General features: G+C 60.8%; 48 protein-coding genes and 1 tRNA gene (1 of these 49 running past the window's edge). 21 read left to right on the forward strand and 28 right to left on the reverse strand.

Annotation, left to right across the window (positions count from 1 at the left end):
• Positions 1 to 287: 287 nt before the first annotated feature.
• Both GYH35_RS33160 and GYH35_RS33165 read right to left on the reverse strand, forming a co-directional pair.
• Positions 288 to 1454, reverse strand: coding sequence for a trans-sulfuration enzyme family protein (locus tag GYH35_RS33160; protein WP_161830610.1), 1167 nt, complete (start codon positions 1452 to 1454; stop codon positions 288 to 290).
• Positions 1451 to 2248 (reverse strand): amidohydrolase, encoded by a 798-nt coding sequence (locus GYH35_RS33165; protein ID WP_161830611.1) that lies wholly within the window; start codon positions 2246 to 2248, stop codon positions 1451 to 1453. The genes GYH35_RS33160 and GYH35_RS33165 overlap by 4 nt, the downstream gene beginning before the upstream one ends.
• A 322-nt stretch (positions 2249 to 2570) precedes the next feature.
• Here GYH35_RS33165 and GYH35_RS33170 point away from each other — a divergent pair, with 322 nt between their 5' ends.
• On the forward strand, positions 2571 to 3692 hold the full coding sequence (locus GYH35_RS33170; RefSeq protein WP_161816578.1) for an AAA family ATPase: 1122 nt from the start codon (positions 2571 to 2573) through the stop codon (positions 3690 to 3692).
• On the opposite strand, the gene GYH35_RS33175 is transcribed toward GYH35_RS33170, so the two are convergent.
• The 8 genes from GYH35_RS33175 to GYH35_RS33210 all read right to left on the reverse strand — a co-directional run bounded on the left by GYH35_RS33175 (position 3689) and on the right by GYH35_RS33210 (position 12730).
• On the reverse strand, positions 3689 to 4834 hold the full coding sequence (locus tag GYH35_RS33175; RefSeq protein WP_161816577.1) for a methionine aminotransferase: 1146 nt from the start codon (positions 4832 to 4834) through the stop codon (positions 3689 to 3691). The two genes, GYH35_RS33170 and GYH35_RS33175, sit on opposite strands and share 4 nt — an antisense overlap.
• 67 nt (positions 4835 to 4901) lie before the next feature.
• Positions 4902 to 5750, reverse strand: a complete 849-nt coding sequence (locus GYH35_RS33180; RefSeq protein WP_161816576.1) for an ABC transporter permease subunit — start codon at positions 5748 to 5750, stop codon at positions 4902 to 4904.
• Complete coding sequence (locus tag GYH35_RS33185) at positions 5747 to 6754, reverse strand: ABC transporter permease subunit (RefSeq protein WP_161816575.1); 1008 nt, start codon at positions 6752 to 6754, stop codon at positions 5747 to 5749. The genes GYH35_RS33180 and GYH35_RS33185 overlap by 4 nt, the downstream gene beginning before the upstream one ends.
• Complete coding sequence (locus tag GYH35_RS33190) at positions 6751 to 7893, reverse strand: ABC transporter ATP-binding protein (RefSeq protein ID WP_161816574.1); 1143 nt, start codon at positions 7891 to 7893, stop codon at positions 6751 to 6753. The genes GYH35_RS33185 and GYH35_RS33190 overlap by 4 nt, the downstream gene beginning before the upstream one ends.
• Before the next feature lie 19 nt (positions 7894 to 7912).
• Entirely contained in the window at positions 7913 to 9064 is a 1152-nt protein-coding gene (locus tag GYH35_RS33195; protein WP_161816573.1) for a polyamine ABC transporter substrate-binding protein, read from the reverse strand.
• Positions 9065 to 9180: 116 nt separating this feature from the next.
• Positions 9181 to 10569, reverse strand: a complete 1389-nt coding sequence (locus GYH35_RS33200) for an aspartate aminotransferase family protein (protein ID WP_161830612.1) — start codon at positions 10567 to 10569, stop codon at positions 9181 to 9183.
• 56 nt (positions 10570 to 10625) lie between these two features.
• Positions 10626 to 11960: a glutamine synthetase family protein gene (locus tag GYH35_RS33205; protein WP_161816571.1), complete on the reverse strand. Its 1335-nt coding sequence runs from the start codon at positions 11958 to 11960 to the stop codon at positions 10626 to 10628.
• Positions 11961 to 11965: 5 nt separating this feature from the next.
• A complete protein-coding gene (locus GYH35_RS33210) occupies positions 11966 to 12730 on the reverse strand; it encodes a gamma-glutamyl-gamma-aminobutyrate hydrolase family protein (protein WP_202624965.1) in 765 nt (254 codons plus the stop codon).
• A gap of 362 nt (positions 12731 to 13092) precedes the next feature.
• On the opposite strand from GYH35_RS33210, the gene GYH35_RS33215 reads away from it, so the two are divergent.
• Positions 13093 to 14352 carry a glutamine synthetase family protein gene (locus GYH35_RS33215; protein WP_202624967.1) on the forward strand — a complete coding sequence of 420 codons (1260 nt, stop codon included), beginning with the start codon at positions 13093 to 13095 and terminating at the stop codon, positions 14350 to 14352.
• Here GYH35_RS33215 and GYH35_RS33220 read toward each other — a convergent pair.
• Positions 14349 to 17516, reverse strand: a complete 3168-nt coding sequence (locus tag GYH35_RS33220) for an amidohydrolase family protein (RefSeq protein ID WP_202624969.1) — start codon at positions 17514 to 17516, stop codon at positions 14349 to 14351. The genes GYH35_RS33215 and GYH35_RS33220 overlap by 4 nt on opposite strands.
• 89 nt (positions 17517 to 17605) lie before the next feature.
• Here GYH35_RS33220 and GYH35_RS33225 point away from each other — a divergent pair, with 89 nt between their 5' ends.
• Both GYH35_RS33225 and GYH35_RS33230 read left to right on the forward strand, forming a co-directional pair.
• A complete protein-coding gene (locus GYH35_RS33225) occupies positions 17606 to 18889 on the forward strand; it encodes an NAD(P)/FAD-dependent oxidoreductase (protein WP_161830616.1) in 1284 nt (427 codons plus the stop codon).
• A 144-nt stretch (positions 18890 to 19033) separates the two neighbouring features.
• Positions 19034 to 21445, forward strand: coding sequence for a hybrid sensor histidine kinase/response regulator (locus GYH35_RS33230; protein ID WP_161830617.1), 2412 nt, complete (start codon positions 19034 to 19036; stop codon positions 21443 to 21445).
• Between the two features lies 1 nt (position 21446).
• On the opposite strand, the gene queD is transcribed toward GYH35_RS33230, so the two are convergent.
• From queD to GYH35_RS33255, 5 genes are all read right to left on the reverse strand, one after another.
• The gene (gene queD / locus GYH35_RS33235; protein ID WP_161816565.1) at positions 21447 to 21803 is read right to left on the reverse strand and encodes a 6-carboxytetrahydropterin synthase QueD; all 357 of its coding nucleotides are present in this window, start codon (positions 21801 to 21803) and stop codon (positions 21447 to 21449) included.
• Positions 21804 to 21857: 54 nt separating this feature from the next.
• Positions 21858 to 22232, reverse strand: a complete 375-nt coding sequence (locus tag GYH35_RS33240; protein WP_161816564.1) for a hypothetical protein — start codon at positions 22230 to 22232, stop codon at positions 21858 to 21860.
• Between the two features lie 193 nt (positions 22233 to 22425).
• Positions 22426 to 24648 (reverse strand): bifunctional 23S rRNA (guanine(2069)-N(7))-methyltransferase RlmK/23S rRNA (guanine(2445)-N(2))-methyltransferase RlmL, encoded by a 2223-nt coding sequence (rlmKL, locus tag GYH35_RS33245; RefSeq protein WP_161830618.1) that lies wholly within the window; start codon positions 24646 to 24648, stop codon positions 22426 to 22428.
• Between the two features lie 92 nt (positions 24649 to 24740).
• Entirely contained in the window at positions 24741 to 25616 is an 876-nt protein-coding gene (aguB, locus tag GYH35_RS33250) for an N-carbamoylputrescine amidase (protein WP_161816563.1), read from the reverse strand.
• Positions 25617 to 25648: 32 nt separating this feature from the next.
• Positions 25649 to 26197, reverse strand: coding sequence for a cupin domain-containing protein (locus tag GYH35_RS33255; RefSeq protein ID WP_161816562.1), 549 nt, complete (start codon positions 26195 to 26197; stop codon positions 25649 to 25651).
• A 145-nt stretch (positions 26198 to 26342) separates the two neighbouring features.
• Here GYH35_RS33255 and GYH35_RS33260 point away from each other — a divergent pair, with 145 nt between their 5' ends.
• Complete coding sequence (locus GYH35_RS33260; RefSeq protein WP_161830619.1) at positions 26343 to 27662, forward strand: aspartate aminotransferase family protein; 1320 nt, start codon at positions 26343 to 26345, stop codon at positions 27660 to 27662.
• A 68-nt stretch (positions 27663 to 27730) separates the two neighbouring features.
• Here the strand turns inward: GYH35_RS33260 and GYH35_RS33265 are convergent, their stop codons facing one another.
• From GYH35_RS33265 to GYH35_RS33275, 3 genes are all read right to left on the reverse strand, one after another.
• Complete coding sequence (locus GYH35_RS33265) at positions 27731 to 28459, reverse strand: TorF family putative porin (RefSeq protein WP_161830620.1); 729 nt, start codon at positions 28457 to 28459, stop codon at positions 27731 to 27733.
• A 283-nt stretch (positions 28460 to 28742) separates the two neighbouring features.
• A complete protein-coding gene (locus GYH35_RS33270; RefSeq protein WP_161816559.1) occupies positions 28743 to 29111 on the reverse strand; it encodes a cupin domain-containing protein in 369 nt (122 codons plus the stop codon).
• Positions 29112 to 29232: 121 nt separating this feature from the next.
• Complete coding sequence (locus GYH35_RS33275) at positions 29233 to 29937, reverse strand: OmpA family protein (RefSeq protein ID WP_161830621.1); 705 nt, start codon at positions 29935 to 29937, stop codon at positions 29233 to 29235.
• A 383-nt stretch (positions 29938 to 30320) separates the two neighbouring features.
• Here GYH35_RS33275 and GYH35_RS33280 point away from each other — a divergent pair, with 383 nt between their 5' ends.
• Positions 30321 to 32222 carry a hypothetical protein gene (locus tag GYH35_RS33280; RefSeq protein ID WP_161830622.1) on the forward strand — a complete coding sequence of 634 codons (1902 nt, stop codon included), beginning with the start codon at positions 30321 to 30323 and terminating at the stop codon, positions 32220 to 32222.
• Between the two features lie 55 nt (positions 32223 to 32277).
• Here GYH35_RS33280 and GYH35_RS33285 read toward each other — a convergent pair whose 3' ends face one another.
• Positions 32278 to 33051: an SDR family NAD(P)-dependent oxidoreductase gene (locus tag GYH35_RS33285; RefSeq protein WP_161816557.1), complete on the reverse strand. Its 774-nt coding sequence runs from the start codon at positions 33049 to 33051 to the stop codon at positions 32278 to 32280.
• A gap of 260 nt (positions 33052 to 33311) precedes the next feature.
• Between GYH35_RS33285 and GYH35_RS33290 the strand changes: the two genes are divergently transcribed.
• Positions 33312 to 33388: transfer RNA gene (locus GYH35_RS33290), tRNA-Met, on the forward strand.
• Positions 33389 to 33445: 57 nt separating this feature from the next.
• On the opposite strand, the gene GYH35_RS33295 is transcribed toward GYH35_RS33290, so the two are convergent.
• From GYH35_RS33295 to GYH35_RS33310, 4 genes are read right to left on the reverse strand one after another with little or no spacing between them, the layout of a single operon-like run.
• Entirely contained in the window at positions 33446 to 33721 is a 276-nt protein-coding gene (locus GYH35_RS33295) for a site-specific integrase (RefSeq protein ID WP_161830623.1), read from the reverse strand.
• Positions 33722 to 33736: 15 nt separating this feature from the next.
• On the reverse strand, positions 33737 to 33931 hold the full coding sequence (locus GYH35_RS33300) for a site-specific integrase (RefSeq protein WP_161830624.1): 195 nt from the start codon (positions 33929 to 33931) through the stop codon (positions 33737 to 33739).
• 34 nt (positions 33932 to 33965) lie between these two features.
• The gene (locus tag GYH35_RS33305; protein ID WP_161830625.1) at positions 33966 to 34514 is read right to left on the reverse strand and encodes a hypothetical protein; all 549 of its coding nucleotides are present in this window, start codon (positions 34512 to 34514) and stop codon (positions 33966 to 33968) included.
• Positions 34515 to 34559: 45 nt separating this feature from the next.
• The gene (locus GYH35_RS33310; protein ID WP_161830626.1) at positions 34560 to 34715 is read right to left on the reverse strand and encodes an Arm DNA-binding domain-containing protein; all 156 of its coding nucleotides are present in this window, start codon (positions 34713 to 34715) and stop codon (positions 34560 to 34562) included.
• A gap of 989 nt (positions 34716 to 35704) precedes the next feature.
• Between GYH35_RS33310 and GYH35_RS33315 the strand changes: the two genes are divergently transcribed.
• From GYH35_RS33315 to GYH35_RS33340, 6 genes are all read left to right on the forward strand, one after another.
• Complete coding sequence (locus GYH35_RS33315) at positions 35705 to 38860, forward strand: hypothetical protein (RefSeq protein WP_161830627.1); 3156 nt, start codon at positions 35705 to 35707, stop codon at positions 38858 to 38860.
• Between the two features lie 17 nt (positions 38861 to 38877).
• The gene (locus GYH35_RS33320; protein ID WP_161830628.1) at positions 38878 to 39345 is read left to right on the forward strand and encodes a hypothetical protein; all 468 of its coding nucleotides are present in this window, start codon (positions 38878 to 38880) and stop codon (positions 39343 to 39345) included.
• Positions 39342 to 40577 (forward strand): phosphorylase family protein, encoded by a 1236-nt coding sequence (locus GYH35_RS33325; RefSeq protein ID WP_161830629.1) that lies wholly within the window; start codon positions 39342 to 39344, stop codon positions 40575 to 40577. Before GYH35_RS33320 ends, GYH35_RS33325 begins: the two co-directional genes overlap by 4 nt.
• Before the next feature lie 15 nt (positions 40578 to 40592).
• Entirely contained in the window at positions 40593 to 41105 is a 513-nt protein-coding gene (locus tag GYH35_RS33330; RefSeq protein WP_161830630.1) for a hypothetical protein, read from the forward strand.
• A gap of 66 nt (positions 41106 to 41171) precedes the next feature.
• Positions 41172 to 41432 (forward strand): helix-turn-helix domain-containing protein, encoded by a 261-nt coding sequence (locus GYH35_RS35565; RefSeq protein ID WP_161830631.1) that lies wholly within the window; start codon positions 41172 to 41174, stop codon positions 41430 to 41432.
• A gap of 337 nt (positions 41433 to 41769) precedes the next feature.
• On the forward strand, positions 41770 to 42813 hold the full coding sequence (locus GYH35_RS33340; RefSeq protein WP_161830632.1) for an outer membrane beta-barrel protein: 1044 nt from the start codon (positions 41770 to 41772) through the stop codon (positions 42811 to 42813).
• Between the two features lie 390 nt (positions 42814 to 43203).
• Here GYH35_RS33340 and GYH35_RS33345 read toward each other — a convergent pair whose 3' ends face one another.
• Positions 43204 to 43599: a TfoX/Sxy family protein gene (locus GYH35_RS33345; RefSeq protein WP_161830633.1), complete on the reverse strand. Its 396-nt coding sequence runs from the start codon at positions 43597 to 43599 to the stop codon at positions 43204 to 43206.
• 372 nt (positions 43600 to 43971) lie between these two features.
• Between GYH35_RS33345 and GYH35_RS33350 the strand changes: the two genes are divergently transcribed.
• From GYH35_RS33350 to GYH35_RS33370, 5 genes are all read left to right on the forward strand, one after another.
• Positions 43972 to 44286 carry a hypothetical protein gene (locus GYH35_RS33350; RefSeq protein ID WP_161816532.1) on the forward strand — a complete coding sequence of 105 codons (315 nt, stop codon included), beginning with the start codon at positions 43972 to 43974 and terminating at the stop codon, positions 44284 to 44286.
• A gap of 134 nt (positions 44287 to 44420) precedes the next feature.
• Positions 44421 to 46352, forward strand: a complete 1932-nt coding sequence (locus tag GYH35_RS33355; protein ID WP_202624971.1) for a TonB-dependent receptor domain-containing protein — start codon at positions 44421 to 44423, stop codon at positions 46350 to 46352.
• On the forward strand, positions 46352 to 50296 hold the full coding sequence (locus GYH35_RS33360) for a cobaltochelatase subunit CobN (protein ID WP_161830634.1): 3945 nt from the start codon (positions 46352 to 46354) through the stop codon (positions 50294 to 50296). The genes GYH35_RS33355 and GYH35_RS33360 overlap by 1 nt, the downstream gene beginning before the upstream one ends.
• 17 nt (positions 50297 to 50313) lie before the next feature.
• On the forward strand, positions 50314 to 50790 hold the full coding sequence (locus tag GYH35_RS33365) for a MotA/TolQ/ExbB proton channel family protein (protein ID WP_161816530.1): 477 nt from the start codon (positions 50314 to 50316) through the stop codon (positions 50788 to 50790).
• A complete protein-coding gene (locus GYH35_RS33370) occupies positions 50787 to 51101 on the forward strand; it encodes a DUF2149 domain-containing protein (protein ID WP_161816529.1) in 315 nt (104 codons plus the stop codon). Before GYH35_RS33365 ends, GYH35_RS33370 begins: the two co-directional genes overlap by 4 nt.
• On the opposite strand, the gene GYH35_RS33375 is transcribed toward GYH35_RS33370, so the two are convergent.
• From GYH35_RS33375 to GYH35_RS33385, 3 genes are read right to left on the reverse strand one after another with little or no spacing between them, the layout of a single operon-like run.
• Positions 51096 to 51833 carry a LytR/AlgR family response regulator transcription factor gene (locus GYH35_RS33375; RefSeq protein ID WP_161816528.1) on the reverse strand — a complete coding sequence of 246 codons (738 nt, stop codon included), beginning with the start codon at positions 51831 to 51833 and terminating at the stop codon, positions 51096 to 51098. The two genes, GYH35_RS33370 and GYH35_RS33375, sit on opposite strands and share 6 nt — an antisense overlap.
• Positions 51834 to 52934 (reverse strand): sensor histidine kinase, encoded by a 1101-nt coding sequence (locus tag GYH35_RS33380; protein WP_161816527.1) that lies wholly within the window; start codon positions 52932 to 52934, stop codon positions 51834 to 51836.
• A 27-nt stretch (positions 52935 to 52961) separates the two neighbouring features.
• Complete coding sequence (locus tag GYH35_RS33385; protein WP_161830635.1) at positions 52962 to 54269, reverse strand: hypothetical protein; 1308 nt, start codon at positions 54267 to 54269, stop codon at positions 52962 to 52964.
• Between the two features lie 189 nt (positions 54270 to 54458).
• Here GYH35_RS33385 and GYH35_RS33390 point away from each other — a divergent pair, with 189 nt between their 5' ends.
• From GYH35_RS33390 to GYH35_RS33400, 3 genes are all read left to right on the forward strand, one after another.
• Positions 54459 to 56555 carry a marine proteobacterial sortase target protein gene (locus GYH35_RS33390; protein ID WP_161830636.1) on the forward strand — a complete coding sequence of 699 codons (2097 nt, stop codon included), beginning with the start codon at positions 54459 to 54461 and terminating at the stop codon, positions 56553 to 56555.
• Entirely contained in the window at positions 56552 to 57121 is a 570-nt protein-coding gene (locus tag GYH35_RS33395) for a class GN sortase (protein ID WP_161830637.1), read from the forward strand. The genes GYH35_RS33390 and GYH35_RS33395 overlap by 4 nt, the downstream gene beginning before the upstream one ends.
• 124 nt (positions 57122 to 57245) lie before the next feature.
• Positions 57246 to 57671, forward strand: the 5' portion of a protein-coding gene (locus tag GYH35_RS33400; protein WP_161830638.1) for a hypothetical protein. Its footprint extends 30 nt past the window's final position; the window shows 426 of its 456 coding nt (coding positions 1–426); it begins with the start codon at positions 57246 to 57248; the stop codon falls past the right edge of the window.

Here is a 57671-nt window from a genome sequence, read left to right on the forward strand (position 1 = left end):
TCTTCCCGGCAGCTTCGAACAAGAGGGACCTTGTCGGAGCAGTGCGCCCAGGGACGGGACCCAAGGAATCCGCGCGAAGCGCGAGTGACGGGGAGCACGGTGCCGGGAAGACCTAGGACGTTCCCGACGCCGCGGGCCACCAACGCCTCTGACGACAGCGCAGAGCTAGGCCCGCTGCCCCCAACGCAGCTACCGAGGCTTTGGACAGCAGCGCAGAGCTAGGCCCGCCGCCGCCGACGCGGCCATCGGGGCCTCTGACAGCGACGCAGAGCAGCCAACCGACGCCCTCAAGACGAAGCCAACGCCTGCTGCAGATCCGCCATCAAATCCTCAACGTCTTCGATCCCAACCGACAACCGCATCGTCCGATCAGAAACCGCCGCCCATCCCTGCTCAGCTTCATTGAGATCTCGCGGCATCATCAACTGCCCCGGCTGCACCAGCGACTCCGTCGAGCCAACGCTGGCGGAAATAGCAAACAACTTCAGCGCATTCGCAAAGGCCGCCGGCGCCACGCCCTGCGCTTTCAGGTCGACCGAAACGATCGACCCACAATCCTGCATCTGCCGCTGTCCCAACTGATACTGCGGATGCGAACTCAAGCCCGGATACGTAACACTCGCCACATTCGGATGCCCCTCGAGAAAGCGCGCCACCTCCAACGCATTCGCGCACTGCCGCTCATATCTAAGTGCGTACGTCTTCAACCCACGCTGGATCAAGAACGCCGTATGCGGATCCAGCGTCGCGCCGATCACGATGAAATCCGTCCGCATCTTATCGATGAGCTCTTTCCGGGCGATCACCGCCCCGCCCATCACATCGCCATGCCCCGACGCATACTTCGTCAAGCTATGCACGAACACATCGATGTCGAACTGCCCGTGATTGTGAAAGCCCGCAAACGTGTTATCCAACACCGTCAACGCACCATGCCTCTTCGCCGCAGCAGTAATCGCCTCGATATCCGCGATCTTCAGCACCGGATTCGTCGGCGTCTCGAAAATCACCACTCTCGTCGGCTTGCTCGCCAACGTCTGCTCGATACCCACGGTATCTTCAATCGACAGCATCGTATGCGTCACGCCATACCGGGCCAGCAAACGTCGGATCATGTATCGCGTCGGCTGATACATCTCCGCGAACAGCACCACATGATCACCCTGCTTACACATCGCCAGTAGCGCCAGATTGACCGCCGCCACCCCCGACGCAGTCAGCAAACATTCCTCTCGCCCCTGCAACTGCGCCAACGTGAGACTCAACTGCTCCAACGTCGGATTCGACACGCGCGAATACTGGAACCCTTGGCGCTGCCCCCGCGACTGGCGTTCCGCCTCGGCCACGTCATCGAAGGTGAACTTCACGGATTGATAGATCGGCGCGACCAGCGGTCGATTGTCGGCGGGCACGCTGACGCTCGGCGGGTGATTCAAGCGAGTGGAGATTTTCATGGCTCGAGCCCGGTCAGATGAAAGTCGTCCGCATCCAGATGCGCGGGGAATTTGGCTCGGAATCCGTCGAGCGCCGTCTTGTCCAGCGACACGGTGGTGACGAATTCCTGCTCCGACGGCGGCGTCATCGGCTGGCCGAGATAATCGATCGCTGCGCTGTCGCCGGTGTAGTTGATGCCCGTGCCGTCCTTACCAACGCGATTGACGCCGATGCAGTAACTCAGGTTCTCAATGGCTCGGGCTTTGAGCAACGTCTGCCAGGGATAGCGCCGCCGCTCCGGCCAATTCGCGACGTACAGCAGCACGTCATAACCGTCATCGCCGCCAATCTTGTTCCGGCTCCATACGGGGAAACGCAGGTCGTAACAAACCAGCGGCAGGATCTTCCAACCCTTCAGCTCGACCACAAGTCGGCGAGACCCCGCCGCGTAATGATCCTGCTCATGCGCCATCCGAAACAAATGGCGCTTGTCATACGCCTCGTGTGTGCCATCGGGCCGCATCCACACGAGTCGGTTGTAATAACGATCCCCGTCCCGAGTCGCGATGCTGCCAGTGACGACCGCCCCAATCGCAGCCGCTTGCTCACTCATCCAGGCGACGGTCGGCCCGTTGGCGGGTTCGGCGACCGACTCCGCCTCCATGGTGAAGCCCGTCGTGAACATTTCCGGCAGCACGATCAGATCGGTCTGCCCCGCCAGCCCGCCGAAGTGCTTCTGCAGGCGCGTGCGATTGGCCGCCGGGTCGTGCCAGGCCAGATCGGTCTGGATCAATGTGACATTAAGCGCGCTCATGACTGAGAAGATACGGCGCAAATCCCCTCATCGCCAGTGTTCGTGGAAAAATCGTTGACACGGGCGCCGCCGCGAGTAGGATGCGCGCCCCGAGTTCACAACGGCCTCAAGGAGCCGATCAATGTTCGCACCGCCCAGTCTCAACCTCGATATCAACAAACACGAGCGTTAGTTTCGCGAGATGCCTTGCGGAGCGCGCTTGCTCCCGCCAAGTCAGTCGAAAATGCTGGTGCGAGCCTTTGGCTCCCACAACCCCTGGCCGGGAAACCTGCCAGGGGTTTTGTTTTTTCTGGCGTTTGAACTTTGAATTCGCAACCACTTTATGAGCATTCACAAGCTGAATCCCGAGCGCGGCGCGGCTGAGCACAGCGCGCTGGCGGTCGGATTGAATTTTCATCACGAGATCCACCGGTTCCCCGAGACCATTCTCAAGGCGCGCGCCATCCGTGCGCTCGAGAACATCGCGGCGAAGTATCCGGTGTATCGCCACGTACGTTACGCGTCGCAACGCAAGCTCGAAGAGCTGTTCGACGATCTCGCCCTGCATTCGGGGCTGAGCGCCTGTCGTTTGGGCGCCGGCAGCCTGTTGCTGGAAGGGCCTGGGATCTTCATCAGCGCCGAAGGCTGGCGCACCGGCATGTTCGTGTCCTGCGGTTTCAACATCTGGACCGAGAGCGTGGCTCGCATCGAGGAGACACGCGAGAAGCTGCTGAAGATCATCGGCGAGGCGTTCGCGCGTCAGCGCATGTTCACGCTTTCCTGGAACTTCATGGACAGTCGCTCCGGGCTGAACTTCACGACGTTCGACGAGCTGGCCAACGACGACCTGCACGACGAGGCCTATCCGGCCTTCGACCGGCCGGTGCGCAGCTTCATCCGCGACTATCTGGATGCGGACGAGACCGTGCTGTTGTTGCTGGGCCCGCCGGGCACGGGCAAGACCAAGCTGGTGCGAACCATCCTTGGTGCGATGTCCGAGCGCAAGGGCGACAGCGCGGAAGTGATGTACACGGGCGACAAGAAGGCGTTGGAGAGCGACGAGATCTTCGTCGACTTCATCACTGGCCAGCATGACGCGTTCGTCATCGAGGATGCCGATCATCTGTTGTTGGCGCGAAGCAGCGGCAACCACGATCTGCATCGCTTCCTGGCGATCGCCGACGGCGTGGTTCGTGCGCAGGGTCGTAAGATCATCTTCACGACCAACTTGCCGAACGTCTCCGACGTCGACGAGGCGTTGCTGCGGCCGGGTCGTTGCTTTGCCGCCGTGCGCACTCGTTTGCTGACTCGCACCGAGGCGTTGGCGCTGATGCAGCGACTGGTCGAGGATCGGGCCCGATGCGATGAGCTGACCGGCAGCTTGTTCCCGCCGGGCGTTCGCAGCGTCTCGGTGGCGGACGTGTATCGAGCGTCCGGGAAGACCGGCCGCAGTGGTCTCTGCTAAAGCTTGCAGAGCCGCTCGGCCGCTTCTTCCAAGGTCGAGTCGTTCTTGGCAAAGCAGAAGCGCAGCACGCTGAGCTTCGGCGGCGACACGTAGAACGGCGAGATAGGAATCGAGGCCACGCCGGCCTCGCGCAACACGCGGTCGGCGAAATCGACGTCGGATTGTCGGGTGATGGCGCTGAAATCCAGCAGCTGGAAATAACTTCCGGCTGCTGGAGTCCAGCTGAAACTGGAGTTGCGCAGCAGCTCGAGGAAACGATCGCGCTTGGCCTGGTAGAACGCGCCGAGCCCGGCATTGTGCTCGGGCACTTCTTTGAGAAAGTCGGCAATCGCGAGTTGCAGCGGATGCGCGATGCTGAACGTATTGAACTGATGAACGCGCCGGATCTCACGAGTGATATCCGGCGGCGCCACGGCGTAACCGACCCGCCATCCCGTCGCATGCATCGTCTTGCCGAAGGAGAAGACGCCGACGCCGCGCTCATACAACTCAGGATGCTCGACGATGCTCGCGTGACGAGCGCCGTCGTAAATCATGTGCTCGTACACTTCATCCGAAATCACGAGCGCGTCCGTGGGCCGCAGGATCTCCGCCAGGATATCCAGCTCCTTGCGCGGGATCACCGTCGTCACTGGATTGTGCGGCGTATTGATCATCACCAGCCGCGTACGCGGCGTAATCGCGGCGCGCACGCGATCCCAGTCGATCTGGAACTTCGGCGGATCGAGCGGAATGTGAATCGGGCGTCCACCCGCGGAGATCACTGCCGGCGCGTACGAATCGTAGGAAGGATCGAACAGGATCACTTCCTCGCCGGGATGCACGAGCGAGACCACCGCGGAGAAGATGGCCTCGGTCGCGCCGAGCGTCACGGTAATTTCGCTGTCGAGATTGGGCACGCGACCGTAGCTCGCCCCCAGCTTGAGCGCGATCTGTTCGCGCAGCTCGGCAACGCCGATCATCGGTGCGTACTGGTTCTGACCCGCCGCGACGTGCAGAGCGAGCAGATCCTTCAGTCGCGTCGGCGCGTCGTAGTCGGGAAAACCCTGCGCCAGATTGATCGCGCCCAGCTCGCGGGCGCGATTGGTCATCACGGTAAAGATCGTCGTGCCGATATGCGGCAGTTTCGAACGGATGTTCATTCCGCCCCCATGAAAAATCAGGCGAGCATTGTTGCCGGCGCCCGGAGCGTCGGCGATAGCAGGCCGGTTATTTAGCCGCGGCGGCCATCTGCATGTCACGCTGTCGGCGTTTCTCCTGGCGGGCCATGAAGATGCCCGCCGCGATGACGCCGATGGTGACCAGCAACACGATGATCGTCGCCAGCGCGTTGATGTCCGGGCTCACGCCCAGACGGACCTTGGAGAAGATCACCATGGGCAGCGTGCTCGCCCCCGGCCCGGACACGAAGCTGGTGATCACCAGGTCGTCCAGCGAAATCGTGAACGCCAGCAGCCAGCCGGAAACCAGCGCCGGCGCGATGATGGGCAAGGTGATCACGAAGAAGATCTTCGCCGGCCGCGCGCCCAGATCCATCGCCGCCTCTTCCAAAGAGTCATCGAGCGAAGACAAACGCGACTGCACGATGACGGTGACATACGCCAAGGTCAAAGTGATGTGAGCGATGGTAATGGTCGTGAAGCCGCGCTCGAGATTCCAGCCGAACGCCTGTTTCAACGCGCTGTCCAGCACCACGAACAGCATCAACAACGACAGGCCGGTGATGACTTCCGGCATCACCAGCGGCGCGGTGGTCATGCCCGACAGCAACGTGCGACCGCGAAACCTGCCGAAACGAGCCAATGCGAGGCCCGCTAACGTGCCGAGAATGACCGCACCGGTCGCGTTGGTCGCGGCGATCTTCACCGACAGCCACGCGGCGTCCAGGATCTGACGGTTATCGAGCAGCCGGCCGTACCACTGGGTCGAGAAGCCGCCCCACACCGTGACCAGTCGCGACTTGTTGAACGAGTAAACGATCAGCGACAGGATGGGGATATAAAGAAACGCGAAGCCGAACACCAGCACGGACAGGCGGAACGTCGATGACTGTTTCATCGGTGCGCTCCGCGGGCTTCAGCGGCCTGGGCCCGCTGCAACAAGACGATCGGAATGACCAGCAGCAACAGCAACGCAATCGCCACCGCGCTGGCGGCGGGCCAGTCGCGCTTGGTGAAGAACACTTGCCAGAGCACCTTGCCGATCATCAGCGAATCGGACGGTCCCAGCAGCTCCGGAATCACGAACTCGCCGACCGCCGGGATGAACACCAGCATCGAGCCCGCGATGATGCCCGGCAGGGATAGCGGCAGCGTGATCGTCATGAACGTCTTGAACGGCCGCGCGCCGAGATCGGCCGCCGCTTCCAGCAAGGTCAGGTCCATCTTCTCCAGGTTGGAGTACAGCGGCAGGATCATGAACGGCAGATACGAATAAACGATGCCGACGTAGATCGCGAAATCCGTCTGCAACATCACGATGGGCTCGTCGATCAGCCCGGTCCACATCAGGAAATTGTTGATGAGGCCGTTGTTCTTGAGGATGCCGATCCACGCGTACACCCGCAGCAGGAACGACGTCCAGAACGGCAGGATCACCAGCATCAACAGGATGTGACGCCACTTGGACTCCGCGCGGGCGATCGCATATGCCATGGGGTAGCCGATCAGCAGGCAGAACAGGGTAGAAACCGCCGCGACCTTGATCGAGTTGAGATACGCCTTCGCGTACAGGCTGTCCTGGAACATGTTCGCGAAGTTCTTCAGCTGCAAGTTGACCTGCGCGACGCTGCCGTCGATCCAGGTCAACAGCGGCGCATACGGCGGCATGCCGATGCGCGCTTCGGAAAACGCGATCTTCAGAACGATGATGAACGGCACCAGGAAGAACAGCAGCAGCCAGAGATAGGGAATCGCCGTGACCGCCGTGCGGCCGGTGATTCCCCAGCGCACCAGCCGCGACTGCGTCCAGCGATACGGCGGCAGCCTGTTCAGGAAATCGAGGATGAGCTGAACCCCCGCGCTGTGCCGATGCCGGCGCGGCGCTTCAGCACGCGCGCTCATTCGCTCAACACCACGGGGCTGGAGGCATGCCAGCTCAAGTACACCGTCTGATCCCAGGTGATGGAATCTTCGGCATGACGGTAAGTATTGGGCTGCGTGATCCGCACCATCTTGTTGGATGCGAGCTGCACCAGGTACACGGACATGTCGCCCATGTAGGCGATCTCCTTGACCGTGCCTTGCACGACGTTGTCGGTCTGATTTGGCCGCTCGACGGAGATATTGAATTTCTCGGGCCGAATCGCGGCGAACACTGTTGCATCGGGCGCGGAGCTCACGCCGTGATCGACATAGATGGTGCCGCCCAGCTCGGGCGAATCGATGCGCACGTGATCCGGCTCGTCCTCGATCAGCCGGCCTTCGAACATGTTCACGTTGCCGATGAACTCGGCGACGAACTTGCTGTTCGGATATTCGTAGATGTCCTTGGGCGTGCCGACCTGGATGATCTCGCCCTGATTCATCACGCCGATGCGCGACGACAGCGTCATCGCTTCTTCCTGGTCGTGAGTCACGACCACGAACGTGACGCCGAGCTGCTCCTGCAGATTCACCAGCTCGAACTGCGTGTGCTCGCGCAGTTTCTTGTCGAGCGCGCCGAGCGGCTCATCGAGCAGCAGCAGCTTGGGACGCTTCACCAGCGAACGCGCCAGAGCGACGCGCTGACGCTGGCCGCCCGAGAGCTGATGCGGTTTGCGTTTGGCAAACTGCTGAAGCCGCACGAGCTTGAGCATATCGTCGACGCGCGTGGCGATTTCGTCCTTGGGCAGGCCGTCCTGCTTCAAGCCGAACGCGACGTTCTGCTCCACCGTCATATGCGGAAACAGCGCATACGACTGGAACATCATGTTCACCGGACGCTCGTACGGCGGGATGCCGGTCATGTCGACGCCGTCGATGAACAGCTTGCCGCTGGTGGGCTCCTCGAAGCCCGCCAGCATGCGCAGCAGCGTGGTCTTGCCGCAGCCCGAGCCGCCGAGCAGGCAGAACAGCTCTTTCTTGTAGATCTTCAGCGAGACATTGTTGACCGCGACGAAGTCACCGAATCGTTTGGTGACGCGATCGATCTGCACGTAAGGAACAGCTTGCGGATCGTTCCAGACCGCAAGCTGTTGCTGGGGCCGCGGATTCGTGGCCATGAAGTATCGGCGCGGTCCGTTATTGGCCGGTGGTGAACTTCTGCCACAGGCGCGCCATCGTGGCGGTGGCCTGCTCGCCGTAAGCCAGCGACGGGAACAACTTGGCCTTCACTTCCGGCGTCGGATACACGCCCGGATCGTTCTTCACCGTGTCGTTCACCATCGCGAACGACGCGGCGTTGGCGTTGGCGTAGTTCACGAAGTTGGAGTTGTTGGCGGCGACCTGCGGCTCCATCAGATAGTTGATGAAGGCATGCGCGTTCTTCGGATGCTTGGCGTCGGCGGGGATGGCCAGCATGTCGAACCACACGATGGTGCCTTCCTTCGGAATCGAGTACGCGACCTTCACGCCCTGACCCGCCTCGGCGGCACGGTCGCGGGCCTGCAGGATGTCGCCGCTCCAGCCGATGGCGATGCACAGATCGCCGTTGGCGAGATCGTCGATGTACTGCGACGAGTGGATCTTGCGGATGTAAGGACGGATCAGCTGCAGCTTCTCGGCGGCGGCGGTCAGGTCCTCGTCCTTCTGGCTGTTCGGATCGCGGCCCATCCACTGCAGCACGACCTTGAGGATTTCATCCGGCGCGTCCAGCACCGAGATGCCGCAGTCTTTGAATTTGGCGACTTCCTTGGGATCGAAAATCTGGTTCCAGGAATCGAGCGGCGTATCGCCCAGGATCTTCTTGACCTTGTCGACGTTGTAGCCGATGCCGGTGGTGCCCCACAGGTAGGTCACCGAATGTTCGTTGCCCGGGTCGTGGAGCGCGACGCGCTGCTGAATGTCCGGATCCATGTTGGCCAGGTTCGGCAGCTGCGACTTGTCCAGTTTCTGGAACACGCCGGCTTTGATCTGGCGCTCCAGGAACGAGGCCGACGGCACCACCACGTCGAAGCCGGAGTTGCCGGCCAGCAGGCGGGTCTCGAGCATGTCGTTGGAGTCGAAGACATCGTAGGTGACCTTGATGCCGGTCTTCTCCTCGAAGTTCTTGATGGTGTCTTCGGCGATGTAGTCCGACCAGTTGTAAACGTGCAGGACCTTTTCTTCGGCGGCAGCGGCGCCTGGAGCCTCGGCCTGTTGTGCTTCTTCCTTCTTGCCGCAAGCAGCGACCGCCAGAGCGATCGCGGTCACGGCCAGCCCGGCGCGCAGTGTACTGTTGAACGCCCTACTCATCAGGATTTCTCCCCGCAACGGTGGTTTGTGCGCGGGAGGGTAACGCAGAAAAGGGGCGTGGGGCTACAACCTACTCTTGTTGAATCTGCAGGGCACAGCAGCTCGCGGCGCTGGGATCAAAATCGGCCCTGGCGCTGTAATTCCTGTTGGGTTTGATCCAAAGCGAGCCGCGCCTTTTCCACCAACTCGTCGATTTGCGCGTGCGTGATGACCAAAGGCGGTGCAATGATCATGGTGTCACGCACCGCTCTCATCACCAGGCCGTTGGCTATGCACAGGTCGCGGCAGATCACGCCCACGTCGCCAGGATCCGGGAAGAACTGGCGCCTGGCTTTGTCCTTCACCAGCTCGAGCGCGCCGATCAAACCGACGATGCGCGCCTCGCCGACCAGCGGATGGCTCGCCAGTTCCTGCCAGCGCCGTTGCAAATACGGACCCACATCGTCGTGGACCCTCTCGACGATGCGCTCGTCACGCAGGATTTTGATGGCGGCGCAGGCGACGGCGCAGGCCGCGGGGTGCCCCGAATACGTGAAACCGTGGTTGAACTCGCCGGCCTGGGTGGTCATCACCTCGGCCACCCGATCGCCGACCATGACGCCGCCGATCGGCAGATAGCCCGACGACAGGCCCTTGGCGATGGGCATCAGATCGGGGCGGATCCCGAAATATTCCGAGCCGAACCAGCGACCGGTGCGGCCGAAGCCGCAGATCACCTCGTCGGCGACCAGCAGAATGCCGTACTTGTCGACGATGCGCTGGATCTCGGGCCAATAGGTCGACGGCGGGATGATCACGCCGCCCGCACCCTGGATGGGCTCGCCGATGAACGCGGCGACTTTCTCGGGACCGATCTGCAGGATCTTTTCTTCGAGCGCACGCGCCGCGACCAGGCCGAACTCTTCGGGCGACAGATCGCCGCCTTCGCCGAACCAGTACGGTTGCCGGATGTGCACGATGCCAGGAATGGGCAAGCCGCCCTGCTCGTGCATGGGCTTCATGCCGCCGAGGCTGGCGCCGGCCATGGTGCTGCCGTGATAAGCGTTGTGACGACTGATGATCACGCTGCGCTCGGGCTGGCCGAGCACGTTCCAGTAGTGACGCACGGTGCGCACGACGGTGTCGTTCGCCTCCGAACCTGAACCGGTGAAGAACACGTGCTTGAACTGCGGCGGCGTCACTTCCGACAGCAATCGCGCCAGCTCGATCGCCGGCGGATGAGCGACCTGGAAGAAGCTGTTGTAGTACGGCAGCTCCTGCATCTGCTTGTAAGCGGCCTCGGCCAGCTCGCGCCGGCCATAGCCCAGGTTCACGCACCACAAGCCGGACATGCCGTCGAGAATGCGACGGCCGCCCGACTCATATAAGTACACGCCCTCGGCGCGGGTAATGACCCGCGTGCCCTTCTCGCTCAGCGCCGCATGGTCCGTGAACGGATGGATGTAATGGGCTGCATCGAGCGCCTGCCACTCGGTGGTGCTGCGCTCGGGGATGGAGGACGCCATGATGGTGCGCTGGTTATCGGCTGGTTATCTGAAACGACGGAAGTAAGTCATAGGTGTTACACGTTCAATAACAGGTGCTCGCGTTCCCACGAGCTGATGACCTGTAAAAAGGTTTCGTATTCGTTCTCTTTCACGGCCGCGTAGGCGATGACGAAGCGCTCGCCGAGGATCTCGATCAACGGCCGGCAGTCACGCAGCAGCCGCAGCGAATCTTCGATGTTGCGGGGAAGAGAGAACGGCAAGTCATACGCGCTGCCGGTGATGGGCTCGCTCGGCTTGAGTCCTTCGACCATGCCGAGATAGCCGCACGCCAGCGAAGCTGCGATGGCCAGGTAGGGATTCGCGTCGGCGCCGGCGATCCGGTTTTCGACACGACGGTTTTTGGGATTCGCCACCGGCACGCGTAGTCCCGCGGTCCGGTTGTCATAACCCCATTGTGTATTGATCGGTGCGGAATAGTGCCGCGTGATGCGCCGATAGGAATTCACGTTCGGCGCGAACAGCGACATGGCGGCCGGCAGATACTTCTGCAGGCCGGCGATGTGCGAGAAGAACAGCGGCGAAGGACGTCCTTCGGCGTCGCTGAACACATTATTACCGGTGCGACGGTCGACGATGCTCTGGTGGATGTGCATGGCGCTGCCGGGCTCACGAGCCATCGGCTTCGCCATGAACGTCGCATACATCTTGTGACGGAGCGCCGCTTCACGCGCCGTGCGCTTGAACAGGAACACCTGGTCGGCGAGCGACAGCGCATTCCCGTGCAGCAGATTGATTTCCATCTGCGCCGCGCCGTCTTCGTGAATCAGCGTGTCGATCTCGATGTCCTGCGCCTCGCAGAAGGCATACATGTCGTCGAACAACGGATCGAACTCGTTGACCGCCGCGATCGAATACGACTGACGGCCGATTTCGGGGCGGCCCGAGCGGCCGATCGGCGGCTTCAAGGGATAGTCGGAGTCGGTGTTCGGCTCGATCAGATAGAACTCGAGCTCGGGGGCGACGACCGGGTCCCAGCCGTGCTGCGCATAGAGCTCGAGCACGTGCTGTAACACGTAGCGCGGCGCCATCGTCACCGGGCGGCCGTCGTTATAGAAACTGTCGTGAATCACCTGTGCGGTGGGCTCGGCGGCCCATGGCACGACACGAACGGAGCTCGGATCGGCTTTCATCACCACATCGATTTCCGATGGACTGATAGCACGGTCGTCGGCGGGGTAATCGCCCGTGACCGTCTGCAGGAAGATGCTCTCCGGCAGGCGCATGCCTTCTTCCTCGGCGAACTTCGCCGCCGGCATCACCTTCCCGCGCGGCACGCCGGCCATGTCCGGGATGATGGCTTCGCACTCTGAAATGCCGTGTTCTTTGAAAAATTGTTGAATGGCGCTCATACGAATCACCTTGCCGCTCGTCGGCGGGCACGCTCGCGCGCGGCTTCGCCAAAGGCGGCGAACAGCGCACGCGAAAAAGAGTTGTCCTTGAACTTCCACTCCGGATGCCACTGCAGCCCGAGTGCGAGCGACGGTGCGTCCGCCGCGCGAAAAGCTTCGATCACTCCATCCGGGGCACGCGCCTCGACGACGAGGCCTTTGCCCAGGGTCTGCACTCCCTGGGAGTGCAATGAATTCACTTTCAAGCGCTGCTCGCCCGACAGGCGCGCGAGCAGCCCGTTCGGTGTCAGCTCGATGTCGTGCGCCGGGCCGTACTGCTCATCGAGCGGCGCGTCGGTGTCCTCGCGATGATTCCGGTAGCCCTGCACTTCATGCAGCTTCTGCCAGAGCGTGCCGCCGAACGCGACATTCATCTCCTGGAAACCACGACAGATCGCCAGCAGCGGCAAGCCCGCCTCGATCACTCGCGGGATCATCGGCAACGTCGTCGCATCCCGATACGCGTCGTGCAATGTGCCCGGAGCGCTCGCCGGACCGTTGTACCGATGCGGCTCCACGTTCGATGGGCTGCCCGTGAGCAGGATTCCGTCGAAGTCCGCGAGCAGCTCACGCGCTTCCAAGCCATCGCCAAGCGAAGGAATCAAGACGGGGACGGCCTGAGCGCCTTCCGCCACCGCAGCGATATATTTCTCGCCGACGCAGTGGAAGTAATGGTGGCCCAACAGACGCCTGTCTGCCGGAATACCGATAAGGGGCCTACGAGTTGACACGTTTAAGATCTTTAACAACCCGCCACATCAGCGGCGTGGTCGCGAGGCATCATTTAACCACAACCCAGGGCCAGCCGCCCGTCCGGCATTGGATGATGGGGACGAAACCCAGTCCCTTCAATGGCTTATACGAGGCCCGTTACAGGCTGGCCCCTTGCCGAGGCTCGTTGCCACTGGCTATCCTCGCTGCCGTGCGGGCGGGCCGACAGCGCGCCCGTCGCCTCCAAATCTTAAACAGGTAAACCCTTATGGCGGTCAGTGACCCCTCTGTGCAGCTGACCGCCTTTCGTCAGCGATACCCTCATACGCGCTTTGTCGACGTACTGCTCGCTGACTTGTGTGGAATCCCGCGCGGGAAGCGCGTGACTATCGATGAGCTGCCCGGGATGTATCACGGCAGCTTCCTGCTGCCCGGCTCGATGTTCGCGCTCGACGTGCTCGGCGGCACGATTCAGGAAACGGGGCTCGGCTTCGACGAAGGCGATGCCGACCGCCGCTGCCTGCCCATCGACGGCACCTTGGTCCCGGTGCCGTGGCGCGATGGCGAAGGCATCGCCCAGGTGCAGGTGTCGATGGTCGATCACGACGGCTCCCCTTTTTATGGCGATCCGCGCCATGTGCTTGCCGATGTGCTGAGGCGTTTCAGTGCACTGGGGCTGACGCCGGTCGTGGCGATCGAGCTGGAGTTCTATTTGCTCGACACCGAGCGAACCGTGGACGGCCGAGCGCAGCCGCCGCGCCTGCCGCAGACAGGTCGGCGCGAGTATCTGACGCAGATCAACTCGATGGCGGACTTGAATGAATACTCGGCGGTGCTCGCCGAGATCTCGGCCGCCTGCGAAGCTCAGCAGATTCCCTCGGGCACCGCGCTGGCTGAATATGGCCCGGGCCAGTTCGAGGTGAATCTGAACCACTCTTCGGACGCGCTACTCGCCTGCGATCAAGCGATCCGCTTCAAGCGGCTGGTGCGAGGCGTGGCTGCCCGGCACGGCATGGAAGCGACGTTCATGCCGAAGCCGTACATGGATCACGCCGGCAGCGGTGCTCACATTCACGTGAGCATGCTCGATCGAGACGGTCGAAACATTTTCGCTTCGGACGATCCAACCGGCAGTGCTCAATTGAAACATGCGATCGGTGGATTGGCCGCGACGATGGCGGACGCGATGCTGATCTTCGCGCCGACCGCGAATTCATATCGGCGCTATCGGTCGGAGTCTTATGTGCCACTGAACCCAAGCTGGGCCGTGAATAATCGCGGCGTCGCCCTGCGCATCCCGGCCAGTACGCCAGAGAATCGTCGCATCGAGCATCGCGTTGCTGGCGCGGATGCGAATCCTTATTTGCTGACGGCCGCGGTGCTTGCTGGCATTCATCACGGGTTACAGCGCGAGCTTGATCCGGGTGCGCCCGTGGCCGGGAACGCCTATCGTGACGCTGTCACTACGCTGCCCATCACTTGGCCGGAGGCAGCGCTGAAGTTTGAATCGAGCAATGTGATGCGGGATTACCTCGGCGAGAAGTTCCACCGCTTGTTCGTGACGACTCGGCGCGGGGAGTTGCAAGCGTTCGAGTCGCACGTGAGTCCGTTGGAGTATGCGTGGTATGCGCGGACTTGCTAGGGGGTGTCCTTCCAAAACCACTGCTCCTCAAGCTTCTTCTGCCGCGGCCAGACTTCATCGAGCGTGTCCGCGTCATACAGCCGCCCATTCTTCATCACGAACCTCAGTGAGTTCGTGTTCGTAATATCCGCCAGCGGGTCCCGATCGAGAATCAGCAGGTCCGCAAACTTCCCCGCCTCGATACTGCCCAACTCCGTCGCGCGTCCAATCACCTCACTCGATCCAATCGTCGCCGCGCGCAGCACTTCATGGGGCGTCGCGCCGCCGGAGGCGTATGCTTCCAGTTCCCAGTGATAGCCGATGCCCTGCATCTCGCCATGGCTGCCCATGCCAACCAAGCCACCGGCTCGTTGAATCGCTAGCGCATCCGCTGCGAATGTCGAATACGTTTGATCCTCATGCCGCGTCCACTTCTGTACGCGCGTCTTACCGTCGAGCAGCCCGCCCGGAATGAATCGCTGCACCTTTGCATCCGCCTGTGGCACATGGCTGATCGTCATTTCGTAGAGCGCCGGCTTGCCCCCATACAGCACATTGATCGTCGGCGTGTACGCGATGCGGCTGTTGGCGAACAACTCGATCACATCCTTATGGAGCGGCGAGATCGGCAGCGCGTGCTCATTGCCGGCGAAACCATCCAACGCATGCGTGAGATTCAAGCGCAAATCCGACGCGCCTTCAGTCGTCGGCATCATGCCTAGCACGCTCGCGCCTTGAACCATGAACTGCCGTTCCTTGCGACCGCCCACCATGTACGACTTGATATTCCGGGTTCGGTAGTAATCTCGATATCGCGTCAGCACGTTACGTGCATCGGCTTCCGAATGGATTTCGCTGTTGACGAACACGCCCGGCCCCGTCGAGTACGCACGGGGCCCCAACATCAAGCCGGCATCGATCATGTCCTGATAACCGAAGACATCGACGGTGAACGGCTGCACGTCGAGCCCCGTCGTCACGCCGTAGGCGAGATTCGCGAGGAACGGCCACTGATTCGGCTCGAGGATGTCACGCCGGATCTCGGCCCAGTGCGCATGCGTATCGACGAACCCCGGCACGATGAACTTGCCGGAAACATCGCGAACGACAGCGCCCGCCGGCACCTGCACGCCACCTTGCGCCCCCACCCCCACAATCCTGTTGTTCACGACCACAACGTCGGCATTGGTGACCACTTCATCGCCGCGCATCGTAATCACCGTCGCACCTCGCAACACGACGGCGCCATCCGGAACATCGCGCTTGAGCTCGACGACGGCATCGAATCGCTCCGCTGATTTCTCCGCGTCCGTGACATTGCTCAACGGAACGCGCCGGAACGACGAGCCCACCGACCAGGTGATCGTGCGCCCTTCATCGGCCCAGCCGAAGTAATCCGCGCCGACCGCCGTCAGCTTGACGACTTTCGTGTTCGGGCTCTGCAAATCCACGACGGGCGGCTCGCTGCCGAGCGTCGGCGGCACCGCGACGAGATAAAGTTGCGAAGCAGCCTTCGCCAGCGCCCACGTGCCATCGGGATTGAGTCGCACCTCTTCGACGGGCGCGGGACCCTCGACGTATTGCGAGGGATGACGCGCCAGGATGACGATGACCCGTCGCGGCTCCGACGACAGCTCGTCGATACGCATCGTCTTCACTCCTTCAGGCGTGAAGAAACGAATCAGATTGGGCTCGCTGCCGAAATCCAGAAAGCGCGCGCCATGCGCATGAGCGATGAGCTGCGCGTCGCCGCCGCCGGCTGGCAAGCGAATGATGTCAGTCGCCCGACTCGGATCGATCTCGGATCGCGCGCGCAAGCGATCATAGTGACTCGCACGCAGCGCCAGCACGCTCTTGCCGTCCGGCGAGAACATGGGCTCGGTGTAATACGCCGGCTCCTTCGTCAATTGCTTCGGAGCGCCACGGCCCCGAGCTGGCAGGGTCCACACCTGCCCGCCTTCGAGCGGACTCCAAGTGACGAAGGTGATGGCGCGACCGTCGGCGGACCAGGAAGGTTGATAACCCGCGCCCAACGCACGCGGCTTCGCATTTGCCTGCAGCTCGAGCAGATACAACTGTCCCAATGCGGAGAACACAACGGAGCGACCATCCGGCGACTGACGAGGCCGCTGAATCACTCGCACACGGACCGGGCCCGTCTCTTCGTGCTGCTCGACCCGCGTCTGCGGTCCGATATCGAGCTCGACCTGCGCCGTAAATGGAATATCGGTGAGTTTGCGATCTGCAAGCTCGAGCCGCTTGATCTTGCCGCCGACGCTGAGAATGAGTGCGCGATCGTCGGCCGTGAACGCATAACACGGCAACAGGTTGGCGTAGTACCCGCCGTCATGTCCGTCGCGATCGACGGGATACAACAGCCATTGATCGTCCCCCGAATTCAAATCGCGAATGCGCAATCCCGTGTCGTTCAGATGGCGGCTGGCGTACACGAGCTTGCGACCATCGTGAGACACCGCCGGCTGCAAAGCCTCACCGAGGGATTGGATGATCTCCTCGTCCTTACCATTGCGCAGATCTCGACGAGTGATGGACCACAGCGGCGGCTCCTTCTCGGTCCAGGTCGTGCCGGCCTTCGACGAAAAATACATGTAGCGCCCATCGGGCGAGATCGTCACGCCCAGCACATTGCGCCGATTCTCCCAATCTTCCGTTCCCGACGGCTTCGCCTTGGTCACCTGCGTGCCGACGCCGCCGTCCTTGTTGAACAGGAAGACTTCGAACGCGAGCGTCGCATGCACCATGCGCGAGGCGTAAACGTACTGGCCATCGGGCGACCAGCTCGGCCCGGTCCACATCGCCGCTCCATCGTCTTGTGAGATCTGCCGCGGATTGCTGCCGTCCGCATTGGCGATCCAAAGATTGTTGGCGCCGGATCGATCGCTGATGAAAGCAAGCTGCTTGCCGTCGGGCGAGAACACGGGATTGGCGTCGAACGCGGCGCCGGTCATGAGCGGTCGCGCCTGGCCGCCCGCGCTGCCGATCGAATAGAGGTCGCCCAGCAGATCGAACACGATGCTCTTGCCGTCGGGAGACACATCCGGCGCCATCCAGGTGCCCTCGGCGGTCTCGAACGAGAGGTGTCGCGCCGAGACCAGCGGCAGCGACGCGCCGGCGGTCGCAGTGCCGAGCGACAGCAGCGAAGCCACAAGAGCCCTTTTGATCATGCTTTCGATCCCCATTGGATGAGCCTGCCCTATGAAAGACGCACTGCTGCGGAAAACCGTAAGATAAGCGCCCGGCACCGGAGCACGATTTGACCACGGACCCGAACACAGCGATCTCCTACTACGCGGCTTCCGCGAACCCCGCACCCGAACATCCACAGCTTCAGGGCGACGTGACCGCGGACGTTTGCGTCGTTGGCGGCGGCATCGCCGGCTGCTCGACGGCGCTCGATCTTGCGGAGCGCGGCTACAAGGTCGTGCTGCTCGAAGGCCAACGCATCGGCTGGGGCGCGTCCGGGCGCAGCGGCGGGCAAGCGATCAGCGGATTTGCCAGCGGCCAGAGCAAGCTGGTCCAGCAGGTCGGCGCCGAGAACGCGAAGCGGATGTGGGATATCTCGGTGGAAGGCCTGCAACTGATCCGCGACCGGGTCGCCAGGTACAACATCGACTGCGACCTGCATTGGGGCCAGATGCACGTCGCCATCAAGCCGCGTCAACGCGACGTGCTCCTGCACGAGCAACGCGAGGCCGAGGAAACCTACGGCTATCGACAACTCGAATTCCTGGAGCGTGGGCAAGTCGAATCGCTGCTGGAAACCAAGCGCTACATCGCCGGCCTGTATGACCGTGGCGGCGGGCATCTGCATCCGTTGAATTACACGCTGGGTCTCGCCGCGGCCGCCAGTGCCGCGGGTGTTTCCATCCACGAGCGCTCGCTCGTTACAAACATCAGCTACGACCAGCCTGCAATGGTGAGCACCGCTACCGGCAGAGTCCGTGCGAAGTACGTCGTGCTGTGCTGTAACGCCTACTTGAATACGCTGGTGCCGTCGCTGCGCTCGCGCATCATGCCGGTGGGCACATATATCGTCGCGACCGAATCGCTCGGCGCAGCCCGCATGCAACGGCTCATGCGTGAAAACATTGCTGTCACGGACATCAACTTCGTGCTCGATTACTTCCGCCGCTCAGCCGACTTTCGTCTGCTGTTTGGCGGCCGTGTCAGCTATTCGGGCCTGGACCCTTTCAACACCGCGAACGCGACTCGCAAGCGCATGATCAAGGTGTTTCCACAGTTGTCCGACGTGCGCGTCGAGTACGCCTGGGGAGGCTATGTCGACATCACCATGAGCCGTGCCCCGGATTTCGGTCGCCTGGCCCCCCATATCTACTATTTGCAGGGGTTCTCGGGGCATGGGATCGCGCTCACCGGCATCGCCGGCCGCCTGGCCGCCGAGGCCATTGCCGGCCAGGCTGAACGATTCGACCTGTTCACCCACCTGAAACATCGAAACTTCCCCGGCGGCGAGCTGTTGCGCATGCCGGCGCTGGTCCTGGCCATGCTTTGGTACCGGGCTCGCGATTTGCTGTAGTCAGCGGCGTGCCGCTGGAACTTCCGCCGCGTTAGAGCATTTACAATTCGCGCTCGGCAGGTCTGGCCGCCGAGTCTCCTGCGGACGCCACAAACATAGTTTGGTCGCCGGGCCTCGAGGCGGCCGGGTCACTTCAGTGTGCGAATGAATCAGGCGACGGATACCGGCTCGACGCCCGACGCTTCGGCGGGCGTCACCCCTGCCCCCTCGGCCGAAGCCAAGCCGCGTACCAGCATTCTGCTCGTCGACGATCAGCCGGCTCGCCTGCTGACATATGAGGCCGTGCTTTCCGGCATGGACGTCGAGTGTGTACGCGCTTTGTCGGGCAGAGAAGCACTCAAACAGCTGCTGAGCCGCGAGTTCGCGCTCATCCTGCTCGACGTCAACATGCCGGACATGGATGGGTTCGAGACCGCTCGCGTGATCCGCGAGCATCCGCGCTGGGAGCGCACGCCCATCATTTTCGTGACCGGCATGAACATCTCGGAGCTGGATCAGCTCAAGGGCTATGAAGTCGGCGCCATCGATTACATTTCCGTGCCCGTCGTGCCGGAGATCCTGCGCACCAAAGTCTCGGTGCTGGTGGAACTGCATCAGCGCCGGCGGCATCTCGAAACTCTGAACAATTCGCTGACTCAAGCGCGCACCGAGCTGGAGATCCGTCACGCGAATGCGATTGCCGAGCGCGACGCGCAGTTGCACGCCGTCTTCGAACATCCCACGGAGATGTTCGTCGTGCTGCAAGCCATGCGCGACCCTTGCGGAACCATCGTCGACTTTCAATACCGCGACGCGAACGCGAACTCGCTGGACCTGCTCGGCTATACCCGCAAGCAGCTGGTCGGTTGTCTGCTCACCGAAATGTTCGATCCGGAACAGGCGAGCCGCGTCATCGCCCAATGCGCGCAAGTGCTGCAGACACGCCAGGTCTGTCGTTACGAGGCGCAGCACCGCGACAAGGATTTTTTCGTCACGCTGTTTGCGATGGGGCCGGACTGCGTCGTCAGCTCCGGCACCAACATCACCGAGCGCAAGCGGGCAGAAGCCGCGCTGAGGCACAGCGAAGCACGCCAGCGCGCGCTGCTGGATCACGCGCCGGTCGGCGTCGCCCACCACTCGTTGGACGGCAAGTTCGAATACGTCAATCGCGCCTTCTGCAAGCTTACCGGCTACAGCTCCGAAGAGCTTTACACCAAGCGCTGGCAGGATCTCACCCATCCCGAAGATGTCACGCGCGATCAGCAGTTGGCGCAGCAAGTCATCGGCGGCAAGCTCGACGACTACACCGTCGAAACGCGCTACGTCCGCAAAGACGGCAGCATTGTCTGGGTGAATCTGTTCGGCAACTTCGTCGCGGACGATCAGGGCCGCGCGGTGCAAGGACTCGCCGTCGCCATCGACATCACCGATCAGATCAACTCGCAGCGCCTGCTGCGTGAAAGCGAAACCCGCCTGCGTGACGCCAACGAACGCAAGGACGAATTTCTCGCGATGCTGAGCCATGAGCTGCGGAATCCCGCCGCCGCCATCGGCAACGCGGCGCAGGCATTGTCGCGCCTGGCCGTGAATCGCGAGAAGGAACAGTCGCTGATCGGCATCGTGGAACGGCAGATCGGCCAGCTCGGCCATCTGCTGGATGATTTGCTGGATGTGTCGCGAATCACGCAAGGCCGCATCGAGATCAACCGGGAGCGCATTTCGTTGCAGTCCTGCATCGACGTCGCGCTCGAGACCACGCAGCCGCAGATCCAGGAAAAGAAACATCGGCTCACCTTGAGCATGTGCCCCGAGCCGCTCTGGGTGGACGCGGACAAGGTGCGGCTCGCGCAATGCATCGCGAATCTGCTGACGAATGCCGCCAAATACACCGAATCCGGCGGCGAGATTCACGTGCGCACGATGACCGAGAACGATGCGGCGGTCGTGTCGATCTCGGACAACGGCATTGGCATGCCTGCCGAGCTGATTCCTCGTGCGTTCGAGTTGTTCGAACAGGGCGAGCGCGCATTGGATCGCTCGCAAGGCGGGCTGGGCATCGGACTCGCCGTATGCCGCATGCTCATGGAGATGCAAGGCGGGACCGTGACGGGCAGCAGCCCCGGCGTCGGCCACGGATCGACCTTCACGCTGCGCATGCCGCTCGCACAGGAAACGCACGATGCGTCGACAGACGAGAGCACAGACTGCGGCAGCCCGGGGCGCGTCATGATCATCGACGACAATCGCGACGCCGCCGATTCGCTCGCGTTGTTACTGCAGCTGGAAGAGCACGCCACGCTCACCGCGTACTCTGGTTCGGATGCCTTGGAACAAGCGGTCCGATTCAATCCGCACTTCGTGCTACTGGATATCGGCCTGCCGGAAATGGATGGTTACGAAGTCGCGCGCCGCATGAAGGCCATCGTCCCGCAAGCGCGATTGATCGCGGTGACGGGCTACGGCCTCGCCGGAGACAAACAACGTTCCGCCGACTCAGGCTTCGAAGCGCACCTGGTGAAGCCAGTGAATCTCACCGACATCCAGACGACGTTCGCAGCGCTGACGGCTGATCAGTAAGTTATTCGCCGCGATATTCGCAGCCGCTGGTGCAAGTCTCGTGGATCACGACCTTGGCCAGCAGCGGCAACACCGGCTTCGCCTGCTGCCACACCCAGCGCGCCAGATTCTCGCTGGTGGGATTCTCCAACCCTTCGATCTCGTTCAAATAGTGATGATCGAGCCGGTCGTAGATGGGCTGAAACGCGGCCTTCACGTCGGCGAAATCCATCACCCAGCCGGTGACCGGATCGACTTCGCCGCTGACGTGCAGCTCGATGCGAAACGAATGGCCGTGCAGGCGCGCGCACTTATGCCCCGCCGGAACGTTCGGCAGGCGATGCGCAGCCTCGATGGTGAAGACACGGAAGATGTTCATATGTGAAAAAGGCGCCGCGAGCGGCGCCTTTCGATTATCTCAGCTGCAGAAACTTTACGCAGCTTTGCGACGACGCGAGCTGGACGCGCAGCTGCAGGTGCCACAAGTGCAACGGATGCCGCTGCAATCGCTGCAAACCGTGAAATCCACCGAGCCGAAGTGGCGGCGGCACGACTCGCAGTACGGCTTGCGACGGCCGGTGCGGGCGTTCCGATACGACTCCACCGCGGCCGAGCTCTGATCCGCCGTTTCCCCGGTGCAAGCGTTCAGATCCTTGCTGACGATGCCGCGCATGAAGGTGCTCGAGGTCATCGAGCCGACCTTGAACAAGCGCATCTGTTCGCGGGCCAAGCCCATCTGCGCCACGGGGTCGTAAATGACCACGCCCAGCTTGGGATGAAAATGAACCTGGAACGGATCGCCGCTCATAACAATCACTTCGGAAATGGGGGTGATGGCCGGAAAAGGGCCTGTAACGCGGGCGCAATTGTGCTGCAACAGGTCCGTCATGGCAATGCGCTGGCACCCGTATTTGACGCTTTTTAAGCGTTCTGGCGCAGCATTTCCGTGAAGGCTGCGTTCGCGGTGGACGTTAGCCCCACCGCGAGTGGGCTTCTTTCGCTCAGCGCACGGCAGTTCCGCCAGCAGAATTTTCAGTAACTCCTGCAAGCGGCTCGACCGATGCGCGGCGCCGTAAGACATAACAAGCATGGATGCGCGGATTGCGCTCGAAGTCCTTCGGCAGCGTGCGGCGGCCGATATCTTCGATGTCGAATGCCGCGAGCCCGTCTCGATCCAGACGAAAACGCGTGTAATTATTCGAAAACACGATGGCGCCGCCGGGGGCCAACAACTCCGCAGCAAGCGTCAATAGTTGTACGTGATCCCGTTGCACGTCGAAATCCTGCTCCATGCGCTTGGAGCGTGAATGCGTCGGCGGATCGATGAACATCAGATCCCAGCGCCGCGATTTATCCCGCTGTTCCTGCAGCCAGGCCAGGCAGTCGGCCTGCACGAAGCCGTGCTCGGGTCCGGCGAGATTATTCAAAGCCAGGTTGCGTTTGGCCCAGTCGAGATAGGTGCGCGACATATCGACTGTCGTCGATGACGTGGCGCCGCCGCCGGCGGCATACACCGTCGCCGTGCCCGTGTACGCAAACAAATTCAGAAACCGTTTGCCGCGAGCCAGCTCGCCGACATAACGGCGCGTCAAGCGGTGGTCGAGGAACAAGCCCGTATCCAGATAGTCCGTGAAGTTCACTGCGAACCGATAGGGCTGCTCGCGAACGATGTGATATTCGCGCTCGTTATCCAGCTTCTCGTATTGAGTGCCGTCCTTTTGCTGGCGGCGCTCGCGAATGAAGAGTCGATCCTCGCCGAGACCCAGCTCGTGCGGAATCACTGCGAGCGCCTCGTTTCGACGCTGCCTCGCAGCCTTGGGCTCGATGGTCTTCGGTGGCGCGTATTCCTGCACGACCACCCAGCGATCCGCCTCGCCATTGCTGTACTGGTCGATGGCGAATGCGTACTCGGGCATGTCGGCATCGTAGATTCGATAGCAATCGATGTTTTCCCGGCGCGCCCAGTCCTGCATCGACTTCAGGTTCTTGCGTAGACGATTGGCGAACATTTGTGCGCCTGGCCGCTCGCGAATCTCGGCCGCATCCGGCGGCGGCTTGCGCTCGCCGATGTAGTCGCCGGGCGTGACATCGAAGCGCAACAGCCGGCATTCGATACGTCCGTTGAACAGCGTGTGCGTGCGGCGTGCATTGACGCCCACTGACTTCGCGAGTGGCGGATTGCCGGTCAGCACCGCTGCTTTCCAGCCTTCGAAGTGCTCGCGCAGCTTCGCGCCGAATGTTTGGTACAGGGCCTGCAGCCGCTCCTGTTCGCCGATACGCTCGCCATACGGTGGATTTGTGACGACCAGACCGGTCGCCGCCTCGCTCTGACGCGTCAGCTGCTCGAGATCGCGTCGTTCGATATGGATAGCGCCGCGCAGCTTCGCCCGGTCGACGTTCTCAATGGCCGCGCGCACGGCCGTCGCGTCGGCATCGTAGCCACGCAATGTGACTTTCTTCGTCGCTGCTGCTTCTCGACGGTCGCGAGCTTCCTGGATCAGCCGCTCCCACCGCGCGCGATCGTGACCGCGCCAGCCGATGAAACCGAAGTAGCTGCGCAGGAGCCCGGGCGCAACATCCAACGCCATGAGCGCCGCTTCGATGGGCAGCGTGCCTGAGCCACACATCGGATCGACCAGGTCGCCGCCCTCTTCCGCGATGGTTGGCCAGCCGCAGCGAAGTAACACGGCGGCGGCGAGATTTTCCTTCAAAGGCGCAGCGACACCGCGAGCGCGATAGGCGCGTCGATGCAAGCTGTCGCCGGAAAGATCGAGGCTGACCGTCGCGCGATCGCGATCGAGCCGCACATCGATACGAACGTCGGGCTGCTCCAGCTGCACCGAGGGCCGTTCGCCGGTGCGCTCACGAAACTGATCGACGATGGCGTCCTTGGTCTTCAACGCGCCGAAATGCGTATGCGTGATGCCGCTCGACGAGCCACCGAAGTCGATGGCAATCGTGCCGTTCGGACGCACGTGCTCCTGCCAATCGATGCCGGCGACGCCCTCGTACAGCTGATCTTGAGTCGCGGCTGGAAAGGTGCCGAGCGGCAACAACACACGGCTCGCCGTACGCGACCACAGACATGCGCGATAAGCGACTTCGAGCGAGCCTTCGGCCTGTACGCCGAGCTTGAACTCACGAGTCTGAGTCGCGCCGCAATTACGTAGCTCCGCGGCAGTGAGATCCGCGACGCCCGGCGGACACGAAACGAAAATTTGCATGAACAACCCTTAGCCGCACCTACGCGCGGTCCCTCCTACTCGGAGAGAACAATGAACCCGGGCCCTTTCGGGCCCAGGGAAGATATTTGGACTTAGCGGGCTCGCTGCTGGCCGTCGAGCGTCATGATCGGGCCGTACAGCTCCGGCCGGCGGTCGCGGAACACACCCCAAGCCTGGCGATAGTTGCGGATCGCATCCAGATCGAACGTTGCGGTCAACACCGCCTCGCCCTCGCGCGCCGCCTGCTTGACGACCGCACCGGTCTGGTCCGCGATGAACGAGGAGCCATAGTAGGTCACCGTCCAGTTCTGACCTTTCTCGGTGCCGACTCGATTGGACGCAACCAGCGGCATGATGTTGGACGCGGCATGGCCCTGCATCGCGCGTTGCCAGTGATCGCGCGAGTCGATGCTCAGGTCCTGCGGCTCCGAACCGATGGCCGTCGGATAGAACAGAATCTCCGCGCCCTGCACAGCCATCGCTCGCGCCGACTCCGGGAACCACTGGTCCCAGCAGATGGCCACGCCAATCGTGCCGAAGCGCGTCGGCCACACTTTGAATCCCGTGTCGCCGGGCGAGAAATAAAACTTCTCGTGATAGCCCGGGCTCTCGGGAATGTGCGCCTTACGATAAGTGCCGAGCAGCGAACCGTCGGCATCGATGATGGCGACCGAGTTGTAGAACGCATTGCCCGCACGCTCATACACGCTGCACGGGAGCACCACATTCAACTCGCGCGCCAGATCCTGAAAGCGACGCACCGCCGGGTTCTCTTCGATCGGCATCGCCACCGCGAAACACTTCGGGTCGTGCTCCTTGCAAAAGTAAGGCGTCTCGAACAGCTCCTGAATCAGGATGATGTTCGCGCCCTGCCTGGCCGACTCACGCACCAGCCGCTCGGCGGTGGCGAGATTGGCCGTGCGATCCGGCGTGCTGGCGAATTGAGTGGCGGCAACAGTGGTCTTCATGTCGTCTTAAGGGCGCTCGCAAGGTAAAAAGTTCAGAAAGTCGGCGGCGTGCTGGCGCTGACGATTTCGCAGGGCTCGTCGCCGGCGTTGCGGAACCGGTGCGGAACCGCGCTGGCGAAATAGTACGCGTCTCCGGGCCCGAGCACTCTGCTTTGACCACCTACGGTCAATTCAATATGGCCCGTCAGAACGATGCCGCCCTCTTCGCCCTTGTGGCTCAGCATGTCCGCGCCGGTGTCGGCCTTCGGCCGATATCGTTCGTGCATGATGGTCATGGCGCGATTGGTCCGCTTCGCCGCCACCAGCCGCAGCGATACATCGCGATCGCCGATGTCCGCCAGCTCGTCGCGGGCGTAGAACACTTGGGGAGTTTCCTGCAAATCCAAGGTGAAGAAGTCGGCCAGCGACATCGGCACGCCATCCAGCACCTTTTTCAGCGAGCTCACCGAGGGACTGACCCGATTCTGCTCGATCAGCGAAATGGTGCCGTTGGTGACGCCGGCGCGCTTGGCCAGCTCGCGCTGGGACAGCCCGTACATCATGCGGACCGCCTTCAGATGACCGCCTACATCGATGCTCATGGGCCGCCTCGCTCACAGGAAGGTGTTTAGGATAATAGACACGCCCTTCTGGCAGCCAGCATTTTTTCGCGCGTATTTGAGCGGCGTGTCGATTTTTCTTATCATCGCCACGCTCCATCGTTCCCCAGCGAATCAGGCGGTTCCCATGTCTTCTGCCCTCACGCGCGATGCTCTCGAAGCCTTCTGGATGCCTTTCACCGCGAACCGGCAATTCAAAGATCAGCCGCGCCTGCTGGCCCGAGCCGAAGGCATGCATTACTGGACGCCCGACGGCCGCAAGGTACTCGATGGCTGCGCCGGCCTGTGGTGCGTAAATGCGGGCCATGGCCGTAAAGAGATCACCGCCGCCGTCGCCGAGCAGATGGCGACGCTGGATTACGCACCGACGTTTCAGATGGGGCATCCCGCCGGCTTCGAGCTCGCGAACCGGCTCATCAAACTCACGCCCGGCGCTCTGAATCATGTGTTCTTCACCAACTCCGGCTCGGAGTCGGTGGACACCGCGCTGAAAATTGCGATCGCGTATCACCGGGTCAAAGGCGAGGCCTCGCGTCAGCGGCTGATCGGTCGCGAGAAGGGTTATCACGGCGTCGGCTTCGGCGGTATTTCGGTGGGCGGCCTGTCGAACAATCGCAAGTACTTCGGCGCGATGCTGCCGGGCGTAGATCATCTGCGTCACACGCTCGACATCGAACACAACGCATTCACTCGCGGCGTGCCCGAATGGGGCGCGCATCTCGCGGATGACCTGGAGCGCTTGGTGGCGCTACACGATGCGTCGACCATCGCTGCGGTGATCGTCGAACCGATGGCGGGCTCGGCCGGCGTCATCCTTCCGCCGAAGGGCTATCTGCAAAAGCTGCGGGCCATCTGCGACAAGCACGGCATTCTGTTGATCTTCGATGAAGTCATCACCGGCTTCGGCCGCCTGGGCACAGCGTTCGGCGCGCAGTATTTCGACGTGATGCCCGACATCATCACGACCGCGAAGGGGCTGACGAACGGCGCCATTCCGATGGGCGCGGTGTTCGTGCGCAAACAGATCTACGACGCGTTCATGAAAGGTCCGGACGGCATCGAGTTTTTCCACGGCTACACCTACTCGGCACATCCCGCCGCCTGCGCAGCCGGGCTCGCGACCCAAGAAATATACGAGCGCGAAGGCTTGCTGACGCGCGGCGCCGACCTGGCGAAAGCGTGGGAAGACGCGGTTCACTCGCTGCGCTCAGCGCCGAACGTCATCGACATTCGCAACCTCGGCCTGGTCGCCGGCATCGAGCTGCAGCCTCGCGCCGGAGCAGTCGGTGCGCGCGGCTACGAAGCGTTGGTGAAGTGCTTCGAGAAAGGCATCCTGATCCGCACCACCGGCGACACCATCGCGCTCTCGCCGCCGCTGATCATCTCGACAGCACAGATCGACGAGCTCATCACGCGAATTGGCGAAGTGCTGAAGACCATCGCGTAAAGAAAAAAGCCCCGCACTCGCGTGCGGGGCTCTTGTTTCAAACAAATCTCAGCGGATCAGACCGACGATCAGTCGTTGCTCCACGGGAACGTGGTGGCGATCGTGAAGATCACGCGAGACTCGGAGCTGAACACATCGTCCGGCGTACCGTCGGATGCCTCCAGATCGCTACCGTCAACCCACTTCAGCGCAAGGTTGAACTTGTTAATGGTGTAGCCGACGCCCACGGAGTAGTCGAAGTATTCGTCGCCAAGGCCAGCCTCGGCAAGGTCATCCCAATAGTCGCCGCCGCTAAAACCGACGTGCGCCAGAATGGAGAAATTCTGCGGCAGCGGAAACGTGCCGTTTGCTTCGATGTAGTAGGCCGGCGTATCGCCATTAGTCGTGTCGCCGCCGAAATCAGGCGAGTACCACAGCTTGCCCTTGAACCAGTCCTTGCTGATGCTGCCGTACGCTTCGATGTAGTCGAAGTCGTTCTCGTCCGGGTAAGCGTAGTAGACGAGGCCCACGTCATAGCCGAGGCCGCCTTCGCTGGTGCCCGAGAAGCCGGTGTACACGTCCACTTCCAAATCGACGTCGGCGGGACCGAAGTCCACGTTGCTACCCCAGGCGCCGATGTACCAGCCGCTATCGGCAGCGAAATCGACGCTGCCCTGAATCGCCGGATCCTGGGCGGACTGGGTAATGCCGCGGAAGTCGTAGTCGTTGGTCAATGTCCAGGTCGATGACACACCGGCGTTGGCCACCGTCGCCGCCCCCAACAACCCGAGTGCCGCCAGAATCCTGAAATTTCGCATGGGTCTCCCCTTGTGGTGAGAAAGATACACGCCACGGTCGGCATGTTGTTGAAATTACTGTCGTTGGCCAGATTGACGCAAACTTGCAGCTAAAACGCCACAAGGACCCGTCCCTCAGCATAATGCAGCAAGCATGCCAAGGCCTTCAGGAAGGCGCCCTGCCAATCAGAGCCCAGCAATGATGCGGTTCTTTGCTGATTCGTAACAAAGTATTGCTGGAGCCCTGCCATGCGCAATGATGGCGCAGCCGCGCCAATATGGGGCGTCGGTCATAGAGCCTGCACTAAGCCGGCTCATAGATGACGTAGAGCTTGGCCGTCGGCTCCAAGACCTCCCACACCCCGCTGAACCCAGCGGGAATGACGAAGGAGGCCCCGGCGGAGAACGTCCAGCCGCGGCCCGACTCGTGCTCGATGCGCACGCGGCCGCGAGTGATATAGCAGAACTCGTTTTCAGAATAACGAACCCGCCACTTGCCCGGCGTGCTCTCCCAGACACCAGCGAAAAAGCGGCCAGTGCTATCGCTGAAGTAGTTGCGCGCGACCTGCTCGGGATGGCCATCGATCAAACGATCCGCAGGTGGCTTGGAGTGCGTGGTCTCGGGAGCGGTCGCGCCGAAGTCCACGATCAACGAACTGGCGATTTCGGACATCACGATGCTCGCTAGGCACATTTAAGGACCCCGACTGTAGAAGGTGACAGGGGTGATGGCTACTGCAAATGCCGTTAAGAAAACGGCCGGTGGCCTGAGCCACCGGCCGTGTGCACGAGCGTCACTCGTTACGAGCCACCGCGGAGGTGGCTGTGGGTCGGATGGACAGACTCACCCGACGCTCCCACGCATACGCCTCCAGATCTCCTTTCGGCGCCGTGGTCAGATCCGAGCCATGAGCAGACAACTGAATCTGCTCCGGCGCAGCACCGCCACGAATCAACGCTTCGCGCACTGCATTCGCACGCTCCAGCGACAGCTCGAGATTCTTCTCGGACTTGCCGCGCGGATCGGCGAATCCATGCAGCTGCACTTCCAGCTCACCATGCAGCGCCAGCAACTTGCCGAGGTCCTCCAGCTTGCTCGCCACGTCGGCTTCCATCGTCGCGTCATTGGTACGGAACAACACATCGGCATGCAGACGCTGCGCCAGCGCATCGAGCATTTCATCGCCACCGGTGCGCTCGCTGGCCTTGGCCAGCGCAATGCGCGTGTCGATCAGCTCCTGCTCGAGCTTCTGAGACTGCTCTTCCATCTGCTTGGCCTGCAGCTGCGCACGATTCGCCGTGCCGACGCTGTCCCCGAGAATGCCGCCGAACATGAAGCCCACCGCCGCACCGATCGGGCCACCGACGATGGCGCCCGCCGCCGCGCCGCTGAACATGCCGACGCCTTCTTCCTTCGTGAGTTTGTTCTTTTCACCCGCTTGAGCCGCACCCGCACTCATCGCCAGGGCCACCGCAGTCACCAACACTTTCTTGAACATAGTCGCGCTCCTCTCTCGAACCCCCGTCGTTGCTCCCCTGTGGGAGGCGGGTGACGTTTGCCCGTGAGTGCTATTCAAAGCCCGGATGCGGACTCAATCCGTGGTGCGCTATGGCGAGGCAGCGAAGGAATGTGGCGAATTGTGGCCGCGCGCGTGTGCTGCTCGTCACAGCTCGCGACGATGCACGATGACTCCGCTCACAGATCGAAAGGTCATATCCAAGTTTGGATATGAGCCCCGCCTGACGCGTCGGTACGTTGCCACCCGTTATCGCAATCGAGCCTGCCTGCATCCTTCTGGCCAACGCGGATGTGACGGCGGTCGCACTCGCTCGAGCATGCGCAAATCGGTTTTCTCGGAATACAAACGGAGTGGACAGAGAGATGTTTGAATCGAACAAAGTACGCACGCGTGCGCGGCTCGCGGCAGCGATTGCATCGGCATTGCTCCTCGCTGCCTGCGGCGGCGGCGGTGGCGGCAGCAATACCGGCGGCACTGGCGGCACTGGCGGCACTGGCGGGACTGGTGGAACTGGTGGAACCGGTGGAACCGGTGGTACCGGCGGTACTGGTGGAACCGGTGGCACCGGTGGAACTGGCGGTACTGGTGGAACCGGCGGCACTGGCGGCACTCCGCCGGTCACGATTTCCGGCAAGGCCGCTGACGGCTATCTCTCTGGCGCGACCGTCTGCCTGGACGTCAACGCGAATATGAGCTGCGACACGAACGAGCCCACCGCGACCACGGGCGCGGGCGGCGCATTCACGCTGACGATTCCGGAAGGCACCACCGCGTCGGAGCATCCGATCGTCGTCCAGGTGAGCGCGTCGACCGTCGACGAAGATACCGGCACTGCCGTGGGCAAACCCTATGTTCTGAGCGCGCCTGCTGGCGAATCTGATTTCATCAGCCCGCTGACGACCGTGGTGCATGGACTGTTGCAGCAGAATCCCGCGCTGACCGTTGAAGACGCCGTCACCCAGGTCAAGCTGAGCATCGGCGCAAGCGCCGACATCAGCGTGTTCGAAGACTACGTGGCCGCGAAGCAGGACTCGAGCAACACGGCGGCAGGTGAGTACGAGCGCCTCCATCGTGTCGCGCAGGTCGCCGCGAAAGCGCTGGCCGAAAATCACGAAGACATCATGGCCGCTGCGAACACGCAGGGCATCGACACGACCGAAGCCAATGCTGCCCTGTTGGCGCTGGTCACCAGCCAAGTGTTCGATGGACTGCAGAGCGCGGCGAACGCCGTGGATGAAGCCGGTGAATCGTTCGATATCGATGCCGTGACCGTGCCGCCCGCGGACTTTGCCGATCTGGCTCAGCAGATCGAATCCGCCGAACAGGCCGCGAGCAGCGCCAAGCTCTCGATCGAGTCGCTGCTGAATCAGGGCGCGTACTGGCTGTGGTCCGATCAGGATGAGTTCGAGTACGGCTTCGTGAAAGCCAGCAGCGAGCCGAACCGGATCGTGGAAAGCTGGTCCTTCTACGAGGCTGGCGCATGGACCACCTCGGACGAGCTCGAAGATGCGTTCTATCTCAGCGCCGAAGGCTGGGCGGAAGCCACCGACTCAGGCGCGGGCTATGTCGTGACTCACCAGTCGGACGGCACGGCGATTCTGGATCTCGAAGGCACGAACTTCTCGCTGAAGTTCAGCGCGGCCGAGCTGGATGTGGCCGGCAAGCCGATCAAGGATTATCTCGGCTACGTGTCGCACCAGCCCGTTGCGGAAACGATCGCGGGCGATCCGGTGTTTTCGAGCGGCGCCAAGGTCTACCAGGTCAACTTCATTGTTAGAAACGACGCGTACGTGCTCTACAACTGGTATGACTGCGAAGGGCAGCCGCATACCGATTTGGAAGGCAACTGCAACGTCCTGTACGGTTATGTGAACGGGGAGTTCCGCCCCGCGCACAGCTTCGCGGAGCTGATCTATCCGAGCGCGCCGAATGGCGTCGGCAACTGGTTCAGCGTCGGCGATGGCCTTGAAATCCGTGTGGTCGCGAACGGCACCCTGGAGATCACCGACAAGAATGAGGACGATCAGCGGTCGCTGGGCCAGTGGGAATATCGGACCGTGCATGGTGAGCAGATCATGATGCTCACCCTGCCGAGCCGCTTCACGCCGCGCCTCTGGGACCAGGGCCAGCAGATCGTGGCGGTGCGCGGTGGCTTCGCGCGTCGCGGCGTGTTCACTCCTGCGGGCACGGCTGAGACGATCGGCGAAGTCCAGTTCAACGAGACGGCCTTCACCGACATCCAGAACGGCTCCAGCGTCTACTGATCGGAGCCCGGAAGAAAAGGCGCGCGGCGGAGCGATCCGCCGCGCGCTTCGTTATTTATAGATTGCTGCTGAGATGGCCGCCGTCGACCACGATGGTCGCGCCATTCATATAACTCGATGCATCCGACGCCAGCAGTAACAGCGGCCCTTCCAACTCTTCGAGCTTGCCGAGGCGCCGGGACGGCATGCGCTTGATCATCGCCGCGCCACCGTCGGTATCGAAAAATTCTTTGTTGATGTCGGTCGCGAAATATCCGGGCGCGATGCCATTCACGCGAATCCTGTAACGCGCGAGCTCCAGCGCCATCGACTTCGTGAGCTGAGTGAGCCCCGCTTTGGATGCAGCGTACGGCGCAATCTGCCCCGCCTGCCTGAAACTCAAAATGGACTCGATGTTGATGATGCTGCCGCCCTTGCCGTCGGCTTTCATCCGCCGCGCGACCTCGGTGGCCACCAGAAACGCGCCGCGCAGATTCACATTCATCACGGCATCGAAATCTTCCTCGGTCTGCTCCAGCAGCGGCTTGCCGATCGACACCCCCGAGTTATTGACGAGCACATCGATGCGCCCCAACGTTTGCTCGATCGCCTGCACCGCCTGCCGCACCGACGCGCTGTCGGCTACATCGAGCTTGGCCGTCGCAGCCACCCCACCCGACTCGAGAATTTCCGCGGCGATCGACTCCAACGCATCCATCCGGCGCGCAGCCAATCCCACCTTCGCCCCTTCACTCGCCAACACGCGCGCGAAATGAGCGCCGAAGCCGCTCGACGCGCCCGTGATCAACACAACTTTGCCCCGCACTGAAAATCGCTGGCTGCTACTCATGGACCCACTCCCCCTGGACGCGGGGGACTGTAGCAAACCAGCCTTGCGGAAAAGCCATCGGAAGTGACGTAGGCTCGCCGCCCGCCCCGGCTCATCGGCGAAGCGTTCGCCGCCGGTTATCAGGCAAAGCCGGCATTTTCACCCCAGAAGCCGCAATCCCCGGCCGCTCGTCTTGACACCCCGGACGCCCCCCTGGAGAATCGCCGCCCCCGCTTCCCGGGAACCGCCTTCCGCGCGGCCCCACTGGCGGAAAACGGCTTGGAAAGGTAGCTCAGCCGGTTAGAGCACGGCACTCATAATGCCGGGGTCGAGGGTTCGAGTCCCTCCCTTTCCACCATACATTTCCCTTAGCATACAACGACTTAAGCCCGTGAACCGGGGCTCCAGTGCCAAATCAGCGCCAAATTCCGCATGCTGGAATGGCCGTTCTGGCACCAATCGGAGCCGGATCGCCGAACGTGGACTCGTCGCCATTGCTCGCTTGATCGATTCCAGATCTTCGGCCTGCGAACCCCTCGATCCAGGCACCGTAGGTTTCGAGCATCGTGGACACGCTGTGCCCATGTTGCTTGGCGACCCAGAGCAGGTTCTTTCCGATCATCAGATTCCAACTCACGAATGAGTGGCGTGCGTTGTACGGCTCGCGATAGCGCGCCTTCAGCGTCATCATCAACGTCCAGCGCCATCAATCATAGGGATGGTTCAAATCGCGAAGCGGCTTGCCATCATCACGAAAGAACAGATAGTCGTGATGGATCTTGCCGGCGAGCTTGAATCGCGCTCTCAAGGCGAGTTGACGTTTCAGCACGTCGATGGCGCGCGGACACAGTTCGACCAGGCGGTCCTCGCCCGTCTTCGTCCGATCCTTGTTGCGCCTCATCACGCACGCCTTGCTCACCTTAAGCTTGCTTGGCTTAGATCACAGTCATCCACCAGCAACGCAATCTGCTCGGACGGTCGCAGGCCCGTGAAGAATCGAAACTCATCATAGTTACCTGCGCTTCGCCGCAGTCGAGATGGATGGCGGCGATGAGCGCCTCCGCCTCCTGAATGGAAAACGGATCAGGCACGCCTCGATCCTTCTTGGTCAGACGGAAGCATTTCAGGGCTGTGGCTGGATTGTGCTTCTCGGGATGATCTCGATAGCCGTACTCGAATGCACAGCGGATGATGCTCACGACATTGTTATGCGTCTTCTTTGAGATGTCCCACTTGCTATCCACGATCTTGGATAGCCGAGAGTACTTCACCCCCTCGAAGGCCTCATTGCCAATCTCAGGCCTCCACACTGAATCAAGGATCTTGCGATAACTCTCCACGATTGCGAAGGCGAGATCAGTCTTCGCCATGCGTGATTCGCAATGAAGCATGAAGTCGTCGAGGACCTGATCGCAGGCGCGAGGCGCCTCGGCAGGCGCAATGACTTCCAGGTCTCGATAGTCGGGGAACTCGTCCTCGAACACAAACGCGCCCGCGACGATTCGTTTCTTGATCTCAATCAGTTCTTTTCACGCACGACGCAGGTTCGCTTCGGAGGGGATTCGCTTGACGCTCGGTCGATAGCGCTTGCCTTCGTACTCGAAGTCAAACTGTATCCGGTCTCGTGCCGGCGCGACGATGATGGGCACGTCGCTGCGCCCGGGTCCGCCCGGGTCAGCTGGCATGACGCGCCCTCCATGCAAGCCACTCTGAATGGCAACTTGCGTCCAAGCACCGTTCCTTCATCCGTTTCGACAAGCGCAGGTGAGACGTGACATCTCGCGCAGACCCGCTTCCATTGCGTGAATGCATGCTCATGGGTCGTGTTCATGACGTGGTTCCGACTGCTTAGAGGCGAGTTGTCACGTAGAACATGTTTCATGAGCAGGCTTCGATCGTCATCTGTCGAAATCGCGCTTAAATCGGCGAAACTCATCGGTCCCTCGTAAACGCCGCTGCGCCACCTCCGACAAACGTTGCGCAGAGTTCAGTGGCGAGCTTTCCGCACATGGCCAGCGCTACTCCGGCCGTTGCGTTCCTCCAGCACATCAATGATCCGAACCACAAAGCGCTGCTGTGCCTTGGAAAGTCCCTGGAGGCGCTCCGCATGTCGCATCGCTCTCGGCGAGAGCCGCCCTTTCCTGATTGAGCGAGGAGTGATGCCAAGGAGTTGATCCATGGACACTTTGTCCGGCCAGGACAACTGCAACACCCCAACGTGCCGGTTCCACTGCTAGCTGGAAATGTGTAGCCGCGCACATAATCCAATGCCAAGCCATTGACCCACGACACAGTTACTCAATCTTTGTCAACAGAAGATTAGGAGCAGCGCGGGTCCTGGGGTACTGGGTACAGGAGCACCGATGACCAAGACAGAGAAAGAAAGGTTATATTTACGGGGAACGCTATGCCGAGTTGAAGACCTGCAGCTTAAGAAGAATGCAAAACGAACGAGCGCATCGTTGAAGGCAAGGAGGAAGACGGGCGGACCTTCATCCTCAGCTCCCTTAAATCGAACCGGATCTCAAGTGTGCCTGTGCCTTCATTGATGGAAAGTCGTTAGTCGTTCTCAGTGGGGGAGGAAGGAATCTGCCGGCTTGAGACGCACGGTCATCGCGCGGATCGAAATATACGAGGCGGGTGACCGGCGTGAATCTGTCAATGGACTGCTTCTGTGGAAAGTGACCAGAAGATGCGGACATCATCAATAAATAATCTGATCAGAAACTATGCCAGGGGTGGCGCCTCTTATCGCGAGCTTCGCCTTCGAATCGCCGAGGCGATTACAACCCAAAAAGAAAGCGTTGAGATGTTGTCGGAGTTCTTGGGCAAGGAGCTTTTCGATCTAAAGAACGACACGTGGGTCAATCTGGCACTTACCGATAAAGATTGGACATATATAGCCCGGCTTCGCGCGGCCAATGGTCACCGTTTCGATCGCAGCTATCTTAACCTGACCCTAAACTATATTGCGGCGAACGCTGATCGCGTAAGGGCGATGTACAACGCAGAGGCTGCGGTGTCTAGGTTATTGCTCAGCGAGGGGCCAGACGCCGCCGATCTGCACCAACAAACGCTAGACAAGAAGGATCAGCAGTCACTTTTCTCCTTTAGGCTCGCTTGCGCGCTGCACCACTCAGCGAAGGACGAGCTTGTAGCGTACTTCTCCGGTATCCACTACTCGGCGTGGATGCGCAAGCGCTTTTTGTATCCGTTCGTCTATTTTTTCATTAACCGCCCACCCGATGATTTTATTGATCATCACTTATCGCACTTGCTCCCACCCGGCTATGAGAACGCACAAGAGCGAGCGGTGATTGAGTTCCTCCTTAAGGACGAACTGGCCTATGACGCATCATTCTCCTTCAAGTGCTACGTGGCCTTGACGGTCCATCCATACGATGCGTGTGAGATCCTGCTTAACCATTGTGAAGCCACGTACGCCAAGAATGGCATGCTTGGAGAGCTTGAAAGACGGGCGATCGAAGCAGTAATTGATGTGGTCCCGACCTCCAGAAGTGAGCTCTTGCCCGCCTTGTTCGGCAAAGAAAACTGCCTCCGAGAGTTTCGTTCGGATATCCAACAAGATATCGAGAGCTGCTTCCCTAAAGAAGAATTCGGCGGTGCGATTGATTCGCTCTTAGGGACTGCGGTTACGGACGGGAGGCAGCCGCACTCATTGAATCAATTCGTTAGGGCTGCCGCGCAACTGCGCCTGAAGCATTACCCTCATGTGTTCGATTACGAAATCGTGGTTTCTTTCGCGCGAGCATATTGGTTCACTGGCGCAGGACGTGTACTCGGAGCGTATCTTACCTCCCTGTATTTGCTGCCGAGAAGAGAGAGACCATTTGAGCTTAGAGAACTGTTTAGGCTCGCGGGATTCTGCGGAGGAATTACCCCTCTCGTAGCAACCGCTCCTCGCGGCTTTCAGCACGTTGTTACGAAGATCCCCAACTTGTCACCTTCGGCACTTACGGACCACGTCGCACTGTTGAACTCACCTCGAGGCACGCGATCGGATCGTGTGTGGCTCAATCAGGTTCACTTCGAACTTAGTAGCCTGGAGCATGCAGGCCACTTTAGACCTTGGCTTCAGAGGGTCTTTGAATCGTTACCGGTGATGCCCGGATATCTGACCGGCATTGACTGGTCGTGGTTCGCGGAGATGGTAAGGCTAGTCAGGATCGAACCATTCCGGTCTCCTGCTGGAATCTATGCCCTATTACTTCAGTACGTGGAAGGGCGTAGGAAGGAAACCAATACACTGAGAATAGCCGTAGAGCCGGCAGCCAAGGCCGCGGGTGGTTTGGACAGCTTTCTCAAGTGGTGCTTTCGCTCCTTCGGGGATAAAGCAGTCCCGCTGGTGAGATACTTCCTCACGGCAGATATGCTGTTGTGGCTCCAGCTTGAGAGCAACTACGTTGCGGCGCTGAGCAGCCGAATGCGATGCATTGAGATGTGCGCACGGGAGTTCGGGTTCGGACCTCTTCTCTCAGAGGAGACCATAGTTCAAGAACAAAAGGCCTACACCGCAGCACTACTCGCGATCAACGTGGGCGCAAATCAGTTTGAAATCTCGTGGGACATCCTGAAGAAGGATGTCGCCCTTGCTCAGGGCGACGTTTACAACGCCTATCTAGCATTCCGTGAAGATGACGATTCAAGTGCAATTCTTACTCTGGCCAAGCAGGAAACGGACTACTATTTTGCAATTGGTCAACGTGCCAGGTATTTGATAGTCAACCGTGATTGGCCGCTCTTCAGCGTGATCGCGGGGATAATTGACACTTTCATGGAGCACCCGGCTCAGGGAATTGAGTCGTTACTCGCAATTCGAATTCGTCACAACACTCTGCGGAGGGAGTACTTAGCAGCGGTGGCTCAGATAAATCGAGCCAACATCCCCAATGTTTCTGGTGCCGACCGCGAGTACATCGTGCCAAAGTTTGAGGCGACTGTTGGGCGCGTCGTTCAGGAGTGGGTAGATAAGTATATGCATCAAAAAAGACCGAATAAGGTTCATGCCGTGTTCGACTTTGTTCCTGGCCAGGAAGACCTTGATGGATTGCTCGATAGCTGCCGTAACCACTCCGAGCATGGGCGGACTTTCGACGAGGTGTCACGTTGGATAAAGATGCGATTGGATGCGCAATTGCAGACAGCGCGCTCACTTCTTTCGAAGGAATTGAGGGCAACTCTCCAAACCGAGATAGAGAACCGCATTGTCACTCTACAGATCGAGGAGCCGTACATCCACTCGATCCGTGAAATTGGGCGTGTGCTCGTGGCTGCACTGAACCAGCAAACGGACAAGCTTATGGAGTGGTTTGCTATGCCATCTGTCACGGGCACAAATGTTGCCATTGATGACCTTCACTTAGCCGTATGCGAGCGATTTCAGACGGAGATCGATGGTGGCACGCTGGCTCTTGGAAGGCCGACAGGGCGGCATGCGCCTCTCATCCTAAAAGATAACGTCAGGATGGTATATGACTTGTGGTGCGAAGGGGTCTTGAACGCGGTCAAGCACTCTGGATTGATGGTGTCCCGAGTTCGGATAAGCAGTTACCGAAACAGCAGGTTCTCCGGACTGATGATTTCATCCAAACGTGCGTGCTTGGATAAGGCAGAGCAAGACGTCGCAGGACACCCGTACACGTCGGTTCACGATGCGTTGTTTCGCGATGTTGAATCCGGGTTGGCGAAGATCGCTTCCTTGTCCGCCTCGGTTGTGGGTGACGCAGTGGTAGTTAGAGCCGTGAAGAGGCCGCGCTTCTTTCACCTTGTCGTCCCCTTAGTCAGGCTGAATCCGGTGCTAGTAATATGAAGCAAAAGAGGCGCGTCTTGGTGATTGAGGACGAAGACACCAAGTTTGGAGATATAGAAAGTGTCCTATCGGGTATAAACCTCGCATCTGGCCTGGAGATCATTAGGGCGAGAACTGCAACTGAAGCTGAGTCGCTAATTGAGATTGGCGGCATTGAACTCATGGTTCTTGATATTTCGTTGAACATTTCTGCTGGATCGTTGGGGCCGCTTCGTGGTGGCTTCGCAAATCTTGGTGGCCTGAACGTCGCCGAACGAATGTATATGCATGGACAGAGCTTACGTACGGTCGTCGTGACAGGTTTTGAGTACTTCCCTGCGACGGCTGGCACACGACAAGGTAGCTTTGATTTGATTAGCTTGAAGGACATCGAGGCACGAGCTGCCGAGCTATTCGGGACCGATTTGCTCGGATGCGTTCGATACTCAAGTGAGGGCTGGGATATCAAGCTGGCCGAGTACGCGAAGGGGGCTTTAGAAAAATGAAGATACTGGTCGTGCATGACAGGGCCGAAGTTGCTACCGAGATCGTTTCTCTTTGTGAGGACATCGTTGGGCCATCTGTGTTAGTTGAGCGGGCGAACGATTACGTAACAGCTGTAAATTCTCTTCGGGGCGAGCTGTTTGATCTAGCGATAATTGACCTGACACTTCCACATAGTAATGGCCGGAGCCTCCCGACCTATGAGACGGCGCACAACCTCCTTCGTGAGGTTCTGGAGTCGGACCATATTCAAAGCCCGGGGGATATTGTTGGGATAACCCACGATGAATCAGCACTGGCCGTGCTTTCAAAAGACATTGGGCAACACCTAATGGCGGTGATAGCGGAGGGGGGGAGCGGAGACTGGAGGCGTCAACTCGGCGACAGAATTCGTTATTGCAAGAAGTCTGCTGCCGCACGTCAGATCAGCTATCGGTCACAATATGACTACTCGGTGTGCCTGGTGACCGCGCTAGACAAGGAGTTATCGCCATTCCGCACGATGTTCGAGTTCTCCTCTGAGAAAAGGATGCCAAATGCCCAAGGTTTTGTGTTTCGCGATTCGTTGGGCGCCATGCAACGGGGGGTCGCCTATGCGATTGGTAGGGCCGGAGTTGCTCGGGCGGCAGTGAAAGTGCAGGAGTTGCTTGACTCGTTTCGGCCGCAATTCTTGATAATGTCGGGGTTTTGTGGAGGGGTCGAGGACAAGCTCAAGCTTGGCGATATCGCGATATTTGAGAATGTTTTTGACTGGGACTACGGGAAGTGGAAATCGGGATCCGACCAAACAGTTGAGTTCCTCGCACGTCCAGAGCCAATTTCCATTCGCGATGACGATATCCACCATCTGCTTAGGGCTCTTGTGGAGTCGGGCCTCCCCAACCTGCCTTTAGAGCTCGAGAAGGCAAGGAAATTGTCACCTACGTTTGAAGGCGAAGGTCGATTGCGACTGGTGAGTGCTGCTTCGGGTTCGGCAGTAGTCGCTGACGAGCGAGTAATTAAACGCATTGTTGGACTCAGCGATTCGATCAGTGCTGTTGACATGGAGTCGTACGGGCTCTATCTGGCGGCCAGCGCAAGCTATCTGAAGCGGCCTCAAGTAGTGTGCGTAAAGACCGTGGCTGATTACTGCGATGGAAACAAGCATGATGGTCTTCACGAAGCATGCTGCTACCTAAGTGCGCGTACTACGCATCATCTGATTACTAGGTTGCTTCGGTACGCGAGTGTCTAAAGGTGGTCGACGTGCGTGGCGATAGAAATGCACCATACGGCGCTGATGCACTACAACACTCTCGGGCTTAAAGATGACAAGACAGAATCCGAGCGCTTCATTGCTGCATTCGGCAATGATGCTACCCGGGCCGAGCTCACCCAGAGGCTTGGCAGCGCATCTTTCACTCCGCACTCATTCTCCGCTTCAGCACTGGCGCGAGAGGACGTGCTGCCGACGCGCCCATTGACGCCGCCATCGATGTGCGCAGCGCGATGCTTCACTTTGCCTGCCGACGCAAGGCCGATCCGAATGGATCTTCATGAAGCAACTCGGGACAGGATCTGCGCGACGCTGCCGAATGAACGCAATCAATCGTTTCAGTCTGAGCGCGAGCACTGCGCCGACGGCTCGAGTTGGCACGAAGTGGTGAGCCGCCCAGGCTTTGCTGGAACATGGGTAGTGTGTGCCGTATCGGCGAGCAGTCAGGCTCGAGCGAGCACCTTGGTGGTTCGCTATAAGCTGTTGCATGTACGCCAGATAGGCTAGAGCTTCCGCATCGCCGCCATTGAAGCGAAAGGATGTCGCAGCTGACCGGGGAGCGACGCTGCGCGCGTGGCGGCGCTGGAAAGGCACTACTTCGCCGTCCTATTCCGCAAGTCGATCGGCATGACATTCGTCAGATTCGTCCGCGAGAGGCGAGTTCATCACGCGATGCACCTGCTCGAGCGAAGTTCATCTTCCATCGCATCGATCGCCTGGGCTGTCGGCTACCGGGATTGCACAGGGCTCGCTCGTGTTTTCCGTGAGGCGCTCGGCATGAGCCCACGCAAAGCTCGTCAGCTCCTCTGCTCTGCTTCGGCACGAGTTAGCTGACCGGTCTCTCCGGCCAGAATGGCGCATACGTTTGCACAATGCTCGTTCAGCGCACCAATCTCGGGCGAGCACTCGCCCGGCAAAACCGGCTTTCCGCCGCCCAAGACTCGGTCGGCGCTCAGCAACAAAATGACACAAATCTCCGCCGCTCTCAGTTTACCTCCGAGATACAACCACTTGTGACATCGACAGCAGCGCGTTCTTTCGGACGAAATGGCATTCGAAAGACGCCATGCGCCCTTCAGGCACCTCGCTTGCAGATTTGGACCCCGCTTGCAGTGACTTATCTATATCAACAAACACACAGCATTCAGGGATTCAAGCAATGAGATTGAAGATGAGATCGTTAATCGCGGTGAGCGCAGTTTTGTCGAGCGCAGCGGCGCCCGCCGCCACACTTGCCGAGCTCGCGTCCAAAGTTGAGGCCAGCGGCTGGATCAGTGCGTCCTACATTCATAGCTTCATCGATGAGGACTTGGCGAACACGCGTGCAACGGATATCGAGTCCGATTCCTTCCAACTCAATCAGGCGGTGATCAATCTCGGCACGCCCATCGACCAAGGCTTCGGTGCATTCGTGAGCATCATGCTGGGCGAAGACGCGGATCGGCTCGTCAATACGTCATATGGCGAGGGCGCGGGAGACAAATTTGGCTTGCCCGAAGCGTATATCACTTACGCAGAGGGATTCTGGCTGTTCCGCGCCGGTCGCTTCGGAACGCTAGCGGGCTATGAAGTCGTGAGCGACGCGGCCAATCCGCTATTGTCGCGCTCGCTGCAGTTCCCAGCTGCCGAACCTTACTACCACACTGGGGTGCGCGCGACATACGCCGTATCCGAAGCAATGACTGTGCACCTAGGCCTTAACAACAGCGCGTTCGGCGGCTTCGCCGACGATACGAACGAGCAGAAGACCGTCGAGGCAGGCGTTTCGTTCGCCCTCTCGGATACACTGACGCTCGGCATCTTCGACTACTACGGCGTTGAGAACGACATCGGCGATGTGAACTACTTCGACGTGGTCGCCCAGTTGAAAGCCAGCGATGCGCTCAGCTTTGCGCTGAACCTCGACATGTATTCCGACGACTTCGTGGACATCACGGGTCTCGCCGGATACGCCACCTACAACTTCAGCGACACCTGGGCCGCGACATTGCGGCTCGAAACACTCGACCGCGACTTTGACGAGGGTGCTGATGTCACCATCAACGCCGCGACACTGGCCTTGTCCTATACGCCGGCGCAGGGTTTCCGGCTGCTATTGGAAGCTCGAGTGGACGATGCGGACGAAGATATATTTCTGGATGACGCAACCACCGGCGAGCTGACTCAAACCCAGCCGACGATCGGGATCAAGGCAATCTACTCATTCGGTCTTTGACGCTATTGATCACTGCGGGCTGCAGCACTTCAGCCCGCAGTGATGCCTGATCTGCCGGACATCTTTCGATGCCCAGGACCGTCGCTCGAACGTAGCAAGCAAGCCCCGCTCGAGTGGGCGGCTATCGCTTCCCGGATTGGAATGCAGCGGCCAATTGATGCCCGCACTTACCGATAGAGTCTAATAATTGAGATCGAAATCGAAGTCCTGATCCGAGAAGGCAGCGAAGACATGGAAGTTGTCGGTGGCGGCCAGTGATCCACGAGCGACCATCCACTGCTTTCGGATAAAGTCGCCCATTCAAACCCAACCCCGGGCTTGAGTAGCCGAACAAAGCGTGCAGCGACCGGCCGGTCCGCCTCGAAGCGCTTGTTGGCCACAACCACCCGTTCATGACTTATGTCCGCGGGACCTCGCTTCGACCGCCCGACGTACTTTCCTGTCTTGCTTCGCGCGCACCGCGGCGGTCTGTGCCAACTGCAACCAACGAGTCATCTCTTCAGGGTCGTCAAACACTTCAGGCGGCGCTTCAAAGTATCGGGCCGGAATCTGTTTGGTTTTCATTCTAAACACCAGCGGATTGAGACCTCTTGCTTCAAACTCGGGCTGCGTTGAATCATCCGTCTTCAGAAACAGCTTCTCATTTAGAATGATTGCCACGAAGTGTTCTGCCAGGTAGATGCCATAACCGCCAAACATGCGACGCGCGCGGACCTGACCAGCCGACGCCATCTGTTCGAGCACGAACTCAACGAATTCATCTTGCTTCGAAGTTCGCCCGGTCATTTTGCGGTCTTCCAGCCCCACTAAGTGTAGTGGCACTCGCCTGCGGGTTGTACATGACGTACTCCGGGTAAAGCACACAGAGGCTGCCTCGCCCAGCTCGATGATACTCCAGCTTGCGTAGAGCGAACCTCGATGCTCAGCATTCGGGAAGAGCGCTCCTCCCAATGCGAGATTCCTCGTCTGTTCTTGAATTGATTCGAGCCTCGACGCCAACTGATCGAGCTCACTCCTGGCTTAGCACGCTACTCATCAAAGCCGGGCCAGCGGGCGCAGATCAGCCAGCCCAGCATACAAACTTCCGCCGAGCCTCTTCCAAGCACAGCGCCCTGTGATATTGTGCGCTCGTTTCCGATCTCTGGTTCCTCTCCTGTCATGAGCCGCCCGCCTGCCCTGTCCGCTGTACGCCGGTTACAGCGCCGCTTCAGCTTCGTGCTGGCGGCTGCGCTGTGCCTGTGGATGCTGGCACTGGCGTCGCACTTTCATAATGGCGAGGACGATGCGCACCAGGCGACTCATGCGCTGTGTGCATTTTGCGTTTCGATCCCAAGCTCCGGCGCAGCACCCGTGGCGGTCGCATTCGTTGCCGCTCCTCAGCTGCACACTTACTTGCCGCCGGCTGAGATCGCCCCCACCGTCGTCGTGCGGGCGATCTCGCGTTATTACAGCCGCGGGCCGCCTCTCGTCTGATCCCCTGTCGTTCATTTTCCAAGTGACCTTCGTGCAGTTCTGAACTGCGCGACCGACCGCGGCTGCGCGTGACATTTCGTCGCCTGCAATAGCCGCTGCGCACGCGTGTTCGCGTGCTATTGGGGAGAAGTCTTGTGAATCACCGATTTTTCAGCGGTCGGCAGCGGCTGCTCGTTTCATCTGCATTGTTGGGTTCGATCGCCGCTCCAAACGTCTGGGCGCAAGCGGAGGAACAGATTCCGCAGGTCGTGGTAACGGCCTCGCTCATCGAACAGAAACTCGAGGACGCGCCCGCCTCGATCACTGTCATTGGCCATGAGGAGCTGAACAACCGACCCGTGCAGGATCTGGCCGATGCCTTGGTGGGCGCGGCTGGCGTGCACGTCGGTGGCGTGGGCCTGGGTCGGCGTGGCATCAGTATTCGTGGCATGTCCAACGAATACACGTTGACCATGATCGATGGACGGCGCATCAGCCAAACCGCCAGCGTGATCGGCCATTCCGAGGCGGACGTGGGCTGGATTCCCACCGAGGGCATCGAGCGCATCGAAGTGGTGCGCGGACCGATGTCGTCTTTGTATGGATCGGACGCACTCGGTGGCGTCATCAACATCATCACTCGTCCCGCGACGGATGAGTGGCGCGCCAGCATGACCAGTCGCGGCGAGTGGCGCGAAGACGGACGCGGCGGCGAGGTCTTGCAAACTGGCCTGTACGCCTCCGGCCCGCTCGTCAAAGACAAGCTCGGCATCGTTGCGTACGGCGAGTTCCGCGACCGTGAGCCAACCGTGAGCCCAACCGATGCTCGCCTTTCTGAAATGGAAGGCCGTGAGGTCCTCAACGGCAATCTGGCGTTCAACTGGACACCGGATGACGCGCAGCGGATCAGCTTGAACTATGGACAAGGCAGTGAGGAGCGCGAGCGCAATGCCCTCACCGGCCGCAACTACTATGTGACAACCGATTTGATCGACCGAGAGCAGTTCGCGCTGAGTCATATGGGAAGCTGGCAGTGGGGCGAGACGAGCGTGCGCGCCTACGGCACGAAGCTCGAGAAAACCAACCGTCGCTCCAGCGGCACGGCGGTGCGGCCGCAGATTCTCGAAGACCGAACCTACGATGCACGCACCACGTTGAATCTCGGCGCATCCAACCGGCTCAGCCTGGGCGGCGAATGGCGTGAGGAAGAGCTGTTCGACACTTCGATGAACAGCGAAGGTTACGACAGCGTGCGGCATCGGGCGGTGTTCGTGCAGGACGAGCTCGAGCTCGACCGGTGGCTGCTGGTGCTAGGCACTCGCTATGACGATCACGACATCTTCGGCGGTTACAACAGCCCTCGCGCGTATGCGGTGTATCACGCGACGGACCAGCTCACCTTCAAAGGCGGCGTCGGCCGAGGGTTCAAGGCGCCGAATTTGAAGGTGTTGTCGCCGGAATATTCCGTAACGACCAGCTCCTTCGTGGTCTTCGGCAATCCGAATCTCGAGCCAGAATTCAACACCAGCTACGAGCTCGGTGCGCACTATCGAGCCGATGGCTGGTCGCTGCAGGCGACGTTGTTTCAGAACGACGTGAAGGACCTGATTCAAAGCTACTGTGCGGCCGATTGCGATGCCTTACGAGTGTTGAACTACGAGAACGTCGATGAGGCGCGCATTCGAGGCATCGAGATTGCCACCTCCTTCGCACCGCTGCGCCAACTGGCGCTGGACCTGAACTACACATTCCTGAACGCCAAGGACCTCACGGCCGACCAACCACTGGCCGAGAAGCCCAAGCACGCCGCCAATCTCACGCTGAAGTGGCTCGCCACCGACAAGCTCAATGCGCAAGTCCGGGGCAACTACTATGGCAAACAGACGATGTATGCGAGCGAGGTGCGCTATGGCTTGCCCGACTACACGCTCTGGGGCGCCGATCTCAACTATCGGTTGACGCAACGTTTCAAGCTGCATCTGTCCGGCGACAATCTCACCGATGAGAGCCTCGCGGAGCTGTCGACTCGCTTCGACTATGTCGAAGTGGGCCGCTCATACTCGGCCGGATTCACGGGGAGCTTCTGATGTTCCGGAAGTTTCTCGTGCTGGTGTTTGCCGGCCTTGCAAGCACACTGGCGCACGCAAGTGCGCCAGTGGTCCGTGTGGTAGCGGATGAATCGGTGCTACAAGGACGCTTGGAGAAGCTGCGGGACCTTGGCGCAGCGGCAGGCGTTCGAGTCGAGTGGGCCTATCTCAACGCCTTTCCGGAACCGCCGCAGCAATGGATAGCCGCGGCGGACCTGTTGATCGTCGAGGCGCCACTGCAAAGCGCTCGACAGCGAATCGACGAACGCGTTGGCGATGTGCTGGCGCGCGCAAGCGCGCCTCGAGTGGAGGCCACCACGCGACGGGAGTCTTACAGCCATTTGCCCGAGCGTCAGGGACGCACCCTCATCGAGTACTACCGCAATGGCGGCGAGGCCAATCTACGAAACTTCTTCGCCTACTTCCGTGCCTGGCATGCCAAGGAGGATCCATCGAAGGTTGCGCCACCGATGGTCGTGCCGGTGAACGGCTACTACCACCCCGATGCGCCGCGGCTGTTCGCAACACTCGACGATTACATCGAGTGGGGAAAACAGCGCTGGAAACCGAGTGCGCCGCGCGTAGCGCTCGCCATCCACGCCTCTGCGTTCGCGACGCTACAAACGCAAGTCATCGATGCGGTGATTCGCCGCAGTGAGGCGCTTGGGCAAATGCCGCTGCCCTTCTGGTTCGATTCGGAGGATGCCGACGCGCTGAAGAAGGCGTTGCAGCCTGCCCGGGCCGATGTACTCATCAACATGCAGCACATGGGCAACGGCCGCGCACGCATGCGTGAGTTCGAGCAGCTCCGCATTCCAGTACTGCAAACGTTGAACTATCGCGACGGCAATATCGAGGAATGGAAGAAGGAAGCCAGCGGCGCGCCGTCGCGGCTGGTGGCGCCCTTCATCGCCGTTTACGAAACCTGGGGCATGAGCGATCCGCTGGTCATTGCCGCCGTCGATGACGGCGTGCTCGTGCCGATGCAGCCGCAGGTCGACGCGGTGCTGCGCAAGGCGTCGGCGCTCGCGAAGCTGCGCCATATGCGACCGGACAAAAAGCGCCTCGCACTGATGTTCTGGAATTATCCGCAGGGCGAGAAGAATTTCTCAGCGTCCAATTTGAACGTGCCGCGGAGCCTGGAATCACTCACCCGTGCATTGAACGAAGCCGGCTATGAGGTGCCGCCTGCGACCGAACAACAGATCATCGAGACTGGCCAGGCGCTGCTATCGGTGCTGTATCACCACGATCGCCTGGACGAGTTGCTCCAACGCGGACTCGCAGCCACCCTGCCGGTCAAAACATACAGCCAGTGGCTGGCAAGCACGTCGCCCTCGGTACGTTCGCAGATGCGCAAGCGTTGGGGCGATCCGCAAGATCACTGGGCAGTCCGCCAGATCGGTGGCGAGAAGCAGTTCGTGATTCCGCGCTGGCAACTCGGCAACCTGTTGCTCATGCCGCAGATGCCTCGCGGCGGCGCGCCCGGCGAGGGCTACCACGACGGCGCGCTGCCGCCCGATCATCTGTACATGGCCGCCTATTTATATGTGAGGGAATCGGGACCGCACGCGCTGATTCATTTCGGCACGCACGGCACGCAGGAGTGGCTGCCTGGAAAAGATCGCGGACTCTCCGTCGACGACTACCCCATGCTCGCCGTCGGCGACCTGCCCGTGTTCTACCCTTACATTCAAGACAACATCGGCGAAGCGTTGCAGGCGAAGCGTCGCGGGCGCGCAGTGATCGTAAGTCACCAGACGCCACCATTCGCGCCCTCAGGCTTGTACAAGGAGCTCGCCGAAGTTCATGCGCTCCTGCACGAATATATTCAGCTCGATCCTGGCGCGGTCCGCGATCGGACCGCGGAGAACATGCGTCGATTGATCGTCGAACATGGGCTGCACAAGGACATGGACTGGACCGAACAGGCCATGCGCGAGGACTTCGATGGCTTTCTGACAGCATTTCACGACCACTTGCATGGTCTCGCGCAGCGAAGCGTTCCACTGGGGTTACATACCCTTGGCAAATCGCCGAGCCCCGAGCACAGGCTCAGTACAGTGGTACAGCAACTCGGTGATGAGTTCGCGAACGCCGTAGCCGCCGCGCGGGCTCCAACCGTAGCGAATACAGTTCATCCGCCGGGCCATGTCATGGCCGGGGCAGCCGGCGCCGACTCAGGCGGCAACGAGTTCTTTACCGGCAACGCCTCCCAGCTTGCATCGACGCCGCCTTATCAACTCCTGCAGCGTCATCTTCGAGAACAGGCGCCACTTTCAGAAGCGAACGCATCGCTGCGACCCGTTGTCGAGCGCGCCGTCAAACTCGACCGCCACCTTGCCACGAATCATGAGCTGTCGGCGCTCCTCGATGGCCTGGCCGGATATTTCGTGCCGCCCGGTCCCGGCGGCGATCCGGTGCGTAACCCGGAGGTGCCCAACGGTCGCAATCTGTTCGGTTTCGAACCGGACAAATTGCCGACCCGTAGCGCGTTCGATGCCGCGGAGGCCGCGCTCAATGGTCTCGTCGCCGACTATCGCGCCAAGCACGGCGGCGCGAGTCCCACCAAGCTCGCTTTCAGCCTGTGGTCAGTGGAGGCCATGCGTCACATGGGCATCACGGAAAGTCAGGTGCTGCATGCGATGGGCCTGCGTCCACGCTGGGACGAAGGCGGCCGCGTGACGGCGCTGGATATCATCCCTGCGAGTGAGCTCGGCCGCCCACGCATCGATGCAGTGGTGCAGGTCACCGGCGCGTATCGCGATCAGTTCGAGAACTTCATGCGCCTGCTGGCGGACGCCACCGAACGATTGTCGAAGCTCGAGGAGCCCGGCAACGTCATCGCGAAGAACACGCAGGCCGCGATACTGAGCTTGAAGAAACAAGGTATGGACGCCGCTCAGGCCGAGCGCATGGCCGCCGTTCGTTTGTTTGGAAATCAGCCGGGCGACTACGGCGTCGGGCTGTCCGACGCCGTGCTCGATTCGACGGCGTGGGAAAACGATGCGCCGCTCGCCGAGCAGTATTTGGCCCGTCTGCAATACGCCTACGGCAGTAAAGACTGGGGCGTCAGCGCCGGTAAGGTGAACGTTTACGCCGAACAGCTCAAAGGCGTGCAAGCCGCGGTGCTGTCGCGTTCTTCCAATCTCTATGGCGTGCTCACCGGCGACGATCCGTTTCAATTCCTCGGCGGTTTGTCGCTCGCGGTCCGCCACCTCAACGGCGCAAGCCCCGAGCTTTACATCTCGGATCAACGCCGCTCCCAGGGCCGTATGGTTTCCGCTGCGAGCTTCCTCTCCGAGGAAATGCGCACGCGCTATCTGAATCCGCAATGGATCAAGCCCATGCAAGCCGAAGGCTACGCGGGCACGCTGGAAATCGTCGACACCTTCAATAACCTGTTCGGCTGGCAGGCCCTCGACCCCGCCACGGTGCGTGCCGATCAGTGGCAAGCCATGCACGACGTTTACGTCATGGACAGGCACCAGCTCGACATGCAGGAGTGGTTCGAGCAGAACAATCTCATGGCGCAGGCGCAGATCCTGGAGCGCATGCTCGAGGCCGTCCGCAAAGGTTACTGGGACGCCTCCGAGCAAACACGTCGAGAGATAGCCGAGCGCTGGCAGGAGCTGGCCGATCAAGGCGTGACAACCGGCGCCGCGACGACTCGCGAATTCGCGCAGCAGATGGCAGCGGGCTTCGGACTGCAACCGGGCAACACGACCCCGAACGCCTCCCCTTCTGCGCAAAGCGACGTGAACACCGCCGCTTCGGCTTCCGCGCAAACTGTCCGGGGTCAGGTGCTGAAAGAGGCGGTTCAGCAAACCCCGCCGGAACCCCTGTGGCGCGTGTGGCTTGCGCTGCTCGCACTGGTTGTTTGCTTTGCGAGCGGTGGCGTGCGGCAAGCCCGCCACTCTTCGCCCTTCGTAAAACCTGCTTGAACTGGGAATGACTCGAGATGAACGAAATCGAAAGTACCTTGTACGCCCTCAGCCGGCTGTTCATGACGCCGGTACTGCTGCTGATTCTCGTCGCGCTGGTGTATGCGTTCGTCGCACTTGGCGCGTTCGCCGTGGAAGCATGGCAACGCCGTCGCGGGCTTTATCGCTCGCCTTTAGGCGAATACCGCAGGCAAAGCGGCTTCGGCAGCGACGATCTGGAGCTTTGGATCATGAAGCGCCTGGAGTGGCTGCGTATCACTTCGCGCAGCGCTCCCATGCTGGGCCTGGTCGCCACGATGATTCCGATGGGACCGGCGTTGATCGCGCTCACGCGCAGTGATGCGCAGGGCGTCGGTGATAATCTGGTTGTCGCCTTTTCGGCCGTGATCCTCGCACTCGTTAGCGCCAGCATTACCTTCTTTATTCTCACGATCCGCCGTCGTTGGCTTCTGCAGGAGCTGCGCGAGATCGAGCGCGCGGGAGAAGCTGCATGAGCCGCTTCCTCGAACACGACGAGGCCGACGATCCCATCCTGTCGCTGGTCAACCTCATCGACCTGTTTCTGGTGGTCATCGGCATCCTGCTGATCGTGATCGTGCGCAACCCGCTCAATCCGTTTTCGAAAGAGAACGTCGTGGTGATCGAAAATCCGGGCCAGGCCGACCAGCGCATGCTGATCAAGCAAGGCGAGGAGCTGCGCCGCTACGAAGCCGGCGACGAGATCGGCGAAGGTGAAGGCGTGAAAGCCGGCATCACCTATCGGCTGTCGGACGGCAGGCTGATCTATGTACCGGAGGGCTCATGAACGCGCCGTGACGCTCGCGGCCATGCGATCCTGCAGCCGCTTGCGGAAGCGACGGCTCAGTCGCAATCGAACGCCGGACTGCAGGACTACTTCGTAGTCGCCGGCGTTCTGCAGCTCGAGGCCCTGGATGCGCTCGAGGTTCACGATGATCGAGCGGTGAATGCGGATGAAGCCGTCGCCCAGGTCGCCTTCGAGCTCGGACAAGGTCCGCCGCAGGATGTGTGTCTCACGGCCCACATGGACGCAAGCGTAGTAGCTGGCGGCTTCGATCCAGTCGATGTCCGAAACATTCAGGAACAGCAACTGGCCCGGAGATCTTACGACGAGCCGCCGGGTCGGTTGCTCGGCGGCACGGTGTGCGAGATTGCCTTTCGCGCGCTGTAAAGCACGATGGAAGCGAGCGTCGTCGAATGGCTTGAGCAGATAGTCGAGCGCGCCGACCTCGAAGGCCCGTAGCGCGTACTCGTCATATGCGGTCACGAAAATAATCGCAGGCGGCAATTCCGTGCCGAGCAGTTCGAGCACATCGAAGCCGCCGCATTCAGGCATCTGCACGTCGAGGAACACGAGGTGCGGTTGCCAGCGCCGGATGATTTCGATCGCTTCGGCCCCGGATCCGCATTCCAAGACGGATTCGATCTCGGGGTCATCGCGCAGCAAGACAGTCACATTGCGCCGAGCGAGCGGCTCATCATCGACTACGAGCACGCGTATCGGCGCGGCGAGCGTCATTCACGCGTCCTTCAGAGGCAGAGTGACGATGACTTCCACGCCGTCTGATCCGCTGGGCGACATCGCGAGGTCAGCAGCGGCGCCGTGCAGGATCTGCAGACGAGTACGCAGGTTGGCGAGCCCGACGCCGCCACTGCTTGTATCCCAATCTGTTCGAAAGATCGGGCCATCGTTGTAGACGCTCAGATACAGACTGCCGTTTCTGCGTTCGCCAGCAACGCGCACCGTACCTCCCGCCGCGCGCTGGCCAATGCCGTGCTTGATGGCGTTTTCCACCAGCGGCTGCAGTAGCAAGTTGGGAACGGAGACGTCGAACAGATGCGTCGGGATGTCCACACTCACCTGCAGACGTTCTCCGAAACGAACTTTCTGGATGTCCACATAGCGCTGCAAGTATTCCACTTCCTCGCCCAAGGTTACTTGCGGGCGATGCGAATCCTCCGAGGCTCGACGCAGGAACTCGCTGAGGCCGACGATCATGCTCACCGCGGCGTCGTTACGGCGATCGCGCACCAGAGCCGCGATGGAGTTGAGGGTATTGAACATGAAATGCGGCTCCATCTGACGGCGCAGCGCGGCCAACTGAGCTTTCGAAAGCTCCTCGTTGAGCCGCGCGGTCTCGGTCATCTGGCGCGCAATGTTCTCTCGCGAATCGATCAAGTATGTGATGGTGAGGACCAGCACGTACGCGATCAGGAATATCAGGATCTGGTACAGCAGCGCGATGCTCAAGGTGTCCCAGAAGGTCGGCGGCTTCCGATTGCCCCAGGGATTGAACAGCACTTGCAGCGTGGCGGACCAGGCTTCGACGACCACGCTGATAGCGAGGAAGGCCGCGAGGTGCACGACGACTGTGCGAAGCGTTGTGCCACGAATGATTGGATAACGCCGCGCCAGGCCGATGATCCATGGAGTCGCCAGCGCCCACGGCAGCCAGATGGCCAGTTCAGTGATGAACAGCGGCAGCCATGCGTGACGTCGCCCTTCGCCGAAACGCATGATGAGCACGGCCTGACTGGCCTCGAACAACCCGCCGACGAACCAGATCGCTGCGATCCAGCGCCAACGGATCGTGTGCGCGCCCCTGTCGCTGCCGTTCATGGCGTTCGCTGCTGATCGGCGCACCGATCACAGTACTTTGGCATTGACCTTCGTCTCGACCGCGTAGCCCTTGCGCCCCGTGATGACGGTTCCACCGCTGCCCCCAGTGGCCAGTGAGCCATCGGGCTGTCGCACCTGCGCAGCCGAGATGCTGCCACCCGACAGGCGACGCCGGCCGTTCGCGCCCTCTTCGTAGTATGCCAGGTGCACGTCGACCCAATCGTCGTCATACATCGTCGGCGTCGCTTCCGCGATCAGCCCCTGCGCGGCCTCAAACGTAAATGACTCTCCATTTCGCACGCTGCGCGTCACCGTGGTCGGCTCCCGGTTCACGGTGAGGCTCACTTCGATCTGCAACTGGGCGTCGATGAGCTTCGGCCTTTCTTCCGCCGCTTCCGGCTGCGCGGGAATGTTCGGATCCATGCCCGCGTCCGCACGCACGGCCTCGATGAAACGTCGCGTGGTGTCCTGCTCCTCCGCTTGATACTTGGAGAGCTCCGCCAGCTGCACGGGCGTCAGGAACGCCGCAGCCTTCTGCTCCAGCAGCGGGTTCTCGACCTGCCGCTTGCGCCAGGAATTCTCATTCGCGATGCGCGACTGCCGTTGCGTTTCGCGCTGCATGTCTTCGAGCGAGGTCTGCGGACCGAGAGGACGCCGGAACGCACGCCAGGATTCGATCGCAGCGAATGACATCCGGGACTGCTCGTGCTTGAGCGCGATCAGCCGATCTTCCTGATCCGGCCGCAGCTTGTGGGCCGGCGCAAGCCGGGCGGAAAGCCGGTTGACCCAACGGCGCTCGCCTTGGCTCAGCTCGAAATCCTGAAACCGCTCCAGCTTTTCGTCACCGAGCAGCTCGCGCAACGCGTTCATACGCTGCGTCGCCTCGTCCGCATATTGCTGCAGATCCGAGACGGTCGGCCGAGGCCGCACATGCATCTGCTCGAATTGCTCCATCTGCTGATCCGTCAGCAACTCGATCAGCTTCTGCTCCATGACTGGATCGAGCCCGACCAAGCGCCCCACACCGGCGTTCTGCGTCACCAGCGCAGCTCGTTGCTCGGCGCGAAATTCCGCTCGCTGTTCTGGATCACTGAGACGTTCCTTCAGCCGCCGCGAAAACTCATTCGCTTCGTCGCCGATAACGAAGAATCTGCTCTGCGTCTTCGCCCCTTGCTCGTCCAGCGCGGGCTCGCCAGTCGAGGCGCCCGGGTCTACCGCTCGAAACACATCCGAGTGTTGAACGATGGTTAACGGAGCATGAGTTGCTGTCGGCGGTGTCTGTGGAGATTCGGCGGCGATGGTGGGAATCGCCACCGAGCACAGGAGAAGGTTCATCCCTAATCGAGCGACGGAGTGCGTCATCGTCCAGATCCTCTGGCGGCCCGTGATGTGAGCTGGAGTATAGGCCCGGCCGACGAGCTGCCACAATTCGCCACAATCCATCGGCACTCCGGCACGCCCGATGCCTCATGACGACGCCTTTGACGGCTGTGATAACGGCCAGTCAAACAAGGGAGCGGCATCGTGCAGAGGAACAATAAGCAACGTCAGCCCCGATTTCGGGCGAAAGCGGAGCATTCGTTTGCAGCGCTCTTCTGCCTTTGGATCCTGCTGGCCGTCGCACCGATCACGCAAGCGCAGACCGTCGAGCAGGAGATCGGCAGCGGCTCGCTGACAGTGCGCGACGATCAAGGGCGCGCCATCGATGCACCGCGCATGGAGACCGCCGTGCGAATGAAGGTGTCCGGCATCGTGGCGCGTGTCGAAGTGTCGCAACGTTTTCACAACGAGAGCGATGCGTGGGTCGAAGGCGTGTACGCCTTTCCGCTGCCGGAGCACTCGGCTGTCGATACGCTGCGCATGAAAATCGGCGAACGCATCGTCGTCGGTGAGATCCGGGAGAAGGAACAGGCCCAGAAGATCTTCGAACAAGCGCGCCAACAGGGGCAGCGAGCCAGTGTCGTGCATCAGCAGCGGCCGAACCTGTTCCGCACAGCCGTTGCCAATATCGGCCCCGGCGAGACGATCGAAATCGTCATCGGTTATCTGCAGATCGTCGACCAGGATGCCGGTCGCTACAGTCTGCGCTTCCCCCTCACGATCACGCCGCGCTATATCCCCGGCGTCGATGTGAATACAGAGGCCCGGCTCACGAGCGAAACGCCCATCGCGGCGCTGACGCTCGCAGTTCCGGGCGATGACACGGCGACGCTCGGCGATCTGCAACCGCGGCTGGCGCATGCACATCCGCAGCGGCAGAGCGTGAGCATGGAGATCGACATCGACGCCGGCGCGCCGATGGAACACATCACCAGTCCTTATCACCCCATTCTCGTCGATGCGACGGAGCGTGGCGCACAGATCAAGCTGCGCAATCAGCAATCGCCGCCCGATCGCGATTTCGAGCTGAGCTGGGCGCCGGTGGTGAAGAGCGAGCCGGCCATCGCGTTGTTTCGCGAACCTACCGATCAGGGCGAGCACGTGCTGCTGATGTTCATGCCGCCCCAGGAGAGCAGGCCCATAAACACGCCCCGGGAAGTGATCTTTGTCATCGACACCTCCGGCTCGATGAGCGGCGAGTCCATCAACCAGGCGCGCGCCGCATTGATGAACGGCCTGCGCACGTTGCAGCCGGCCGATCGGTTCACAGTGATTCAGTTCAATTCGGTGCACGAGGCTTTGTTCGACGAACCCGTTTCCGCATCCGAAGAGAACCTTTCGCGAGCGCAACGCTACGTACGCAATCTACACGCAACCGGCGGCACTGAGATGTTGCCTGCACTGCTGACGGCGCTCTCGATGCCGGAGTCCAGAGAACATCTGCGCCAGGTCATCTTCATCACTGACGCTGCCGTGGGTAACGAAGACCAGCTCATGCTCGCGATTCGACAACAACTTGGGTCCGCACGACTGTTCACGGTTGGAATCGGGTCTGCACCCAACGGCCACTTTCTGCGCAACGCCGCGCGGACCGGTCGCGGAACATTCACTTATATCGGCTCGATCGACGAGGTCGAAAGCAAGATGACCGCGCTGCTGAACAAGCTGACGAGCCCCGTGCTCACTGACATCGAACTCAACTGGCCAGCTGGCGTAGTGCCGGAATATGCGCCCGCGAGCATCGGCGACTTGTACGCCGGGGAACCGATCGTCGTCACGGCTCGTCTGCAGTCTCCTGCGAAGGGAACGCTGAGCATCAGCGGCCGCACGAACGGCACTTGGACGCGGCAAATCTCGCTCAACGGCATGCAGCCGCGCACGGGTGTGGCATCGCTCTGGGCACGCAATCGTATTGGCGATCTGATGGACTCTCGTGCCAATGGCGCGACAGATGATTCGATCCGCGGGAGCGTGTTGCCGCTGGCCCTGCAGTACCAGCTCGTCTCGAATTACACGAGCCTCGTCGCCGTCGATCGCACGCCAGCGCGCCCTGACGGCGAGTCGCTGCATAGCCGACGCATTCCGAATACCAAACCGAATGGTCTCGATTGGCCAGCCGAGGGCGTCCCGTCCACCGCGACACCGGCGCAGTTGAACTTCGCAATAGGTGCATTGCTGCTGCTCGCCGCGCTCGGCTGGCAGTTGCGGGAGCGTCGTTTGCAGCGACGCCAGCCGCAATGAAACGAAACTGGACTCCGATAGCGATCGTTGCTGTCGCCGCTCTCGGCCTATGGCAGGTTGCCAGCGGCGCCTACATTCATGCGAAGGCATGGCTGGCTCAGGAACTGATCGCTTCGGCATGGACGCGCACGCTCGAAGGCGAACGTGAAGTGAAACCCTGGCCTTGGGCGGACACCTGGCCCATCGCACGCTTGCAGATGATCGACAAGGACGTCGATCTGTACGTGCTCGCCGATGCGTCGGGCCGCAGCCTTGCATTCGGTCCCGGCTACGTGAATGGGACTGCGGCAATCGGCGACGGCAACACGGTGCTGGCAGGGCATCGCGATACTCACTTTGCGTTTCTTCGGGATCTGCAACCGGGCGATGAATTCGCGATTCAAACCGCCGACGGCCGCGAGCGGCGCTTCCAGCTCAATGAGACTCACGTCATCGACTCGCGTCACCAACGCCTGCAGTTCGATGAAAATGTCGACGCCACCATCACGCTGCTGACCTGCTATCCCTTCGATGCCATCACTCCCGGCGGACCGCTCCGCTACGTCGCGGTTGCCGGGATCAAATAAGACATAATGACCAGAAGTTCTCGGCAACTGAGACGTCGATCACACAAAATCGCCTGCTCGAGCCCCCTCAGGAAACTTTTCTAGCCGCAGCTGCGTGTTCCTACGAAGAGACGGAGGAAACGTCATGAGCGAATCGGCAGGTGTGATTCCTCGTACTGATGAGACAGACACGGAGATAGAGCTGAGCGCACAGGACTTGCTCGCGCTTTCAGATCTCGAGCATGTCGAGGAGCAGGCAACGAGCCCGGCGCCACAACCGTCAAAGCCGGCGAAGAGCGCGTCACCGAACAAACAAGGCCTGATCCTCTCGTTGATCGCTGTTGTCGGGATCGTCGGCGCCACCTATGTGGCCACGAGCTCGGATGGCGCAAACCCATCCGTAGCAAACCCTTCGCAACAAATGGCCCTATCGGAACGGCCAGCGCCGCAGCAGTTCGCCGAGAGCAAACCGGTTCGTTTTGCAAACCCGTTCGATGCCGATGAGGTGTTCGAATTTCCTCCCGGGACCACCGAGACCCAAGCCCGTGACGCGGTGGCCGATGTCCTGTTG

Origin of the sequence: Steroidobacter agaridevorans (assembly GCF_009932555.1) — a bacterium.
GTDB lineage: Bacteria > Pseudomonadota > Gammaproteobacteria > Steroidobacterales > Steroidobacteraceae > Steroidobacter > Steroidobacter agaridevorans.

Coding starts and splice junctions, on each gene's coding strand:
- GYH35_RS33160 (WP_161830610.1), bottom strand. CDS start 1,454: ATGAAAATCTCCACTCGCTTGAATCACCCGCCGAGCGTCAGCGTGCCC.
- GYH35_RS33165 (WP_161830611.1), bottom strand. CDS start 2,248: ATGAGCGCGCTTAATGTCACATTGATCCAGACCGATCTGGCCTGGCAC.
- GYH35_RS33170 (WP_161816578.1), top strand. CDS start 2,571: ATGAGCATTCACAAGCTGAATCCCGAGCGCGGCGCGGCTGAGCACAGC.
- GYH35_RS33175 (WP_161816577.1), bottom strand. CDS start 4,834: ATGAACATCCGTTCGAAACTGCCGCATATCGGCACGACGATCTTTACC.
- GYH35_RS33180 (WP_161816576.1), bottom strand. CDS start 5,750: ATGAAACAGTCATCGACGTTCCGCCTGTCCGTGCTGGTGTTCGGCTTC.
- GYH35_RS33185 (WP_161816575.1), bottom strand. CDS start 6,754: ATGAGCGCGCGTGCTGAAGCGCCGCGCCGGCATCGGCACAGCGCGGGG.
- GYH35_RS33190 (WP_161816574.1), bottom strand. CDS start 7,893: ATGGCCACGAATCCGCGGCCCCAGCAACAGCTTGCGGTCTGGAACGAT.
- GYH35_RS33195 (WP_161816573.1), bottom strand. CDS start 9,064: ATGAGTAGGGCGTTCAACAGTACACTGCGCGCCGGGCTGGCCGTGACC.
- GYH35_RS33200 (WP_161830612.1), bottom strand. CDS start 10,569: ATGGCGTCCTCCATCCCCGAGCGCAGCACCACCGAGTGGCAGGCGCTC.
- GYH35_RS33205 (WP_161816571.1), bottom strand. CDS start 11,960: ATGAGCGCCATTCAACAATTTTTCAAAGAACACGGCATTTCAGAGTGC.
- GYH35_RS33220 (WP_202624969.1), bottom strand. CDS start 17,516: ATGATCAAAAGGGCTCTTGTGGCTTCGCTGCTGTCGCTCGGCACTGCG.
- GYH35_RS33230 (WP_161830617.1), top strand. CDS start 19,034: ATGAATCAGGCGACGGATACCGGCTCGACGCCCGACGCTTCGGCGGGC.
- queD (WP_161816565.1), bottom strand. CDS start 21,803: ATGAACATCTTCCGTGTCTTCACCATCGAGGCTGCGCATCGCCTGCCG.
- GYH35_RS33240 (WP_161816564.1), bottom strand. CDS start 22,232: ATGAGCGGCGATCCGTTCCAGGTTCATTTTCATCCCAAGCTGGGCGTG.
- rlmKL (WP_161830618.1), bottom strand. CDS start 24,648: ATGCAAATTTTCGTTTCGTGTCCGCCGGGCGTCGCGGATCTCACTGCC.
- aguB (WP_161816563.1), bottom strand. CDS start 25,616: ATGAAGACCACTGTTGCCGCCACTCAATTCGCCAGCACGCCGGATCGC.
- GYH35_RS33255 (WP_161816562.1), bottom strand. CDS start 26,197: ATGAGCATCGATGTAGGCGGTCATCTGAAGGCGGTCCGCATGATGTAC.
- GYH35_RS33260 (WP_161830619.1), top strand. CDS start 26,343: ATGTCTTCTGCCCTCACGCGCGATGCTCTCGAAGCCTTCTGGATGCCT.
- GYH35_RS33265 (WP_161830620.1), bottom strand. CDS start 28,459: ATGCGAAATTTCAGGATTCTGGCGGCACTCGGGTTGTTGGGGGCGGCG.
- GYH35_RS33270 (WP_161816559.1), bottom strand. CDS start 29,111: ATGTCCGAAATCGCCAGTTCGTTGATCGTGGACTTCGGCGCGACCGCT.
- GYH35_RS33275 (WP_161830621.1), bottom strand. CDS start 29,937: ATGTTCAAGAAAGTGTTGGTGACTGCGGTGGCCCTGGCGATGAGTGCG.
- GYH35_RS33280 (WP_161830622.1), top strand. CDS start 30,321: ATGTTTGAATCGAACAAAGTACGCACGCGTGCGCGGCTCGCGGCAGCG.
- GYH35_RS33285 (WP_161816557.1), bottom strand. CDS start 33,051: ATGAGTAGCAGCCAGCGATTTTCAGTGCGGGGCAAAGTTGTGTTGATC.
- GYH35_RS33295 (WP_161830623.1), bottom strand. CDS start 33,721: ATGATGACGCTGAAGGCGCGCTATCGCGAGCCGTACAACGCACGCCAC.
- GYH35_RS33300 (WP_161830624.1), bottom strand. CDS start 33,931: ATGAGGCGCAACAAGGATCGGACGAAGACGGGCGAGGACCGCCTGGTC.
- GYH35_RS33310 (WP_161830626.1), bottom strand. CDS start 34,715: ATGCCAGCTGACCCGGGCGGACCCGGGCGCAGCGACGTGCCCATCATC.
- GYH35_RS33325 (WP_161830629.1), top strand. CDS start 39,342: ATGAAGATACTGGTCGTGCATGACAGGGCCGAAGTTGCTACCGAGATC.
- GYH35_RS33340 (WP_161830632.1), top strand. CDS start 41,770: ATGAGATCGTTAATCGCGGTGAGCGCAGTTTTGTCGAGCGCAGCGGCG.
- GYH35_RS33345 (WP_161830633.1), bottom strand. CDS start 43,599: ATGACCGGGCGAACTTCGAAGCAAGATGAATTCGTTGAGTTCGTGCTC.
- GYH35_RS33350 (WP_161816532.1), top strand. CDS start 43,972: ATGAGCCGCCCGCCTGCCCTGTCCGCTGTACGCCGGTTACAGCGCCGC.
- GYH35_RS33360 (WP_161830634.1), top strand. CDS start 46,352: ATGTTCCGGAAGTTTCTCGTGCTGGTGTTTGCCGGCCTTGCAAGCACA.
- GYH35_RS33365 (WP_161816530.1), top strand. CDS start 50,314: ATGAACGAAATCGAAAGTACCTTGTACGCCCTCAGCCGGCTGTTCATG.
- GYH35_RS33370 (WP_161816529.1), top strand. CDS start 50,787: ATGAGCCGCTTCCTCGAACACGACGAGGCCGACGATCCCATCCTGTCG.
- GYH35_RS33375 (WP_161816528.1), bottom strand. CDS start 51,833: ATGACGCTCGCCGCGCCGATACGCGTGCTCGTAGTCGATGATGAGCCG.
- GYH35_RS33380 (WP_161816527.1), bottom strand. CDS start 52,934: ATGAACGGCAGCGACAGGGGCGCGCACACGATCCGTTGGCGCTGGATC.
- GYH35_RS33385 (WP_161830635.1), bottom strand. CDS start 54,269: ATGAACCTTCTCCTGTGCTCGGTGGCGATTCCCACCATCGCCGCCGAA.
- GYH35_RS33395 (WP_161830637.1), top strand. CDS start 56,552: ATGAAACGAAACTGGACTCCGATAGCGATCGTTGCTGTCGCCGCTCTC.